Consider the following 53215-nt stretch of genomic DNA (forward strand, 5'->3'; position numbering starts at 1 on the left):
CAGCCGGTGACCACGATCGGCTTCTGCGCTTTCTCGGCGCGGGTCAGGGCGGTGGCCATGGCCGGGCCCGAGCTCGGCATCAGCTTGATGCTGGCCAGGTTGTACTCCTTGATGGCGTCTTCGGTGCGGCGCATCACGCCGGCACCGGCGTCGATGCCGGTGATCTTGCCGTCGAAGTCCTTGGCGTATTTCTCCAGATCCTCGATGGTCTTGGCTTCGACGTAGTCCGGCACGATCAGGCCGATCTTGGCGCCGGAATAGTTGGTGCCGAGGATTTCCACCTTGTCCTTGAGCTTTTCGAAGTACTCGCCATGAGTGGCCGGCAGCCAGGCGGAGAGGGTGGCATCCAGGTCGCCACGGGCCACGCCCTGCCACATGATGGCGGGTTCGACTGGCTTCAGTTCGACGGTGTAGCCGAGTTTGCTTTGCAGGATTTCACCGGCGACGTGGGTGACGGCAACGCTGTCGTCCCAGCCGTTGACATAGCCGATTTTCAGGGTGGGTTTGTCGGCGGCCAGGGCGCTGCCCATGCCGATGGCCAGGGCGGCAGCGCCGAGGCAGAGATGCTTGATTACGCGCATGTTTGTTGTGCTCCATCAGTGAGTGGCAGTTGCAAGATCGTTGACTGGCTCGTTCTCATTGCGGGCCTTGCGAATCCGTGTTGCGCAGCAGATTGCCGGTTCGCGGGCAAAGCCTCCCCGTGACGGCCAGAAAGCAGCCGCTAGTGGCTTACGAGGAGGTTTCCGGGCTCGAACCCTGAGGTTCGAGCCCGAATAGGGTCGCGGCCTATTACAGCCCGACGTGTTTCTTCACGGCGGCAACGCCGTCCTGACCGTCAAAGGTGGTCACGCCGCTCAGCCACTGGTCGAGGATCGCCGGGTTGGCCTTGATCCACTCCTTGGCGACGTTCTGCGGGTTTTCCTTCTCCAGCACCTTTTCCATCAGCTGGCTTTCGATATCGACGGTGAACTGCAGGTTGTTCAGCAGCTTGCCGACGTTCTCGCAGCGCGCCTCGTAATCCGGCGGTACCACGGTGTAGACCTTGGCCGCGCCATAGTCGGGGCCGAACACGTCGTCACCACCGGACAGGTAGGTGATGTCGTGCTGGGTGTTCATCGGGTGCGGCGCCCAGCCGAGGAAGACCACCGGCTCTTTCTTCTTGATCGCCCGCGATACCTGCACCAGCATGCCGGCTTCGCTGGACTCGACCATGCGGAAGCCGCCGAGGTCGAACTGGTTGTTCTTGATCATGCCGTCAATCAGCAGGTTGCCGTCGTTACCCGGCTCGATGCCGTAGATCTTGCCGCCCAGCTGATCCTTGAACTTGGCGATGTCCTGGAAGCTCTTCAGGCCGGCTTCGGCCGCGTAGGTCGGTACGGCCAGGGTGTACTTGGCACCCTCGAGGTTGGCCTTGGGCAGTACCTTGACGCCATCGTCCTTGAGGAATGGCTCGATCACCGAGTCCATCGATGGCGCCCAATAGCCGAGGAACACATCGACCTGGCCGCTCTTCACGCCGGTGAAGGCGATGGGTACCGAGGCCATGATCTTGCGCGGCTGATAGCCCAGACCTTCGACCAGGGTCATGGCCACACCCGTGGTGGCGGCGATGTCGGCCCAGCCAATCTCGGCGAAACGCACCTGCTTGCAGCTCGCCGGCTCCGCGGCCATGGCGCCCTGCATCAGTGCGCAGGACAGCAGGCCGATGGCGGCAGTGGTCTTGATCATTTTCATCTGCGGTTCCCTGTGAAGTGAAAAAATGTTTACTGGCGCTGCAGCTTGCCGCTGAACCAGGCAAAGATGCCGCCGCGGGCGGTCTGCTTGGTGCCGAAGCTTTCAGTGATGCGGTCGAGAATGATCGCCAGCAGCACCACGGCCATGCCGCTTTCGAAGCCTAGCCCGATGTCCAGGCGCTGGATACTCGCCAGTACATCGTTACCCAGGCCACCGGCGCCGACCATCGAGGCGATGATCACCATCGACAGAGCCATCATGATGGTCTGGTTGACCCCGGCCATGATCGACGGCATGGCGTTGGGCAGTTGTACCTTGAACAGCAGCTGGCGGCTGGTACAGCCGAAGGACTGGCCGGCCTCGACGATTTCCTTGTTCACCTGGCGAATGCCCAGGCTGGTCAGGCGCACCGCCGGCGGCATGGCGAAGATCACCGTGGCGATGATCCCGGGCACGCGGCCGAGGCCGAAGAGCATGGCCGCCGGAATCAGGTAGACGAACGCCGGCATGGTCTGCATGAAGTCGAGGATCGGCCGGATGATGGTCGCCACGCGCTCGCTCTTGGCGGCCCAGATGCCCAGCGGGATGCCCAGCAGCAGGCTGATCAACGTCGAGGAGAAGGTCAGGCCGAGGGTGACCACGGTCTGTTCCCAGAACCCGGTCATGACGATCAGGATGAACGCCACGGCGGTGAACACCGCGAAGCGTGCGCCGATGCGCCACAGGCCGAGGGCGACGAAGATGGCGATCAGCAGCCAGGCCGGCGGCAGCATGAGCAAGGCTTCGATGCCTTCGGAGAAACCGCTGACCAGCTTGCCGATGCTGTCGAAGGCACCGCTGTAGTTGTCCAGCAGGTGCTGGACGACGTCGTTGACCCAGCTACCCAGGTCGAGTTTCTTGTCACTCATGGGATTCCCCCTGCAGTCGGGTCAGCAGACGGCCCTTGCTGATGGCGCCGCAGTAGTGGCCTTCGGCGTCCACCACCGGGATCGGACCTTCGTTGTCCACCAGGCGGGTGATGACGTGTTCCAGCGGCATGTCTTCGGGTACCGGCACCACCTGCTTGAGCGCATCCGCTTCGAGTGGTCTGGGCTCGTCGCCGTCGACCATCAGGGCGATCTTCTCCAGGCTGATGGAACCCTGGAAGTTGTTCTGCTCGTCGACGATGAAGGCGTAGTGCTTGTCCAGCGCCTGCAGCTCTTTGCAGATCATTGCCGCATCCGGCGCCTTGCCGTTGTAGACGTAGGTCGGCACGCTGTCGGCCTTGAGCTGGCCGGCGGTGAGGTAGCGGCTGGTGTCGACGGTGTCGAAGAAGTTGCGCACGTACTCGTTGGCCGGCTTTTCGATCAGCTCCTGCGGAGTGCCGACCTGGATCAGCTTGCCGCCTTCCATGATGCCGATGCGGGTACCGATGCGCATGGCTTCTTCGATGTCGTGGGAGACGAAGATGATGGTGCGGCGATGGGTCTTCTGCAGCTCCAGCAGCACATCCTGCATCTCGCGGCGCTTGAGCGGGTCGAGGGCGGAGAACGCCTCGTCCATGATGATCATCGACGGGTTGACCGTCAGCGCGCGGGCCAGGCCGACGCGTTGCTGCATGCCGCCGGAGAGTTCGTGCGGGTACTTGTGAGCGAAGGTGTCCAGGCCAACCTGCTTGAGCACTTCCATGGCGCGCTTCTCGCGCTCCTTGCGGCCGGTGCCGGCCACTTCCAGGCCGAAGGCCGCGTTATCCAGCACGCTGCGCGACGGCATCAGGGCGAAGGACTGGAAGACCATGCTCATGTCGCGTCGGCGCAGGTCGATCAGTTGCGATTGCGGCAGCTTGGCCACGTTCTGGCCATCGATGTAGACGTCACCGGCGCTGGGTTCGACCAGGCGGTTGATCAGACGGATGAGGGTGGATTTGCCAGAGCCGGACAGGCCCATGAGGACGAAGATCTCGCCCTCTTCGACACTGAACGACACATCGCTGACGCCGATCACGGCGCCTTTCTCGGCCAGAATCCTCTCCTTGCTCCAGCCTTCCTTGAGCAGGTCGATGGCTTCTTGTGGGTTGGGGCCGAAAACCTTGTACAGGTGTTCGACCACGATCTTTCCAGACTGCATGGGACGTTTCCCCTTCAATCGGCATCCAGTTCACGCTGGCACGGCTGGGCACGCATCTTCGAAGCGTAGATCAGCTGTGTCAGGCCTCTGATACCTGTGTGGGTGTTTGCTGAGTTTCGAGGTTGGCGAACGTTTCGCGGCGGGCGTTGAGTGTGGCGCTCGGGCACGCTGCAGCGCACGCGGCTGGTGGCAAGAATTGCCCGCTGCGTCGTTGCAACCTGTTGATGAGTGACCACTGTCTTGCCGTGCTGCAAACCGCTTTCCAAACCCTCTGGCAGTGTTTCGAAGCCCATTCCCTTGGGGGTTCATGCGTCGTCCTGGCGCATGCGTACATCCGAAATTTCTTGTTGGGCTGGCGCCCTATCGATGGTGGGCCAGCGCTTGTATGTTCTTCGGTCCGGGGCGGTGAGCCCCAGTCTGCCGTTCCCCTCGGGAAGCGGCAGCGACGTCATCGGCTGACTCAACGATATAGTCTTGGGGTCTGCGCAATTATCGGTTTGCGACCCTGACGTGTTGGGCGACGACATGGCCCGTCACACCCCGTGTTTTTCCATGTTCTCGCCGTTTTCCGGGCTCCTGAAAGCACTGCGTGATGCCGTTTCGAATAGCGCTCGATGTGAGCATCGAGAAGCGCTTTCGAGAGCGTGCTTTAAAAACCTTAACAGACTTTTTCGTTCCTTGGCCAAGGCTGAAAGCCGCGCCGGTGCTGGTTTTCAGCCCTTCAAGCGAGGCGCAGGCGGCGTAGCGCGGGGGCTGCGGCGATGTTGAAAAAAATTTACAGCGAAAGATGGTGTAGTGCCGAAAATCGCTGAAAAATCGAAAGGCGGCGCAATATGACCGCCTGGTCACGACCGGTTCATGTCGCGAGCCTGGGCGTGATTCTCGACAAGACGATGGAAAACCCTTTCGAGCTACCAGGTGGGCTTTGTTTTCCGCCATTTTTATTGGTTTTTCTCGGCCATTTCGTCGAATTTATCAGTCATTTCCTGCCAGTGGTACGTCGAATACCTTGCTGACAGGGCCACCTTGATAGCGGCTCACACCTTCCAGCCAGGCCGCAATCATCTGCGGGTTGTCTTCGATCCACTGCTTGGCCACCCGGCGGCGGTTGGTATTGCCTTCCAGTACGGCGCTCATCAACTGGTTTTCTGCGGCGATGGTGAAGGTCATATTGCGGAAAAGCCGCGCCAGGTTGGGACACTGCTCGCTCAACCCGCCGCGCGCCACCGTGTTGACCTGCGCTGCTCCGTAATTGGGGCCGAAATAATCATCACCACCGGCCAGATAGTTCATCTTCAGACGCTCGTTCATCGGGTGCGGTTCCCAGCCGAGAAATACCGCCCATTTGCCCAGGCGTTGAGCTCGCTCGACATGGTTGAGCATGCCGCTTTCGCTCGACTCGACCAGGCTGAAACCTGCCAGACCGAAGGTGTTGTCGCGAATCATGCCCTTGACCATCTCGTTGCCTTCGTTGCCCGGTTCGATGCCGAAGATCTGCCCACCGAGTTCGTCCTTGAAGCGATGGATGTCGGCGAAATCCTTCAGTCCGCCCTCGTAGCCTGGCGTCAGTACCGCCAGGGTGTAACGCACCGTCGGCAGGTTGGTGTGCAGCTTCTCGATCCTGCCGCTGTCCAGGTGAGGCTGCACCAGTTCACTCTGGGCCGGCATCCAGTTGCCCAGGAACACGTCCAGCTGGCCTTCGGACAATCCGCGGTAAGTGTCGGGCAACGACAGGCGGCGTATCTGCGTGCGATAGCCGAGCTCGCCCAGTATCAGGCGGGCAACGGCGGTGGTCATGGTGATGTCGGTCCAGCCGACATCGCTCAGGCGCACCAGCTCGCAGCGCTCGGCTTCTTTGGCGTGCAGGGCGGTGGAGGAGGTGAGGGCGATCACCAGCAGCCAGCGAGCAAATCGGTTCATGGGGTGTGCCTCTGTTCGGGCGGCTGGAGCCGCTGGAAGATTCCTGGAGCGGGCGATTGGCTATTTCACAGCAAGAGGTGGGCCGCACCCTGGGCGAGAAACGACACCGGCATGTCGAGAAAAGACCCCGACACGGACGGTTAACCGCGGCGCGATTGGATATGCATGAGTCGGTTGGAGAGCTGGGCGCGCTGGCGAAAGTTGGATCATCGCGAACCTGTTGCGGATTCGTCAGGATGTTCTTCTCCATGCGTTCCTGGCGGCTGGCACGCCAGCGAGCGGTGACCTTTGCTGGTGCAGCGATTCTGGCAAAGCCGCCGCTTCGCGAGCTTTTGGTGCGACGCTTGCGGGCATCGATTTCCTCAGGTGTGACCGAGCGGTCGCTGTTGTTACCGCTCGTCCGTTACTGACAGCCAGAGACGCCGTAGCAGGCCGCTCAGTCTGTGCTACCGAAATGCTCAAAGCCTTGCGCAAAGAGGCCTTGAGAGCGTTTCGCAAACCCTGAAAGCAGGGGCAAGGAGCCCGTCTGGCGCGCCATGTATTGAGGGTTCAGTTTTTATTGAACGCTTGATCAATTTAGGCATGACCTTTGCGTAGAGATGCATAGCCGCCCGGTTTTCAAACCCGGCCAGGACAAAACAGAGGCCCACTTCTAATTGGGCTCACACCGTGCTTAGCGTGAGAGGGTTCCATCAATGTCGCAGTTCAGCCAAGGGGCGCAACCCCAGAACCGTGTCGCCCAGTCCATCGGCTTCCTGCTCCTGGACAACTTCACCCTGATTTCCCTCGCTTCGGCGGTAGAGCCCCTGCGCATGGCCAACCAGCTTTCCGGCAAGGAGCTGTTTCGCTGGCATACCCTGACTCATGATGGCCTGCCGGTCTGCGCCAGTGATGGCTTGCAGATCACCCCGGACGCCGCCATGCAAAGTGCTCCGGCGTTGGATGCGGTGATCGTCTGTGGTGGCGTGGATATTCAGCACAGCGTCAAGCGTGAGCATGTCAGTTGGTTGCAGTTGCAGGCGCGCCAGGGTCGCTTGCTCGGTGCGGTGTGCACCGGCAGTTGGGCGCTGGCCAAGGCCGGTCTGCTCGACGGCTACGATTGCAGCGTGCATTGGGAGTGCCTGGCCTCGATGCAGGAAGCCTTCCCGCGTGCGGCCATCACCACTCGCCTGTTTTCCATCGACCGCAATCGCCACACCTCCTCTGGCGGTACCGCGCCGATGGACATGATGCTGCACCTGATCGGCCAGCAGCATGGCCGGGAGCTGGCCGCCGGCATCTCCGAGATGTTCATCTACGAGCGCATCCGCAACGAGCAGGATCACCAGCGCGTGCCGCTCAAGCACATGCTCGGCAGCAACCAGCCCAAGCTGCAGGAAATCGTCGCGCTGATGGAGGCCAACCTCGAGGAGCCGATCGACCTCGACGAGCTGGCCTGCTTCGTCGACATTTCCCGCCGCCAGCTCGAGCGCCTGTTCCAGAAGTACCTGCACTGCTCGCCGTCGCGCTACTACCTCAAGCTGCGCCTGATCCGCGCACGTCAGCTGCTCAAGCAGACCAGCATGTCGATCATCGAGGTGGCTTCGGTCTGCGGCTTCGTGTCCACCCCGCACTTCTCCAAGTGCTACCGCGAGTACTTCGGTATTCCGCCGCGCGACGAGCGTGCCGGTCAGCAGGGCAACAACCTGGTCATGCTGCTGCCGATCCCCGAGCATCAGGTCAATTCCAGCGCGGTGCTGGCGCTCAACCGTGCCCAGGGTGAGTCGACCTTCGCCAGCGTACGCATCTGAATCGAGCGGCAATGAAAACGGGGCGCCAGTGGCGCCCCGTTTCGTTATGAGTGATGACCTGCGTTGGTCGCTTTAGTCTTGTAGGGTGGGCTTTAGCCCACCAGTGGCTCTACCTCTATTCCATGAGACGCAGCCCGATCTGCTGCTGGAGTAAAGTCGCTGCGCTGGCGCAGCGTTGATCAAGCAGGTTTCGGCACCAGCGCCGGCAGCAGATGGCGGCTGATGGCTTCGCGCACGTTGGGCAGCAGGGTGGCGCTGCCGCCAAGCAGTTCTTCCACCAGGTGGCGCAGGGCCACGGCACGTTCTGCGCTGAGGCCGCTGACGGCCAGCTCGCAGGCCTGCTCGGGCGTCACACCTGGTGGAATGCTCAGGCCCAGCGCGATCAGGCGCTCACGGAAGTCTTCCTGGTCGATCAGATCGGCATGCATCATGGTCGTGGCTCCTTGTGGCGAGGCAGGCGCTGCGCAGTTGGTCTTCAACCCTCGGTCAGCGCAGAACCCCTTCTTCGATCAATAGCTTGAAGATAGCCTCTGCGCCCTCCTGTGGCGAGACATCCTTGAGCACCTGGCCGCCACCACCACTGGCTTTGGCCGTGGCCGCCTTCATCCGTTCCGCGCCCGTCTTGGCCTTGATCACCTTGAGCCGTTTGGGTCGTGACTTGGCCGGCTGCAGGCTGGCTTCGGCCAGCAGCGGGTCGTCCACTACCGTCACCTCGTGGGCTTCGATCTGCCCGCGCCGTGCCGGGCCAAAGGCACTCTGGCGGGCGACCGGAGCGGCGTTGTCGACGCTGGCCACGCAGGGCAGGCGTACCTTGAGCCGGCGCCGCTGTCCGCGCGGCAGCGCCTGTAGCACCTGGGCTACGCCGTTTTCGACCTTCTCCACTTCCGCCAGGCCGACCACCATCGGCCAGCCCAGGCGCTCGGCCAGCAGGAACGGCAGCATGCCGGAGCCTTCGCCGGTTTCCGCCTGGCTGCCGGTGAGTACCAGTTGGGTGCGGCTGCCTTGCAGATAGTCGACCAGTAGCGGCAGGGCGTCGGCACCTTCGGGCTGTTCCAGCACATCGAGCTGTTCCAGGCCCATACCCAGATAGCCGCGCAGGGCTTCGGCCTGAGGGTCGCCGGCATGCAGCAGTTGCAGGTTCTGTCCGGCCAGACGCAGGCCCAGCTCGACCGCACGGGCGTCCTGCTCGGCGCGCCGCGGGCGACCCGAGGTCGGGTGGGCGCCGACCGAGACCAGGGCGACGATATTAAGATCAGTCATGGTGTCCCCGTAGCCCGGATGCAATCCGGGAAAGCTGGTGGTGAACCCGGATTTCATCCGGGCTACGCCGCATCACGTTTTCCTTCCTGGCGCCAGGCGGCGACGCGCTCCATCAGCGCCGCAAGGATCGCCGCCGAGTCGCCGATCACCGAGAGGTCGGCACGTTTGATCATGTCGCAGCCGGGATCCATGTTCACCGCCACCACCTTGTCGCAGGCACCGATGCCCTGCAGGTGCTGGATGGCGCCGGAAATACCGACGGCCAAGTAGACGCGGGCGGTGACCCAGGTACCGGTGGCGCCAACCTGACGGTTGCGCGGCATGAAGCCGTCGTCCACCGCCACGCGCGAGGCGCCTTCGGTGGCGCCGAGGGCGATGGCAGCCTGGTGGAACAGCGTCCAATCCTTCACACCGTTGCCGCCGGAGAGGATGAACTCGGCCTCGGCCATGGGAATCTGCGCTGGATCCACGGCCACCGGGCCGAGATCTTCGATACGCGGCAGGCTGTGAGCGATCTTCGCGCCCAGCTCCAGTGGCCGTGCTTCGTGACGGGTTTCGCTGACCGGCTCGGCGCACTCGACCGCTGCCAGGATCAGCCGGGGCAGGGCGCGCTGGATATCCTGCTGGCCGCTGCCGGCGCGGCCGATGGTCTGCTCGCCGGCGACCTGCCAGACGCGCGTTGCAGGGCGCTCACCGAGCTTGGCGGCCAGGCGCCGACCCAGCTCGCCGCCACCGGTACGGCTGTCAGGCAGCAGCCAGTGGCGCGGTGCCAGTTGGCTTTCCACGGCGCTCAGCGCCAGTACGTGGGCTTCCGGGGCGTAGCCGTCGAAGGCATCTCCTGCGATGCGCAGCAGGCGGTCGACGCCGGCCGTGTCGAAGGCGTTCTCCTTGTCCTCGCCGAACACCACGGCGACCACGGCACCACTATCGCCGGCCAGCTTGCGGGCCAGGCCGAGGAGATCCTTGTCATGGCTGGACAGACGGCCGCCGACCATGTCCGGCACCACGCAGATGTGGAACGCCGGTTGTTCGATGACGTGTAGCGGCAGCTGCACCTCGACGCTGGCGCTGCTGCGTTTGCCGGCAGTGCCCTGCTGGGCGCCGCTGCGGTCGATACGCTTGAGCCCGGCCGGGCCGATAAAGCCGGCAGCGATGGCGTGCGGGTTCTTGCGGATGATGCCATTGGGGCCCATCCAACTGGTCTGATCCTGGCTCTGCATGGCTGCATGCAGCGGGTGCAGGCGGTTACGGGCGATCCACTCGGCGCGAGGGTCGCGGCGGATGATGTCGCTCATGCCTGGGCCTCCTGGATGCGCTGGGATTGTTGTTTCATCACTGCACCTCCGCCAGTTCACGCTTGGCGAGTGGCTTTTTTGCCGCCACCTCGGTGGCTTCGATCAGCACTTCGGCGACCAGCTCGGCTATGTCCTTGATCTCTGGGCGCGGCGCGACCACGGCTTCGAGCATCGCGGTGCACTGCGGGCAGCCCACGGCCACCAGCTCGGCGCCGGTTTCCTTGATGTCGACCATGCGCATGTCGGGGATACGTTGCTTGCCGGGGATGTCGGTGATCGGCGCGCCGCCACCGCCGCCGCAGCAGCGTGAACGGAAGCCCGAGCGTTCCATCTCCTTGACCTCGATGCCGATAGCCTTGAGTACGGCGCGTGGCGCCTCGTACTCGCCGTTGTAGCGGCCGAGGTAGCAGGGGTCGTGATAGGTGACGCTGGCGGCTTTGCTCTGGCCGAGGTTCAGCGCGCCCTTGCGTACCAGCTCGTCGATAAAGGTGCTGTGGTGCAGAACCTGGTAGTCACCACCGAGCGCGCCGTATTCGTTCTTCAGCACGTGGAAGCTGTGCGGGTCGCAGCTGACGATGCGTTTGAAACGGTACTTGCTCAGGGTAGCGATGTTGCGCTTGGCCAGGTGTTGGAAGGTCGCTTCGTCACCCAGGCGGCGCGCCACGTCGCCGCTGTCGCGTTCTTCCAGACCGAGTACGGCGAAGTCGACGTCGGCAGCCTTGAGGATCTTCACAAAGGCCCTCAGCGTTCTCTGATTGCGCATATCGAAGGCGCCGTCACCGACCCAGAACAGCACGTCGGTTTCGCCCTTGTCGGCGAGCAGCGGCAGGTTCAGGTCGGCAGCCCAGTTCAGGCGACCGCCGGGGTTGAAACCGCCCGGGTTGTCAGTGGCGATCAGGTTGTCCAGCACCTCGGCGCCTTTGTTCGGAGTCGCGCCTTTCTCAAGGGTGAGATGACGGCGCATGTCGACGATGGCGTCGACGTGCTCGATCATCATCGGGCACTCCTCGACGCAGGCGCGGCAGGTGGTGCACGACCAGAGGGTCTCGGCATCCACCAACGCCTTGCCGTTCAGATCGACGATCGGCTGATGTGGGCCGCCGCTGTGTTCGCCCAGCGGCTTGCCGGGGTAGGGCGAGCCGGCGAACTTGGCGTCATTGCCACCGGCCAGGCCGATGACCATGTCCTGAATCAGCTTCTTCGGGTTCAGCGGCTGGCCAGCGGCGAAGGCCGGGCACATGGCCTCGCATTTGCCGCACTGCACGCAGGCGTCGAAGCCGAGCAGCTGGTTCCAGGTGAAGTCGGTGGGTTTTTCCACGCCCAGCGGCGCCTTCGGATTGTCCAGGTCCAGCGCCTTGAGGCCGGTGGAGCGACCGCCGCCGAAGCGCTCGGCGCGGCGGTGCCAGGCCAGGTGCAAGGCGCCGGCGAAGGCGTGCTTCATCGGCCCGCCCCAGGTCATGCCGAAGAACAGCTCGGACACGCCCCAGGCCACGCCGACGGCCAGTACGGCGGCCAGAATCCAGCCGCCGAAACCGACCGGCAGAATTCCGGCAACCGGCAGCGTGGCGATGAAGAAGCTGGCGGCGAACATCAACAGGCTTTTCGGCAGGCGCATCCATGGGCCTTTCGACAGCCGCGAGGGCGGGTCGATACGGCGCTTGGCAACGAACAGGGCGCCGACGAACATCAGTACCGTGGCGCCCAGCAAGGCGAAGCCGAGGATGCGGCTGTGCAGGCTGAAACCGTGCACGACGATCGCCAGCACGGCCGCCAGGACGAAGCCGCCAGCGGTGGCGACGTGGGTCTTGGACATGTACTTGTCGCGCTCGACCACGTGGTGCAGGTCCACCAGGTAGCGACGCGGCATCTTCAGCAGGCCGCCGATCCAATCGACCTTGGCCGGCCGACCGCGGCGCCACATGAAGAAGCGCCTGGCCGCGCCAATGACCGCAAGGGCCAGGGCGGTGAAGAGCAGGAGGGGGAGGATGGTGTTCAACATCTTGGGGTCTCCTTAGCGGGACCGAAAGCTACGCAAATCCATCCCCTCTTCCCCTGGGGGGAGAGGGTTAGGGAGAGGGGGCAGACGACATGGATATCCGCCCAATGGCCCCTCTCCCCCCGCCCTGTCCCGCAGTCGGGAGAGGGGCCGTTTGTGTCGTGGCTAAAAGTCCTTGCACAACCGCAGCGCGTCGTAGATCGCTGCGTGGGTGTTGCGCTGGGCCACGCAATCGCCAATGCGGAACAGCAGGTAGCCGTCGCCCGACTCGCTCAGGCACGGCTGCGGCTTGATCGCGAACAGCGCTTCGACGTCGATCTGGCCCTTGTTGCGCGAGCCCTGCTTGAGCGCGTAGTACAGCGATTCGTCCGGGCGCACGCCGTTCTCCACTACCACCTGGTCGACCACGCGCTCTTCCTTGGCGCCGGTGTATTCGTTCTCCAGCACGGCGACCAGCTTGTCGCCCTCGCGGTAGACCTTCTCCAGCATCAGGTCGCCGGTCATGATCACTTCTTTCGGGTACAGGCTGCGGTAGTAGGTCGGGAAGCTGGTGCCGCCGATGGCCACGCCCGGCTTGATGTCGTCGGTGACGATCTCCACCTGGGCGCCCTTGTCGGCGAGGAAGTCGGCGACCGACATGCCGGTAAATTCGCAGATGGTGTCGTACACCAGCACGTTCTTGCCCGGCGCCACCTTGCCCGAGAGCACGTCCCAGCTGCTCACCACCAGGCCCTCGGCCGCGCCCCAATGCTCGTTCTGCTCGAGGAACGGGTGGCCACCGTTGGCCAGCACGATGATGTCCGGGCGCAGGTCGAGGATGGTGGCTTCGTCAGCCGGTGTGCCCAGGCGCAGGTCTATCCCCAAACGCGCCAACTCGAGCTGGTACCAGCGGGTGATACCGGCGATCTGGTCGCGTTGCGGCGCTTTCGACGCGATGGTGATCTGCCCGCCAAGACTGTCGTTCTTTTCAAACAGGGTCACGTCATGACCGCGCTCGGCGGCGACGCGGGCTGCCTCCATGCCAGCCGGGCCGCCGCCGACGATCACCACCCTGCGCTTGGCGCCGGTGGTCTTCTCGATGATGTGCGGCACGCCCATGTATTCGCGGGACGTCGCGGCGTTCTGGATGCACAGTACGTCCAGGCCCTGGTACTGGCGGTCGATGCAGTAGTTGGCGCCGACGCACTGTTTGATCTGGTCGATCTGGCCCATCTTGATCTTGGCGATCAGGTGCGGGTCGGCGATGTGCGCACGGGTCATGCCGACCATGTCCACGTAACCGCCTTCGAGAATGCGCGTGGCCTGGTTCGGGTCCTTGATGTTCTGCGCGTGCAGCACTGGCACCTTGACCACTTCCTTGATGCCGGCCGCCAGGTGCAGGAAGGGCTCCGGCGGATAGCTCATGTTCGGAATGACATTGGCCAGGGTGTTGTGGGTGTCGCACCCTGATCCCACGACCCCAATAAAATCGATCATGCCGGTGGCATCGTAGTAGGCGGCGATCTGCTTCATGTCCTCATGGGACAGGCCGTCCGGGTGGAACTCGTCGCCACAGATGCGCATGCCGACGCAGAAGTCGTCACCGACTTCCTTGCGCACGGCCTTGAGCACTTCCAGGCCGAACTTCATGCGGCCCTCGAAGGTGCCGCCCCATTCGTCAGTACGCTTGTTCACGCGCGGCGACCAGAACTGGTCGATCATGTGCTGGTGCACGGCGGACAGCTCGACGCCATCCAGGCCGCCTTCCTTGGCGCGGCGTGCGGCCTGCGCGTAGTTGCCGATCACTCGCCAGATTTCCTCGACCTCGATGGTCTTGCAGGTGGCGCGGTGTACCGGCTCACGAATGCCGGACGGCGACATCAGGGTCGGCCAGTGGAAACCATCCCAGCGCGAGCGGCGGCCCATGTGGGTAATCTGGATCATGATCTTGGCGCCATGCTTGTGCATGGCGTCGGCCAGGTTCTGGAAGTGCGGGATGATGCGGTCGGTGGACAGGTTGACCGAACTCCACCACTGCTGCGGGCTGTCGATGGCCACCACCGAGGAGCCGCCACAGATGGCCAGGCCGATGCCACCCTTGGCCTTCTCTTCGTAGTACTTCACGTAGCGCTCGGTGGTCATGCCGCCGTCGGTGGCGTAAACCTCGGCGTGCGCGGTGCTGAGCACACGGTTGCGGATGGTCAGCTTGCCGATCTGGATCGGCTGGAACATTGCTTCGAAGGCCATTACGGCATCCTCACGGTAAGCGCTCTAGCGTTGTGGGAGGCGCTGGCCGCTCCCACGGATTTCTTATGGGTGACTCAAAGTGGCCGGGTGACGAACAGACCGTCGTCATGGCCGTCTTCGGCGCCGCTGTATTCCTGCACCGTGTGGGTACGGAGCGGGCTGCCCTTGGCGGCGAGAATCTGGTCGATGGCGCCGGAGAACCAGCCGGTGAACATGTAGTCGACCTTGCGGTTCACCTTGCCGTACACGTAGACGAAGGCCGAATGTTTGAGCTTGACCTCGGCATGGCCGGTTTCCAGGTCGAGCTTCTGTGTTTCGAACAGGCCCCAGCCGCGCTGCGACAGGCGCTTCATGTAGTGCTCGAACACCGCAGCGCCGGAAATGCCGTGGCACTCGGCTTCCTTTTCGCACCAGTGCCAGGCGGACTTGTAGCCAGCCTTGTAGAGGATCTCGGCGTATTTCTCGGCGCCGAGCACTTCCTCGATGCCCATGTGGTTGTTGACGAAGAAGTGGCGCGGCACGTAGAGCATCGGCAGCGCGTCGGTGGTCCAGACGCCGGTTTCGTCGTCGACTTCGATTGGCATTTCGGGGGCGTGGGTGGCCATATACGGGAACTCCAGAGTTTGAACCGTAGGAGCGGCTTCAGCCGCGAAGCTTCAAAGCATGCCGTCCCTTCGGGACGGATCGCGGCTGAAGCCGCTCCTACAAGGATTGTGTTGGGAGGGGCTTACTCGCCCCAGACGTCTTTCAGCACGCGCACCCAGTTCTCGCCCATGACCTTGCGCACCACGCGCTCGGACATGCCTCGCTTGAGTAGCGTCTCGGTCAGATTGGGGAACTCGCCGACGGTGCGGATGCCCAGCGGGTTGACGATCTTGCCGAAGTTGGTCAGGCGCCGGGCGTAGCCCTTGTCGTGGGTCAGGTATTCGAAGAAGTCCTGGCCGTGGCCCTGGGTGAAGTCGGTGCCGATACCGATGGCGTCTTCGCCGACCAGGTTCATCACGTACTCGATGGCCTCGGCGTAGTCATCGATGGTCGAGTCGATGCCCTTGGCCAGGAAGGGCGCGAACATGGTCACGCCAACGAAGCCGCCGTGGTCGGCGATGAACTTCAGCTCGGCGTCGGACTTGTTGCGTGGATGTTCCTTCAGGCCCGAGGGCAGGCAGTGGGAGTAGCAGACCGGCTTCTTCGATTCGAGGATGACTTCCTCGCTGGTCTTGGAACCGACGTGGGACAGGTCGCACATGATGCCGACGCGGTTCATCTCGGCGACGATCTCGCGGCCAAAGCCGGACAGCCCACCGTCGCGCTCGTAGCAACCGGTGCCGACCAGGTTCTGGGTGTTGTAGCACATCTGCACGATGCCCACGCCGAGCTGCTTGAATACCTCGACGTAGCCGATCTGGTCCTCGAACGCATGGGCGTTCTGGAAGCCGTAGAGGATGCCGGTCTTGCCTTGCTCCTTGGCCTTGCGGATGTCGGCGGTGGTGCGTACCGGGATGACCAGGTCGCTGTTCTCGCGGATAAGGTTGTTGCTGGCGACGATGTTGTTCACCGTGGCCTGGAAACCTTCCCACACCGACACGGTGCAGTTGGCCGCCGTCAGGCCGCCCTTGCGCATGTCTTCGAACAGGTCGCGGTTCCACTTGGCGATGATCAGACCGTCGATGACGATGCTGTCGGCGTGCAATTCGGCTGGGCTCATCAGGCTTGTCCCCTAAACGGATGCGCCGAGTCGGACGTCGGCGCTTTGGGGAGAGCTTATCCCTGGGGGGCAGGGCGACCCGGTGCAAAAACGACTGGGGGTTTGCCGAAAGCGTCAAGCCGAGGTCGCGAACGGATATGCCAGTGTTTCGCCCGTCACCGCGTAGCACGGACGCAATCCGGGGAATCGGTGGCGCCTGGCCCCGGATTGCATCCGGGCTACGGTTGGCCTAGCTGCCTGGTCGTTCGTGGCGATCCTGGCTGGGGCTGGCGGCGAAGCGTCTGCGGTAGCTGCGCGAGAAGTACGAGGCCGAATCGAAGCCGCAGGCCAGGCCCACCTCCAGCACGCTGAGGTCGCTCTGGCGCAGCAACTGGCGCGCCTTGTCCAGCCGCAGGTCAAGGTAGAAGGCCGAAGGCGTGGTATCCAGGTGATGACGAAACAGCCGCTCCAACTGACGCACGGTGATGCCGGCCAACTCGGCCAGCGCCTCGCTGGACAGCGGTTGTTCGCACTGGCGCTCCATTTCGCCGATCACCCGCACCAGCTTCTTGTTGTGCAGGTCGTAACGGCTGGCCACCTGCATACGCTGGTGATCCAGGCGGGTGCGGATGCGGCTGACCACGAACTGTTCGGACACCTGCACTGCCAGCGCCTCGCCGTGTTCCTGGCCAATCAGGCCGAGCATCAGGTCGAGGCTGCTGGTGCCGCCGGCGCTGGTGATGCGCCGGCCGTCGATCTCGAACAGCTCCTGGGTGACCAGCAACGCCGGGTAGCGCTCGCGAAAGGCGTCGATGGCTTCCCAGTGCAGGGTCAGACGCTGGTGCTGGAACAGCCCGGCCTCGGCCAGCACGAAGCTGCCGGTGTCGATGCCGCCGAGGATCGCCAGTTCCGGTTCGCGTCGTTGCAGCCAATGCGCCAGGTGATGGTTGTAGTGGGCCAGCGGCTCGAAGCCGGCGACCACGAACAGTGCTCGGCTTTCCTCGGGCAGCTCCAGGCCGCCATCGACGTTGAGCGACATGCCATTGCTCGCCTGTACGGCATTGCCGTCCTGGCTGAGCAGGCGCCAGCGATACAGCTCGCCGCGAAAGCGGTTGGCCACGCGCAGCGGTTCGATGGCCGACATCAGGCCCATCATGGAAAAGCCGGGTAGTAGCAGAAAACAGAAGGTCTGGGGCATGCAGGTCACGAGGCCGTTGCGGGGTGGCAGATAGCCCGGAAAGATTAATGGGCCAGCATGGCTCTCATACAAGCAGAAAGTCGATATAGGTCAATAAATAGTCGCTCAAGTGTGAATGAGGCGTGAAATCGAAGCGTAAGGTGTTTTCATCGGGAAACGAAGATTCCCGAGCACGGTGGGGGTTCTGCCCGCTGGCAGGCCTCTAGAAAAACGAAATAGAACCGCTGTGACACGATGAGGAGCACCCAGATGAAAGGTCTTACCGCGCTGGCCGCGTGCTGCACCCTGAGCCTGTTCAGTACCTCCCTGCTGGCCGACGACGCCAGTTGCAAGAACGTTCGCATCGGCGCCGTCGGCTGGACCGACGTGGTCGCCACCACCGCCGTCGCCAGCGAGCTGCTGCAGGGCCTCGGCTACGAAACCAAGCAGACCCAGGCGTCGCAACAGATCATCTTCGCCGGTATCCAGAAAGGGCAGATCGATGCCTTCCTCGGCTACTGGAAGCCGATCATGGACGACAACATCAAACCCTTCCTCGACGCTGGCGCGGTCAAGGTCGCGGCCGAGCCGTCGCTGGATGACGCCGTGGCCGTGCTCGCCGTGCCCAGCTACACCGCCGACAAGGGCCTGAAGACCCTGGCCGACATCGCCAAATTCAAGGACGAGCTGGACGGCAAGATCTATGGCATCGAAGCCGGTTCGGGCGCCAATACGGCGATCCAGAAAATGATCGACTCCAATCAGTTCGGTCTGGGTGGCTTCAAACTGGTGGAGTCGAGTGAAGCAGGTATGCTCGCTGCCGTTGGCCGCGCCGTACGCAACGAGAAACCCGTGGTGTTCTTCGGCTGGAAACCGCATCCGATGAATCTGTCGATGCAGGTCACCTACCTGACCGGCACTGACGACGTGTTCGGCCCCAACGATGGAGCCGCCACGGTGTCCACCGTCACCGCGCCGGACTACGCCGAGCGTTGCCCCAACGCCAACCGTCTGCTCACCAGCCTGCGCTTTACCAGCGAGCAGGAGGCCGAGCTGATGCAGCCGATCATGGATCGCAAGGCGCCAGCGCAGGTGGCGCGTGACTGGATCAAGGCCAATCCGCAGGTGGTCGAGGCCTGGCTCGAGGGCGTCACCACGCTGGACGGCAAGCCCGCCAACGCCGCGCTGGTCGCCGGCAACTGATAGCACGGCGCCGGTTTATTCGGCGCCAATTTCCCTCTTTGCACAACGCCTGCGGCTCTGCCGTCGGCACTCGTTCGCCTCTGGAAAGGACAGTCGAAAATGAATTACGAGGTTATCGTCACCTGCGCGGTGACCGGCGCTGGCGACACCGTCGGCAAGCACCCGGCGATCCCGGTCACGCCCAAGGAGATCGCTGCCGCCGCCATCGAGGCGGCCAAGGCCGGCGCCACCGTCGCCCACTGCCATGTGCGCGATCCGCAAACCGGCAAGCCGAGCCGCAACGTGGCGCTGTACCGCGAGGTGGTCGAGCGCATCCGCGAGAGCGACACCGACGTGATCATCAACCTCACCGCCGGCATGGGCGGCGACCTGGAAATCGGTCACGGCGAGCAGCCGCTGGAATTCGGCGCCGGCACCGACCTGGTCGGCCCGCTGGAGCGCCTGGCGCATGTCGAGGAACTGCTGCCAGAAATCTGCACCCTGGACTGCGGCACCCTGAATTTCGGCGACGGCGATTTCATCTATGTCTCCACTCCGGCGCAGCTGCGTGCCGGCGCCAAACGCATCACCGAGCTGGGGGTGAAGGCCGAGCTGGAAATCTTCGACACCGGCCACCTGTGGTTCGCCAAGCAGCTGCTCAAGGAGGGCTTGCTGGAAGACCCGTTGATCCAGCTGTGCCTGGGCATCCCCTGGGGCGCGCCGGCCGACACAACGACCATGAAGGCCATGGCCGACAACCTGCCGGCGGGCATCACCTGGGCCGGCTTCGGCATCGGCCGCATGCAGATGCCCATGGTCGCTCAGGCCATGCTGCTCGGCGGCAACGTGCGGGTCGGTCTGGAGGACAACATCTGGCTGGATCGCGGCGTGCACGCCAGCAACGGCCAGTTGGTCGAGCGCGCCATCGAGATCATCGAACGCCTCGGCGGCCGCGCCCTGACCCCGGCCGAAGGTCGCGAGAAGATGAAGCTCAAGCGCCGTTAACGATTTTCTCCCCTCTCCCATTTATGGGAGAGGGGGCGGGGGAGAGTGCCTGTGGGCACCCCCCGTAGCCCGGATGCAATCCGGGCATTCCCTTCGCCAATCCCCGGATTGCATCCGGGCTACCGGAGTTCAGCATGACCTTCATCACCGATATCAAGACCTTCGCCGCCCTTGGCACCGGCGTCATCGGCGCCGGCTGGATCGCCCGCGCCCTGGCCCACGGCCTCGACGTGATCGCCTGGGACCCGGCGCCTGGCGCCGAGGCCGCGCTGCGCACGCGCCTGGCCAATGCCTGGCCGGCGCTGGAAAAACAGGGACTGGCCCCCGGCGCCTCGCTGGATCGCCTGCGCTTCGTCAGCACCATCGAGGACTGCGTACGGGATGCCGATTTCATCCAGGAAAGCGCGCCCGAGCGCCTCGAACTCAAGTGCGAGCTGCACGCGAAGATCAGCGCCGCAGCGCGGTCAAACGTGCTGATCGGCTCCAGCACCTCGGGCCTGCTGCCCAGTGAGTTCTACGAGGGCGCTACGCATCCCGAGCGCTGCCTGGTGGGCCACCCGTTCAATCCGGTCTATCTGCTGCCGCTGGTGGAGGTGGTGGGCGGTGTGAAGACCGCCCCGGAGGCGGTGCAGGCCGCCATCGAGGTCTATCAGTCGCTGGGCATGCGCCCGCTGCATGTGCGCAAGGAGGTGCCTGGCTTTATCGCCGACCGCCTGCTCGAGGCGCTGTGGCGTGAGGCACTGCACCTGGTCAACGACGGCGTGGCAACCACCGGCGAGATCGACGATGCGATCCGCTTCGGTGCCGGTCTGCGCTGGTCGTTCATGGGCAGCTTCCTGACCTATACCCTGGCCGGCGGCCCGGCCGGCATGCGCCACTTCATGGCCCAGTTCGGCCCGGCGCTGAAGCTACCTTGGACCTATCTGCAGGCGCCGGAGCTGACCGAGGGGCTGATCGATGCGGTGGTCGAGGGCACCGCCGAGCAGCAGGGCGAACGCAGCCTGGATGCCCTCGAACGCTATCGCGATGATTGCCTGCTGGCGGTGCTGGAGGCGATTCGCCAGACCAAGGCCAAGCATGGCTTCGAGTTCGCCGAGTAACCGAGTCATTCCCGGTGCGCATGGCGCACCCTACGCCCCGGGGCCACTTCTGGAGTCGTGTCATGTCCGCCAAGCCGCTTACCAGCTACCAAACCACCATCTCCCCCGATTGGGTCGACTACAACGGCCATCTGCGTGACGCCTTCTACCTGCTGATCTTCAGTCATGCCACCGACGCGCTAATGGACATGTTGGGCCTGGACGAAGCCGGTCGTGCTCGCACCGGCCACACGCTTTACACCCTGGAATGCCACCTCAACTTCCTGGCAGAAGTGAAGGACGGCGAGCGGGTGGAAGTGCGCACGCAGCTTTTGGCGCACGACGCCAAGCGCCTGCATATTCACCATGGTCTTTATCGGCCGGGCGAAGACGCCAGTCTCGCGGAAAGCGAACAGATGCTGATGAATATCGACAGTGCCGCCGGCCGCGCGGCGCCATTCGACGAGCAGGTGGCCGAGCGGGTGGCGCACCTGGATGCCGAACAGCAGAACCTGCAGCGGCCAACCTGTGTCGGGCGTGTAATCGGCCTGCGTCGGGCTTCGTAGGGTGCGCTGTGCGCACCAGGGGCCAGTGCCTGCGTGACCAGTCCTACTTAGGCTTGTAAGCGCAATACCCCGGCCGCGGGCCGACCTTGGGGTGATGACGGCAGGTGTCCGGGCGCTTGTCGTAGACGGTGCACAGGCGCGTCTTGCGATCGAGGAACAGGCAGTCGTTGTTGGACATGCGGATCAGGGTGAAGATGCCCGACTTCTGGTTGAAGCGCTCGACGATGCCGTCCTTCTGCAGGCGCTTGGCGATGTTCTTCGGTGGCTCGCTGCGCTCGAACTCGTCCACCAGCTCCAGGCGGATCAGATCGTTCAGGCGCACCTCAACCGGCATGGTGCAGCAGGTGGACATGCAGCTGTGGCACATGTCTGCCGTGTATTTGGCCCAGGTTTCCAGGCGGTCGATCTCTGCGGCGGCTATCAGGCGGGGTTTTATCATGATGCTCGGGTAGGCCTGTCTTGTGCGGCGGACTGTTCGCTTCGCTCCCGAGTCCGCCCTACGGTCACGGGGCGGCGATGATAGCGGGCGCGCGGCATTTGTGAAGCACCGGCTGGCGGCTGATCGCTTTGCGTTGTGCCTGTGAACGGCTTGGCAGTCGTCTCTCTGGGTGTGGGTCGGCGCGGCTCCTATACTGTGGCTCGTCTCGGGCGGCCAGCAGGAACGTGAGGCGACTTCTTTCTCAGGGTTGGGACATAACGCATGCAATGGATTTTCATGCTGGTCGGTCTGGTGCTCGGCGTGGGCGCCAGCGAATCGGTCACGGGTGCGCTTCTTGGCGGTCTGATCGGCCTCAGCCTGGGCCAGGCGCTGCGTCTGCAAGGGCTGGAGACGCGTAATGCGCAACTGACTGCGCAGCTCAAGGATTTCGCCGAACGCTTTGAGCGCGGTACTCGCGCGATGCATGAACGCTTGGTAAAGGTGGAACAGGGCGAGCGCAGTGAGCCGGAACCGGGCCCGGTTCCAGTGCCTGCTGAACCTGTCGTTGATGCGGCACCCGACCCCTTGCCCGATCCGGTTATCGCCGAGCAGCCCGAGCCCGAGCTGGACTGGACACTTGATCCGCTGCCTGAGATCGAAACACCCCAGCCTGTCGAAGAGCCTGCGGCATTGGCCGCTCAGGTCGCCCATCAACCTCAACCGGTGCCACAATGTGAGGGGGTTAGAGGTATGGCACAGGGAGGGAGTGGCCGGAAGATGCCGGGGAAAGCCGGAAGAGCCCGGATGGCGCGGGGTGTGGGCGGGCTGATTGTGCCAAAGCGGCGCGAAGCAGAAACGGGCCGATTTTTGGGGTGGTGGCCCGATTTCGCGAGTGCTTTGGCATCGCAGCCTTAGACCATCCAGCCCCCGGCCCATACCACGCGGCCGATGATATGCAGCTCGCTCAGCCGATCCTTGGGGACGGTCATTGGCTGATACTCCTTGTTATGGCTGATGATCAGCACGGAGCCATCGAACTGGCGCTGCAGGCGCTTGGCATAGAGGTGGTCATCGAGCATCACCACATAGACACCCTCACCCTCAAGCGCGTTGCGGCTCAGGTCGATCATGACGGTATCGCCGTCATCGAGCAGGCCAAGCATCGAGTCGCCGTCTACGCGCAGGCAGGCCAGGTCTGAGGGCGTCAGGCCTTTCTTACGCAAGCTATAGCGCGTGAACGACAGGTTTACCAGGACACGGCTACGTTCGTTCCAGGCGCCGCTGCCTGCGCTGCAGCGGGCGTCGTACAGCGGGACATAGGCATACGCATCATCGTCTCCGGCCAGAGGCTCGTGCCTTTCAACCTCATCCCCTTTGCCTGTCATCAACCAGACCAGGCTTACGCCAGTGCACTCGGCCAGAGTAATGAGCATTTTCCGGGTGGGCTCGCCTCCCTTGAGATACCGCTGAATCCCGCTCTGGGATATTCCAGACCTCTTCGCTAAAGCGTTAGCACTACCCGCGATCTGCACCAACCTCTGCAGGCGCTGCAGGAAGGCATCTGCGCTTTCAGCTTCGGAATCCGAACTTGAAAGCCGTGTAGCTTCGTCAGTTTCAAGTTTCAACTTAGCGCAACCTATTGATTTATAAGGCATTAACCCTTTAGGGAGTGAGATCAAACCCTAAAGGAACAAATGTCTAACCTGAAAGCGTTTACTTTCATGTTCTATAGCGCTATGTTTATGTCGTAAGGCACGTTAAACATCACCACATGACCACCCTGCCAGGCGGTCTTTGGATCACGACATGAACACAGCGGAAATCCCATCTGACCCAGCACTGCGCTGGGAGTGGATCAAGTTCCAGCTACGGGCCAAAGGCACGTCGCTGGCGAAACTGGCGCGTGAGCAACACGTAACAGGGCCTGCCCTGAAGAACGTGAAGCGCACGCCCTACCCACGCATGGAGCGCGTTATCGCTAAAGCACTAGGCATCGCCGTCGAGGCGCTGTGGCCTGAGCGCTGGGATGCCAGTGGCAAACCCAATCGTCAGCGCCCCAAGCGCCCGGAGGCTATGTCCGCGCGTATGCAAAAGCATAACGCAGCTTGTGACCTTGGGCACCGTAAAACAGGGACGGATAACTAGACATGAGTCGCGTAAAAACATTGCGGGATACCCGCACCTTCGATTTGTTCGAGATTCCCCAGCCAGTTCTGGCCATCCCAGGCCAGGGCAACTATTCGGTGCAGGTGAGTGAGATTGTCGGCGAGATGCTCAAGGGCGCCGTCGTTGACCGCTACGAGATCGCCACCTGCATGTCGCGCTTGTCCGGTGATGACGTGACAAAGCACATGCTCGACGCCTGGGCCAGCCCGGCCCGCACCGACCACAACCTTCCTTTCTATAGGGCAGCGCTGCTTGAAGAAGTGTGCGCCAGCCATCTGCTGACCGACTGGCTGGTAAGCCTGCGAGGTGGCCGTGTGGCCTATGGGCGTGACGCGCTGCTGGCCGATCTGGGGCGCCTGGAGCGTACCCGCGACGAATCGGCCCGTCAGGCTCGTGAACTCAAACGTCTGCTTGGTGGCGACCATGCGTAAGTGGTTCGCCGCCGGAGAGCTAGCTGGGCAGCCAGGCATGCCGAGTACCGTGCAAGGCGTCAATCTTCGCGCCAAGCGCGAGGGATGGGAGGCGCAGCTACGCTTGGGACGGGGCGGTGGCCAGGAATACAACTTCGCCATGCTGCCCGCCGAAACCCAGGCCGCTCTGCTTGCACGCCTTGTCGGCGACGCCGAACCGCAGGCCGAAGTCGCGCCCATCCAGGCGCACGAAATTGCGTTGCGTGACGATATTTCAGCGTCACGCCTTACCGATGATCAACGCAGCGTGATGACGGCGCGCCTGGCATTCGTGCGTGAAATCGAGCGCATGAGCCAGGTGGTCAGCCAGCAGCGGGCCATCATGACCTTGATTGGCCTGGCGCGTGACGGCCAGCTCAGCCCCTATCTGGCTGCCCGCGTCGAGCGTGCCAACGACCGCAAGACGGCTGACCGCACCCTGAGCGAGCGCACCCTTAAAAGGTGGCTGGCGGACTACCGCAAGCAAGGCGAAGTCGGCCTGGCCCCGGCACGCCGCAAGGTAGATACCGGCGTACCGGACTGGGCGCCTGACTTCCTGCGCTGCTACCAGCGGCCGACCAAGCCAGCGGTCGAGCGTGCCTATGCCGAGTTTGCTGCGAAGTACCTGGGCGAGCGTCCGAGCATCCACCAGGTGCGCCGCTTCCTGGACAAGCTGAGCCCGGAGGCCCGCGAGCGTGGCCGCTACAGCCCGCAAGAGCTTAAAGCCTTCAAGCCCTTCCGTCGTCGCACTACCAAGAACCTGCTGCCCGGCGACGTGTACACAGCGGATGGCCACAAGTTCGACTCGGAGGTGATCAACCCGCGTACCGGCAAACCGTTCCGGCCGGAGATCACCACCACCATGGACGTGAGGACCCGCCGAGTCCTGGGCGTTTCCGTAGGCGAGTCGGAGAACAGCATCGACGTCATGCACTCGCTGCGCGATGCCATCGAGCGCGGCGGCATGTTTGCCCTGTTCTACGTGGACAACGGCAGCGGCTTCGCCAATGACGCCGTGCGCGAAGTGGTCGACCGCCTGGGTGGCGAGATGGTGCATGCGCTGCCCTACAACAGCCAGGCCCGTGGTTTGATCGAGCGCGCCCACCAGACCATCTGGGTGGCGACCGCCAAGAAGCTGGTCAGCTACATCGGCGCCGACATGGACAAGCACGCCGGTACCAAGGTGCACCGCATCAGCCGCCAGCAGCTGCGCGACCACGGTGTTACCCGCCTGATCCCAACCCTGAGCGAGTTCATGGACGTGGCCTCGGTCGAGATCGAGGACTACAACAACCGGCCGCACCGTGGCCTTGAGAAGATCCGCGACCCGCAGACCGGGCGCATGCGCCACATGAGCCCGAACGAGGCCTGGGAAGCAGCACGCGCTACCGGCTGGGAACCCATCCTGGCGCCGGCCGAGCTGGTGTGCGACCTCATGCGCCCGCAGGTAGTGCGCCGCACCCTGCGCGGCGAAATCAACTGGGACGGCAACCGCTACTTCTTGGACGAGCTGCGCCACATGCACGGCGAAGACGTGCGCATTGCCTACGACGTGCATGACGCCAGCCGCATCTGGGTTCGCACCCTGGCCGGCGAGCTGATCGGCGAGGCGCTGATCGACGGCAATGCCGACGACTACCAGCCGCTCAACCGCATCCAGAAGGCGCGCGAGAAGCTGGCCCAAGGCCAAGTGAAGCGAGGCATCGAGAAGATCGAGCGCAGCACGGGCCAGCGCCTGGAGCTGGTGCCGCAGCCCATCGCGCCCAGCAGCAACTTGCTCCTGGAACAACAGCAGACGGCCCTGGAGTACGCCGAGCAAGTTGTGGAACACCAAGCCATCCAGGCCTCTGCCTTCACCGTGCCCGACAACGACATGACCCGCTACGACCTGTGGCAGGAGCTGGAGACCCGTCGCCAGCGCGGCGAAGCGCTCAGCGAGGCCGAGGCCAACTGGCACGCCATCTATCCGAACAACCCTGGCTTCAAAGCCATTCAACGCATGTACGACCACTTCGCGGCCGCTGAGGCCACTGCCTGACCTGGGGGAGAACCACCTATGAGCGTTTCCAAAATCATCCCGTTGACCAATGTCGGCCTGCTGGCCGGCGCCATCGAGCGCGCCATGCAACGACCGATTGGCCTGCCAGGCCTGGTGGTGATGTACGGCCCGAGCGGACTGGGCAAGTCCGTGGCCGCTGCCTGCTCGGCCAACCAGCATCGTGCCTACTACGTCGAGTGCCGCGACACCTGGACGAAGAAGGCATTCCTGCTCGCCATCCTGCGCGAGATGTCTGTCACCCCGGCACGCACCCTGAGCGAGATGGTCGACCAGGTGGCCGAGCAGCTCAGCCGCAGCGGTCGCCCGCTGATCGTTGATGACGTGCAGTACCTGCTGGAGAAGGCAGCCGCTAACGTGCTGACCGATATCTACAACGCCAGCCAGGGCACCATCATCCTGATCGGCGAGAAAGGCGTACCGGCCAGCATGGCCAAGCTGGAGCGCTTGCATAACCGCGTGCTGGAGTGGGTGCCGGCACAAGCCGCCACCCTGGCAGACGTGAAGCGGTTGGCTACCGCCAGCTATCCAAGCCTGCAGATCGCAGACGACTTGCTGTCCGACCTGGTCAAGCAAGTGAAGGGCTGCCTGCGCCGCGCTGCGGTCAATCTCTACCGCGTCAGCAGTGAGTGCACCGCCAAGGGTCTGAACGAGGTAAGCCTGGACACCTGGACGTCTGACTGGTTTACCGGCGAAGCGCCGCGCGCGGGGGATAAGTAATGCGCTCCGGTAAGAAGCCGATTCACCTGGCCATGACCGGGGGCAAACTGCCGCGCCAGCGCATGTGGGAAGCCATCCGCGAACTGGGCCGCGATGGCGCCGAGTTCACCACTTACACCGTCGCCCGCCGTTCTGAGGAAGAAGACGAAGCCGCGCGCAGCTACCTGCTGAGCCTGGCCAAGGCCGGCATCGTCGCAAAGCTGGCCGTGAAAGGCCGCGACGGCACCTGGTCTCTCCTGAAAGACGAAGGCGCAGAGGCGCCGCGCGTGAACAAGAAAGGCGAGCGGCTACCGCTTGAGGCCGTCGAGTGCATCTGGCGCGCGCTGCGCATCCTGGGCGAGCTGACCGCCGCCGAAGCGGCCAGCCAGGCTGCAGCCGGTGGCGCGCCTATCAGTGAGAACGGCGCGCGCATCTACCTGCAGGGGCTGGCCCAGGCCGGCTATACGGTGCGCTCGGGTGGTACGCCTGGCATCCCGGCCAGCTACCGCCTGCTGCCTGCGCGCTACAGCGGCCCGCTGCACCCCATCTATCAGCGCTCCAGTTATGAGCAGGTCTATGACCCGAACCTGGACAAGGTGGTGTGGGCCAAGGGCGCGCAACCTGATGCGTCCGAGCTGGCCGGGCTGCGCCTGGAAAAGGCCAACCTCGACAAGCAACTGGCCGAGTTGCGCGAAGCCATCCGCCCAGTCAAGGCGCTGGCCGGCAGCGCCGTTGCCCAGTTCCACCCCGATGACCGCGAACGGGCCGAGGGTGTCGAAGCGCTCGCACGCCTGAACAAGCTGTTACTGGAGGTGGGCGCATGAACCAGGCTGCCCGAGTAGACCTGTCCGCCTGGGGCGAACAGCCGCCGCTGTGGGTCAGCCTGCTGGCCCGCGAGGTCGAGCAGAGCAACCGCAAGTCGGCCGGCGAGCGTGTCGGTGTCAGCCGCACCGCCGTAAGCCTGGTGCTGGTCAACCGCTACCCGTGCTCCACAGAGGGCGTGGCCCGCAAGGTGATGGACGTCCTGGGCCGCATCGAGTGCGTGGCCCTGGGCGAAGTGATCACCGCCGAGCAGTGCCAAACCTACCGCGAACGCAAAGCCCCCACCCATAACCCGATGGCCATGCAGCACTGGCGCGCCTGCCAGCACTGCCCCAACAACCCCAACTGTGCAGCAGAGGAGCCACGCCATGGCAGCCACTGAGCAACGCCCGCTGAGAGTCCTGACCACTGCGCTGGCCACCAGCCTGCGCGACTTCAACGCAGCCGCCCGCCACCTGCAGGCCAAGGGCGTGCGATTGCTGCAAATCAAACCGACCGAGAACTGCCTGCAGATCAGCCCAGAGGACGGCGAGCGCCTTGTGCGTGAGCGCCTGACCGAGGGCTACCAGCGCCACGCCTCGGCGGGCAGCGACCGCATCACCGTGCTGTTCGAGGGCGTAACCCTCGAATGGCGCAAACCCATCAGCTACCGCGATTTTCAAACCATTCACTGAGAGAGGCCCCAAACATGGCACCGAAAAAACGACTGAAAGCCGCTGCGGCTCAGAACATCCCGCAGACCCGCGACCAGGTGGTAAGCGACATCAAAGCCATCGGCGACGTGCAGCGCGAAATCACCCGGCTTGAAACCGAAATGAATGACGAAATCGGCGAGGTCACCGAGCGCTTTGCCGGGCCGGTTGATGACTTGAAGAAGCGCCTCACCGCTCTGCAAAGCGGTGTGCAGGGCTGGTGTGAGGCCCACCGCGCCGAGCTGACCGATAACAACAAGGTCAAGTTTGCCAACCTGGTGACCGGCGAAGTGCAGTGGCGCTGCCGCCCGCCGAGCGTGACCGTGCGTGGCGCCGAAAGCGTGCTTGAGCTGCTCAAGGTCAAGGGCCTGGAGCGCTTCATTCGCACCAAGGAAGAGGTGAACAAGGAAGCCATCCTCAACGAACCGGATGCAGTCGAGGCCCTGCCGGGCGTGACCATCAACCGTGATATCGAAGACTTCGCCATCGTGCCGTTCGAGCAGGGGGTGCAGTGATGGGGCTTCTTACTGAACTCGCCCAGGTCAAGGCCGTGGCTGATGCCGTCGAGCTGCTCGACGTCGACGCCCTGGACTTCGAGCACCTGGAACTGAATAACGGCCGCGACTTTCTACTGGCGCTGGTAACTGGTCCGCAGGCCGAGCGGCTGGCCGAGCTGCTGGAGCGGCTGCGCTCTGGCCAGGAGGCATGACATGAGCCTGGAGCACATCCGCAACTACTACGGCGTTCCGGCCAAGAAAGGTGGCCGCGTCAATGCCTACGGCAAGTCGGGCACGATCACCGGCACAAGCAACGCTCACCTCCTAATCAAGCTGGACGGCGAGAAACACAGCAACCCGTATCACCCCACCGACGGCATCGAGTACCTGGAGCCTGAGCCCAAGCGCAGCAGCACCAACATCATTGCTTACTGCTGGGCCGGTGGCCTGATCCAGTTCGGTCCGAGCGTGCCGGACGGGGCAATCGGTATCGCACGGGGCGAAGAGTCGAAGGTGCGCGAGGTTATCGAGACCACCGCCCGCCACGCGAAAGACAACGAGCGCTTGCTGGTACCCGGTGTGCCCGAGGCAGCAAACGAGCGCGAAGGCTTGGCAGCCCTGGCCCGCTATATCCAGTGGCTTGGCGAACGCAACGGCCCCGGCTTCCGGGCCATGGGGGCGTGAGATGCAGCGCTATCACGACCCTAGCGAAGACCCGCTGTCCGCCACTGCAGCACATGAACAGGAGCGCCAGCGCATTGCAGCAGCTACCGAGGCGTTCCTGGCCAAAGGGGGGCAGATCGAGCAGGTAGGCCACCAGATGCAGGCCACCAGTCCGACCTTCGTTATCAACCCGACCAAGACGCCGGTCTATGCGCACCTGTTCGTGCGCCCGGAGGACGAAACGCTGCGCGCCAAGCCTGTCGTGAAGCCGATCACCGTCCCGGCCAAGCCGGAGGTGAAGGCCGAGGCGCCTGCTGTCGAGCCGAAACCGGCCGCGCCGAAACGTACCGACGTTGTCCAGGAGCTTCGCGAGCTGTCCATTGCCGCCCGCCTGATGGTTCAGGCGGCGCTGGGCGCATCACCGGGCATCGCCGCGCGGACAATCGGTATCAACGAAAAGCAAGCGCGTCAGGTGGCGCGCGACTTCAACATCAAATTCAAACGCCAACGCTAGGAGACCCCCATGGCCGAACTGACCATCACCATCAAAGACGAAAACGGTGCCATTGGTGTCGCCCTCGGGGGCGACACCAACGTCGAGACCACTGCGGGTTTTGTTGCCCACGCCCTCATGCGTTTGGTGCCCGAGGTTGTCGTCGGTGCCGCCCGCGCTGCCGCGAAACGTGGCAACTGCCCCTGCCCGAAGTGCTCGGCCAAGCGCGAGGCTGCTGGCCAGGCCCAATCCAACGAACCCAAACCAACCCTGCACTAAGCGAGGAAACACCATGAGCCTGACTCAGAAAGACCTGATCGACACCATCACCCACGAACTGGGTGTCTCCGGCACCACGGTCAGCAAGACGCAAGTCGATGCCGTGCTCAATCGCCTGTCCATCGTTACTGCTCGCACCCTCAAAGCCGGTGGTGACGTGCCGCTTCCGGGCATTGGCAAGTTGAAGGCCAGCAAGCGCGCCGCACGCACCGGCCGCAATCCGGGTACTGGCCAGGCCATCGAGATCCCGGCAAAGACGGTGGTCAAGCTGAGCCTCAACAAAGCCATGGACGAGGCAATCAACCGCTAAGCGAAACCGCCCCGGCTTTGCTGGGGCGGTCTGCCAGGCGTGGTGGCCTGGTACTGACGAGCAGCCACTGGAGAGAACATGGATCGCAAGAAAGCCCTGGATAAGGTCAAGAAGTGCCTGGCCTTGGCCAATAGCAGCAACCCCAACGAAGCGGCCGCAGCGATGCGACAGGCCCGCGCGATGATGGAGAAGTACCAGCTAGAGCAGAGCGACTTGGATCTGTACGAGATCGAGGAGCACAGCGCCCGCAGCGGTTCGAAGATGAACCCTGCGCAATGGGAAGCCAACCTGGCGCAGATCATCGCCAAGGCCTATGCCTGCCGCCTGGTGTTCATGGCAGGCCTGGGTGATTGGCGGTTCATTGGTGAGATGGCCGAGGTGGCTGGTTACACCATGACCGTGCTGCTGCGCAAAGTGCGCCAGGCCCGCCGCGAGTACATCGGCAATGATCTGAAGCGGTGCAAGCCGGCCAACAAGACCAAGCGGGCCGACCAGTTCTGCGACGGCTGGGTGTGGGCTGTGCGCAAAGAGGTGCTGCAGTTCGCAGACGCCGCGCCATCAGCTGCGACCGAGGCTTACATGCTCAAGCACCACCCCGAGTTGATCACCGGCAAGCCCATCGACCGCAACAGCAGCACCAAGGTTCTGAGTCAGCGGGCTATTAGCGATGCTGCAGCGGGCATCCGGGCAGCCAATGGTGTGCAACTGCAGCACGGTGTGCGTGGCACCGAACAACTGGCCCTGACCTAAGCGAAACCTAGCCCCGCCAGGGGCGAAGGTCTGCCGGGCGTGGTAGCCCGGTACTGATGAGCAGCCACACATGAGCACGAGAAAGAAGAAGCCCAGAACCGCGAAAGTCCGCGCCCAGGATACGGCTCGGCAGCGCCGCAAGCGCGAGCGTGATGCCAAGCATCGCGCCGCCGTTGGCGCCCAAAAATTCAAGTGGGAGACCTACACAGGCACCCGCGACGACATGGAGTGCATCCGCGCTGCTGGTGACTTCGAGCAGGTCGAGGAAGGTTTGACCCTGGCCATCCGCTACGTGGCCAACATTGCCCGCCGCGACCCTGCCGCCCTGCGCGTGGCACTCGACCCGAGGAACCTTGTATGAGTACGGGAAAGACGAAAATTCAGATCGCCCGCCGCCAGCTCGGCCTGGACGATGAAACCTATCGCGCAGTGCTCAAGCGCACTGTCGGCGTTGAGTCGTCCAAAGGCCTGACGCCGCGCCAAATCGGCCGCATTCTGGTCGAGATGGAGCGTCTTGGCTTCAAGGCCACTGGTTCCAAAGGCCGAGACAAACCGAAGCCATCGGCCGAGCGCGCCAAGTTGGTCGGCAAGATCGAGGCGCAACTGGCCGAAGCCGGCCGGCCGTGGGAGTACGCCGATAGCCTGGCCGCCCGCATGTACAAGGTCGAGCGCCTGGAGTGGTGCGACAGCAAGCAACTGGGCGGAATCATCACCGCGCTGGCAAAAGATGCCGAGCGCCACGGGAGACCTGCATGAGCAATAACGACCTGTTCGGTGACGACGTGCCCGAAGACGCCCTGGAACACATGCTGTCGCCTGAGATCCGCTCGAAGTGGCCCAAGACTCTGGCCGACCTGGTCAGCGTTATCGAGGCCGGCCACCTGCGCGCGGGTGACGCGCCGGAGTTGGCGCAGAACCGAGCGTTCATCACTGTCCGGGCACTGTCGCGCTATGCCGGCGGGCGTCAGCTCTATATGCCCAAGGGCGATGTCCTGGAGCGCGCTTTGCGGGCGCGGCAGATCTGGGTCAAGTACAAGGGCAACAACATCGACGACCTGGCCAACGAGTTCGACCTGACCGTTTCCCAGGTCTACTCGATCATCGCCGAGCAGCGTGAGCTGCACCGCCAGCGTATCCAGCCGTCGCTGTTCTGAACCAAGGGCTTTACAAGATGCCTATAACACCCGTTGAATGTTGCCCTGAAACCCGCCGCCCTGGCGGGTTTTTACATTCAAAGGCTTGAATCCCTGGCGGCGATTGCCGCGCCTTACTGTTCGGTCTCCTATCCCTTGGAGCCAGAACAGTGTCCGCCAGTCGCCCAACGTCCCCCCGCGACTACGCCGCCGCGATCCTCGCTGAGCCATCGCTTGACCGCCGCCAGTTGTTGATGGGGCGTTGTCCGGCCGAGTGGCGTAGCCAGGTCGAAGAGCACGTCCGTAGCGCCTTCGCGAAAGTCAGCGCGTACCGCCAGCACATGGCCGGCCGGGCCGAGCAAGCGCGCGAGAAGCCACCCGCAGCACAGCGCCGCGATGCCACCCCCAAGCCCCGGCGCGTGAGGAAGTCCGCCCCAGAGATCGGCAATGCGGCCATCGCGAAGCTGCGCAATGCAGTCGGTAAGGGGGGCGTATGAGCATCAAGACTCGGGTCGCCGCCGCCATCCTCATTGCCACGCCAGTTGTTTCCTACTTCGAGGGGCGCAACCTGCTGGCATACCTGGACCCCGTGGGCATCCCGACCATCTGCGACGGCTGGACGTATGGGGTACGCCTTGGCGACGTTGCGACTAACGCCGAGTGCGACGAGAAAACCCGGCTGGCACTGGAGGAAGCCGCGAGGACGTTCGAGCGCTGGGTGCCCGCCAAGGTCATTGCCGCCATGGATACCAAGAGCATCGCGGCGTTTCTGTCGATGATCTACAACACCGGCCCCGGCAAGCCAGGCGTTAAGGACGGCTTTGTCTGGCTCAAGAGTGGCCGCCACTCGACCATGCTGCTGCACCTGCAGGCCGGCCGCATTGAGCCTGCATGCGCGCAGCTCAGCTACTGGGTGAACGCTGGCGGCCGCAAGTTCCGAGGGCTGGAGCGCCGCCGCGCGGCCGAGCGGGAACTATGCGAGGCGGGCTTGCAATGAAGTGGCTCAGTTTCCTGCGCGCAGCGCTCCCGTTCGCCATCCCTGTGGCCCTTGCCGCCGCGATCTACCTGCTGGTCGGAATGCTGGAGCGTTCCGCCTATGACGCTGGTCACCGCGCCGCAACCACCAAGGGCGACCTTGCCCTGATGAAGCTGAAAACCGAGCACCAGGAACAGGAGCTGGCCCGCGCCCGCGCAGCCGAAGCGAGTGCCAAAGATGCCGCAAAACGCCTGCAGGACGCCCAGGCGCGCAACGACAAGCTGGCCGCCGACCTGGCCACCCAGCAACGCCAACATCGCAAAACCACTGACTACCTCTCTGGGGAGATTGCCCGTGTCAACGACCTATACCGGAAAGCGCTCGACGCTGAGCCTGAGCCTTTGCCTGCTTGCGTGTTCACTGCTGGCTTTGTCCGCGTGTGGGACGAAGCCACCGGAGCCCGAACCCCAACCGCTTTGCCCGCCGCCACAGATCCCGAGCGAGCTGCTGCGCAAGTCGCCCAAGCCCGAGCCGCTGACCAGCTCGACTCAGGCATCAGCCAGAACACTCTCCTGGCCCATCACGTCCGCTACGCAGAGCAGTGCAAGAACACTGCCGCGCAGCTGGACGCTCTGATCGACGCCGTACAGGAGAAACACTGATGTCGCTGCCACTTTCCGAGCTGATCGGATGGGCCATCGGGCTGCTAGGCATGTTCACCACCGTAGTGGGCGGCCTGGTGAAGCTGCTGCTGCACAACTTCGAGAAACGCCTGGGCGAGCGTTTCGCGGCCCAGGAAGCGGCCCGCAAGGCAGCCAGCCGTCATTGGGACGAGAACTTTGCCAAGGTGCTGCAGCGCCAGGATAAGGACGCCCAGGCGCTATTGGAGCTGGAACGTTCATTTCTGCGTTTCCAGGCCGAGCTGCCGCTTGAGTACGTGCGCCGCGAAGACTGGGTGCGCGGGCAAGCCGTCCTGGAAGCCAAGCTCGACGGCGTTGCCTTGAAGATCGAGAACATCATGCTCAAAGGAGCCCGCAATGATTGACCCCGCAAAGGCGCGCCGCGAGTCGCTGCGCTGGTACCTGCTGCTGACCCTCAACACCTCCCGGCCGGTAGATCCGCACGAGGCCGTGGTGCTGTCCACCATCCAGGGTATCTATCCCGATGCCACCCCACTGGAGCTGCGCCGCGAACTGGATTACCTGGCCGACCGTAGCCTGGTCACACTCAACAAGCAGCCAAATGGCCAATGGATCTGCGGTCTGACCCACTACGGCGTCGATATCGCCGAGTACACCGTGGACTGCCGTCCCGGTATCGCCCGCCCGGAAAAGTACTGGAGCGCCTGACATGCCGCCGCGCAGTAAGGTGGCGCAACTGCCGCCGAGGGTTAAGGCCTGGCTCGATCAAGCCCTGGTCGAGAACAACTTTTCCGGTTACGAGCTGCTCTCGGCCGAGCTGGCCGGGCGCGGCTACAGCATTGGCAAGTCGGCACTCCACAGCTACGGCCAGAGCTTCGAGGAGCGCCTGGCGGCCTTGAAGATGGCTAGCGAGCAGGCGAAAGCCGTGGTCGCCGTTGCGCCTGATGATGACGGCGCGGTCAACGAAGCACTGTTGCGCCTGACCCAAGAACGACTGTTCACGCTGCTGGCCGATGGTAAGGGGCCACTCGATATCAGCAAGGTTGGCAAGACCGTGGCCGAGATCATCAAAGCCTCGGTGACCCAGAAGAAGTACGCCGCCGAGGCCGAGGCGCGCCGTGCCGCCCTTCAGGAAGCGGCCAACGTAGCCGAAGGCGCCATGACCAGCCAGGGCATGAGCAAAGAGGCCATTGACGCAATCAAGCGCGACATTCTGGGGATCGCCTGATGAACGCCCCAGTGCCAAAGTCGGTGCTACTGCCGTATCAGCGTGTATGGATCGAGGATCAGGCAGAGCTGAAGATCGCCGAGAAGAGCCGGCGAACAGGGATCACCTGGGCGGAAGCTGCCGACGCCGTACTGTCAGCGAGCGCAGCCAAGGCCGCTGGCGGTACCAACCACTTCTATGTCGGCTCCAACAAAGAGATGGCCATCGAGTTCATCGACGCCTGTGCCATGTGGGCCAAGGCGTTCGACAAGGCTGCCAGCGCCATTCAGGAGGAGGTCCTGGTCGACGAGGATAAGGACATCCTGACCTTCAACATCCACTTTGCCAGCGGCTTCAAGATCCAGGCGCTCAGCTCCAGGCCGTCCAACCTGCGCGGTCGTCAGGGCAACGTGACCATAGATGAGGCGGCGTTCCACGAGCAGCTCGCCGAGGTGCTCAAGGCCGCGTTGGCCTTGACCATGTGGGGCGCCAGGGTGCGCTTGATCTCGACGCACAACGGCGCCGAGAACCTGTTCAACGAGCTGATCCAGGACAGCCGGGCCGGCAAGAAGCGCTACAGCGTGCACCGCATAACCCTGGACGATGCCTGCGAGCAGGGTCTGTATCAGCGCATCTGCCAGGTTCGAGGCAAGCCGTGGAGCCAGGAAGCCGAGGATAAGTGGAAGGCCAACCTGCTCGCCGACACCGCGACCCGTGAGGACGCCCTGGAGGAGTACTACTGCGTGCCCAAGTCGGGCGGTGGGGCCTACCTGTCCCGCGCCCTGATCGAGGCGCGAATGATCGACGCCTCGGTGCTGCGTTTCGAGGGCTCGGCCGAGTTCAACGCCATGCCGGAGCACCTGCGCGCGGCAGAGATCCGGGACTGGTGCGAGCGCGAGTTGAGACCGCACCTGGAACGGCTCAATCCCAATGATCCGCATTGTTTCGGCGAGGACTTTGGCCGCTCGGGTGACCTTACCGTCATTGCGCCGATGGCCATTACCCAGCTGCTGCAACGTGTGGTGCCGTTCCTGGTCGAGCTGCGCAACGTGCCCTTCAAACAGCAGGAACAGGTGCTGTTCTACATCGTGGATCGTTTGCCTCGCCTGCAGGGCGGCGCCCTGGATGCCCGTGGCAATGGGCAGTACCTGGGCGAGCAGGCGGTGGAGCGCTACGGCGCTGGCTTGATCGAGGCGGTAATGATCAGCCAAGCCTGGTACCTGGATGCCATGCCCAAGTTCAAGGCGGCGCTGGAGGATGGGGTGTTGAGTATCCCGCGGGACCGCGAGGTGGGCGACGACCTGCGCGCCATCGAGGTCATCAAGGGTATTCCGCGCTTGCCGGAAGGCAAGACAGGCAGCAGTAAGAACCGTCACGGTGACGCGGCCATTGCCCTGGTAATGGCCTATTACGCCTCGATGATGGAGACGACGGTGATCGAATTCTTTTCCGTTACCCAGTCGGGCCAGCTCGACTCGGACGATGACGACGACAACAACGAAGGTTTTGGAGCAGGCGCATGGTAAAGGTAGGCGTTCCCGCGTTTATCAAACGGCTATTGGGTGATACGAGCGCCCTAGACGAAAAGCAAACCGATGATGAAGCCACTACTCGCTCGATCAAGAGGGAGTTTGCCGAGCACCCGACCAAGGGCCTGACGCCTGCGCGGCTCTACCAGATCCTGGAGGGCGCCGAGCAAGGCGACCTGATGGCGCAATGCGACCTGTTCGAGGATATGGAGGAGAAAGACCCGCAGATCGGGGCGGACATGCTCAAGCGCCGCCAGCTCGCTGCCGAGCTGGAATGGCAGGTCGTGCCGCCAGACAACGCCTCGGCCCAGGAGAAGAAGGCCACCGACCACGCTATCGAAGTGCTGACAGCCATGGAGGTCGAAGACCTGGTGCTCGATCTCGGTACCGGCCTGGGCCATGGCTTCGCCAACCTGGAATTGACCTGGGGGCGTGACGGTACCACCCGCTATATCGAGCAGCCCACGCTGCGGCCGCATCGTTGGTTCCGCCTGCACCCCGATGACCAGAACCACATCACCCTGCGCGATATGAGCCCGACCGGGGCCGAGTTGTGGCCGTTGGGCTGGGTAGCGCACCGTCACCGTGCCCGGCCGGGCTATGTGGCGCGCGCAGGCCTGCACCGCATGCTGGCCTGGCCGTACCTGTTCCAGAACTACGCCCTGGGCGACCTGGCGCAGCTTCTGGACATCTATGGTATGCCGGCTCGCCTGGGTAAGTACCCGAAGAACGCCACCGCGAAAGAGAAAGCGACGCTGCTCCGTGCGGTGGTAGCCATGGGCAAAGACGCCGCCGGGATCATCCCCGAAGGGATGGCCATCGAGTTCCTGGAAGCGGCCCAAGGCAGCGCCGACCTTTACCTGGCCATGATGAACTGGTGCGAGCGCAGCAAGTCCAGGGTCATCCTGGGCGGCACGCTGACCAGCGGCACGGGCGAAGGGACGAACACCAACGCCCTGGGCAATGTCCACGAACGCGGCCAGGCCGCGCTGATCCGTTCGGACGTACGCCAGTACAACAGCACGGTGCGCCGCTCGATCCTGTGGCCCATGGCGGCACTGAACTTTGGCATCACCGACGCCAACCGGGCGCCGCGTTTCGTCCTGGACATGGGCGAAACTGAAGACTTCCAGGTGCTGGCCAACACGCTGCCCGTGTTCGTCGACATGGGCGCCAAGATCGAGGTCGACTGGCTGCATGAGAAGAGCGGCATTCCCAAGGCCAAGGATGGCGCCCCAGTGCTGCAGCCCCGCCCGCAACAGCCAATGACCGCCATGCTGCGCCAGCAGCCGGGCGCGCACCTGGCCGTGCTGCGCCAGGGCCAACGCCCGGCCACGCCTGCAGACGCTATTGCCGCCCGTATGGCCCGTGAAGGCGACCCGGCGATAGCGACCTGGCTGGAGCGTATCGAGGCCATGCTGGCTGCGGCCAAGAGCATCGAAGAGTTTCGCGAGATGCTGCTGGCCGCGCAGACTGAGCTGGACGAGGACAAGCTGGCCGCGCTGATCGGTGACGGCCTGTCTGTTGCCGAGCTGGCCGGCCGCAGCGACATCGAGGACGTGTCGGAGCCCGGCAATGGCTGACGGCCAACCCACGCTGCACAACGTCCTGGGGCGCCCATTCGCCGAGCAGGTGGCGTTCTACCGCAACAAGCTGGGCAACCTGGTGCCCACGGCCCGGTGGGACGATATCAAGCGTGACGCCCATGACACCGGCTTTATGGTGGCCGGCGCGGCCAAGGCTGACTTGCTGTCGGATCTGGCTGTGGCGGTCGACCGGGCGATCACTGAGGGGCGTGGCCTGGGCGAGTTCCGCAAAGACTTCCGCGATATCGTCCAACGCAACGGCTGGCACGGCTGGACGGGCGAAGGCACCCGAGCCGGCGAGCGCTGGCGCACCAGAACCATCTACCAGACCAACGCCATGACCAGCTATTCGGCGGGACGTTTGGCACAGCTCCAGGACGGCGGCTTCAAATACTGGGTCTATCGGCACAACGACTCGGTGCGCAACCCACGACCCGAGCACCAGAAACTCAATGGCCTGACCTTGCCGGCCGGCCACGCGTTCTGGAAGCGCTACTACCCGCCGAACGGCTGGGGATGCCAATGCTATGTGGTGGGCGCACGTACAGCAGCTGGAGCACGTCGCTTAGGTGGCGATCCGGACAAAACCCCGATTGAAGGCTGGGACGCCGACGAAGCGCCTGGCATCGACGAAGGCTGGGACTACCAACCTGGCGCCCGCGTGGCGCAGACCGTCACGCAGATGGCCGAGAAGTCGCGGGCCTGGCCCTATGAGGTGGCCAAGGCCTACATGGCAGGCGTACCCGACCGCGTGCGAGATCAGCTGGCACGCAGCTACCGGGCGCTGCCCAGCGTGGCTGACGACGCCAGGCGCTATGCCGCTCGCGTGCTGCGTGGCGAGAGCCCGAGCCAGATCCCGGCCTACCGCACCTTGGGGCTGTTGCCTGCTGCAGACGTGGCCCAGGTTCGCCAGGTCAAGGATCTGGCCGTCGACGGCTACGACTATGCCCTGGACGTCTCGGCCGTGCGCCACGTCGAGAAGAACCACGGCAATGCGAAGTCAGAGCGCGCCCGAGGGCAGCGTGCGGTGTCGGCCGAGGACTACGCCATGCTGCCCAGGCTGCTCAATGAGGGCGGGCCGCTGATCGATGCCGGGCTGTCACGCACCACCAGTTCGCCCCTGGTACGGCGGGAGTTGACCGTGGACGGGGTGACTTACGTTGGCGTTTTTGAGGTGCGCAAGGGACGCCGGATGCTGGTGCTGCAGACGTTCTACATCCGGGAGGGGAAATGATCGGTCTCGCACCCCATGCCCTAACGCCCTGGGCGATTCGTGGTATGGCCACGACGGCGCGATGCGCGAAACCGAGTCAGGAGTATAGCCGATGATCCAGACCAGGGTAGATAACCAGCGCGTCCTGGATGCGCTGAACGGCCTGATGAAGCACGCCCAGGACGTGCGCCCCGCGCTGCAGGACATGGGCGAGTACTTCATCGAATCGACCAAGCGCCGCTTTGCGACCAAGACGGCGCCGGATGGCACCAGGTGGGAAGACAACTCATCGGTGACCGAAGAGCGCAAAGGCAAGAATGACCCGCTGATCGGTGAAAGCCGGCGCCTGGCCAACGAGATCCACTACCGGGCGACAGCCACCACCCTGGAGTGGGGTAGCAGCCTGGTCTATGCCGGCATGCAGCAGTTCGGCGGACTGAAGGCCGCTTACCCGCATCTGTGGGGTAACATCCCGAAGCGTGAGTTTTTGGGCATGTCTAGCGAGGACGAAGCCATGGCCCTGGAGATCCTGCAGGAACACCTGGCAGAGCCTCTAGAGGGCGGCGGCCCGTAGCGGCCCTTACAGCGCCTTTATCGACTCAGGGGCTACCGTCGCCCGCGTAGAAGGGAAAGAACGCGTTAAACCCGCGTTAAATTCGCGTATAGACGCGCGCACATGGGCAGGCTCACCCGCCCATTCCCGGATCTGGTAATCTCGGCCAGGTTCCCCCCCCTCCGGCCGCCAGGCCAACCAATAGTCAAACGCTTGAATCCCGGCCTCGCGCCGCGCCCCCCGAATATGGGGGCATGAAAACGAAACGCACATTCCCCATCGCAGCATGTTCTCTGGCCCTTCAAGTGGCGGCCGAGGGTGGCATGACGCGCCTGATTCCGGCCGGCACCTTCAACGCCCCGCGCGGCGCTTTGGCCGGTAGTGGCCCCTGGTTCCTCGACGCTGCAGCCGCCAAGCCGATCATTGAGCGCGCTGCAGCCCGCAGCACCGACCTCGTCGTCGACTACGAGCACCAGACCCTGCTGGCTGAAGAAAACGGCAAGCCAGCACCTGCATCCGGCTGGATCGATCACGCCTCCCTGGAATGGCGCGAAGACGGTCTCTATGGCCGCATCAAATGGACTGCTGCCGCCAAAGCTGCCATCGACGCGGACGAGTACCGCTACCTATCTCCCGTTTTCCCCTACGACCCCAAGACCGGCACCGTGCTCGACCTGATTCACGTCGGCCTGGTCAACAACCCCGCCATTGACACCCCGATTCCAGCACTTGCTGCAGCCCGCATGGGCAGTGGCGCCTATGACCCCACCCATGAGGAAGACACCGTGGATCGTGAAGAACTGATCAAGCTCCTGGGCCTCGCCGCCGACGCCACCGACGAGCAGATCACCACAGCTATCAACGCCCTGAAAACCAAGGCCGAAGGTGCAGACCAAGCAGTTGCAGCTGCCAAAGATGACGCCGAGAAGGCTGTGGCAGCAGCCAAGGCCGGCGCGGCCAAGCCGGACATGAACCAGTACGTCCCCTTGGCCGTGTTCCAGGAACAAGGCCAGCAACTGGCCGCCCTGCGCGCCAGCCATGGCGAGTCCGAGCTGGACAAGCTGCTGGACGAAGGCCTGCAAGACGGCCGTATCCCTGGCCAAGCCACCGCCGACTGGCTCAAGCCGCAAGGCCTGGCCGCTTGCAAGGCATACCTGGCCGGCGCCCAACCGATTGCCGCCCTGCGTGGCAGCCAAACCGGCGGGAAGAAGCCGGACGAGGAAGCCGGTAAAGACGGCGACCTGAACGAATCCGAACTGGCGGTGTGCAAGTCCATGGGCATCAGCCCGGATGAATACCGCAAAGCCAACCCGAAGGAGTAAGCCCACATGGTTGCCGCAACTCAAAACCGCAACACCCCGAGCGTTTCCGGGCATCGCCGTGGTTATCCGGTCGCTGCACTTGCCCTGTGCCTGGCTGGAACCATTGCCGTGGTAGATGCCGATGGCCTGGTGCAACCGGGCGTTACCGGCCTGGGTCTGGTCGCTGTGGGCATCTTCGAGGCCCGGGTGGACAACAGCGCGGGCGCAGATGGTGAGCAAACTGCCGAAGTACTGCGCGGCTTCGCCCGCCTGGAGAACAGCGCAGGCGCTGACGAGATCACCGCCGCCGACATCGGCAAGGCCTGCTTCATCGTCGACAACCAGACCGTGGCCAAGACCGATGGCACGGGCACTCGCTCCATCGCCGGCATCGTCGACGCGGTCGACGACGTGGGTGTGTGGGTACTGATCGACCCCACCAGCGGCGTGCTGCTGTAACGGCAGCCGCATAGCCCCTAATTCGTAGAGGACATATCAATGGATCTTACTTCCGCCAACCTGCAGGCGCTGTTCCGTGCCTACAACACGGCCTTTCAGCGTGGCTTTGGCTCCTTGGGCACTGATGGCGCGCTCTTCGAGCAGTTCTGCACCACTGTGCCATCGACTACCGCTGTCGAGGTTTACCCCTTCCTGAAGAGCCTGCCGCGTCTGCGTGAATGGATCGGCGACCGCGTGGTGCATTGCCTGGAAGGTGGCGAGTTCAGCATCAAGAACCGCAAGTTCGAGCTGACCGAAGGCATCAGCCGCGATGCCATCGACGACGACACCTACGGCCTTTATGCCCCGGTGTTCCAGGAGTTCGGTCGCTCCAGCCGCGAGCACCCGAACGAGCTGGCCGTCGAGACGCTGATCAACAACCCGAAGTGCTACGACGGTGCCGCGCTGTTCGGTAACCATGTTGTGATCAACGACAAAGGCAAAGAAGTCCAGGTCAGCAACGACATGGGCGGTGCAGGTGCAGCCTGGTACGTCATGGATCTGACCCGTGTGATCAAGCCGGTGGTGTTCCAGAAGCGCCGCGACTATCACTTCCGTGCCCTGACCGACCTGAACAGTGACTCGGTTTTCAACACCGACAAGTTCAAGTTCGGCGTAGACGCCCGTGTCAGTGCCGGCCCTGGCCTGTGGCAACTGATCGTGCGCTCGAAGGAGCCGTTCAACGCCGAGACCTACGCCGCCGCGCGTGCCCGCCTGCAGGAGCTGAAAGGCGATCACGGCCGCCCGCTGGCACTGCGTCACAGCCACACCATGGTGCCGAACGGTCACGAAGGTGCGGCACTGCGCGTGCTTAACAACGCCCAGGCGGCGAATGGCGCGACCAACGAATGGGCCGGCACCTCGAAGCTGATCCTCAATCCCTGGCTGCCCAGCGCAGCCTGATAAGGATCAGCCATGGCCGCCTATCTCACTCTGGATGACCTGATCCGTCGCTTCGACCGAAACGAGATCCTGGATCTTGCCGAGGACAAGAGCGACGACACCGGGGAAACCATCGACCAGGTCAAGGTCGGCGACGCCATCCAGGACGCGACTGGCGAGATCGACAGCGCCCTGGCCGGCGGCGGGTATCGCCTGCCGCTGGCCAGTGTGCCGCCGATCCTGACGGCCTACGGCTGCGACATTGCCCGTTATCGGCTCTACGACAACCGCGCTACCGAACAGGTGACCAAGCGCTACGACGACGCGATCAAGGCCCTGCGCCTGATCGCAAGCGGTGTGGTGAAACTGGGCCTGCCGAAGGTAGACGACGACGTCACCAGTGCCGGCGACGTGATGATGGTGCCTGGGCGCCGGACGTTTCCGGGCGGGGTCTTCTGATGCTGGCCAAGGTTGAGGACGACATGATCGAGCGCTGCAAGTCCCTGCTCGGTCGACACGTCAAGAAAGTCGAGGATCTGCCCGCTGGCTGGGACGCCAACACACTCAAGGCGGCGCGCCGTGATGTGCCGGGTGTCTACGTTGCGTGGTCTGGTGGCGCCGCTGCTCCTGGTAGTCGTGCGGCGATCAACAGCCGCTATGCGGTGTATGTGGTCACGGGGCACGCCAGTGGTGAACGTGTGCGCCGCCGGGGCAACGGTCGTGAGATGGGGGCCTATGAAATCCTGGAGCGCATCGTTCCAGGACTTCACGGGATGACGATAGAGAAGATCGGCACGCTGCAGCTGGAGCGCGTTGACAACCTCTACTCAGACCAGGCCGACCGCGAAGGCGTGGTGATTTACGGCGCCGTTTTCGCACTCAACAAGATGCAGTTTCCAGCAGCGCTGGACGCCAGCGACCTGGCCGACTTCGCCACCTTCCATGCCAACCACCAGGTGCCGGATGGTCCTGACACCGAAACACACCAAACCCTGCCCACGGGCAGCGAGGTAACGCCATGACTATGCGAACCATCAAGCCGGCCGAGGGGCTGCTGGTGCGTCGTCCAGACAACGGCCGCCCACTGGCCGCCCAGGGCGAGCCCGTCGAGTGGTCGGCCTACTGGCAGCGCCGCTTCAACGACGGCGACGTACGCGCAGTGCCAAACACCGCGCAAGAACAACCGCAGGCCAATCAGCTCCCCGCTGAGGCAGGCAAGAAAGGGGGTGCCAAGTAATGGCTATCAGCTCCACGGTATTCAATGACATCCCGGCCGCGCTGCGTATTCCGGGCTGGTTTATCGAGTTCGACAACCGCCTGGCTGGCAATGCCGTGTTCCAGGGCAAGCTCCTGGTACTCGGTCAGATGCTGGAAAGCGGTACCGCCGAGCCCCTGGTGCCGGTGCGCGTCACCCGCGATGGCCAGGGCGATGAACTGTTTGGCCGCGGCTCGATGCTGGCCGAGCAGTTCCGCGCCATCAAGGGCGTCGACCTGTACACCGAGACCTGGGCGCTGCCGCTGCCTGATGCCAACCTGGCCCAGCCGGCCAAGGGTGCCATTGTGGTGACCGCAGGCCCGACCGAGACCCGCCCTCTGGCGCTGTACATCGCCGGCTACCGCGTCTGGTGCGAGATGGTTGCCGGCGCCTCGTTGGCCGTAACCGCCACGGCTATTGCCGACGCCATCAACGCCGATGACCGCTTGCCGGTCACGGCCAGTGTCGCAGTCGAAACCCCTGAGCGCGTCGATATCGAATGCCGCTGGGGCGGTGAAACCGGCAACAGCATTTCCCTGGCCGACTGCCTCAAGGGCGAGGAACGTACTGCAGGCCTCGCGCTGACGTACACCGCCCCGGCCGGGGGCGCGGTCAACCCGGATTTGATTCCGGCCATCGCCGCCATGGGCAGCGAATGGTGGAACTGGGTCTGCCTGCCGTACACCGACAGCGTCTCCCTGCAGGAGATCGAGGCCGAGCTGGCCAACCGTTACGGGCCGATGCGCCAGATCGGTAGCCGCGCCTTTGCGGCGTTCCGTGGCACCCACGGCGCAACTGCCGCCCTGGGCAATGCCCGCAACTCGCCGCACCTGTCGATCATGGGTATGGGGGCGTCCCCCAGCGCGCCGTGGGTCTGGGCCGCGACCAACGCCATTGTGGCCGCGAAATCCCTGGCCGTTGACCCGGCCCGCCCGCTGCAGCGCCTGCCGCTGCCGGGCCTGATCGGCCCGCGTGAGGATCAGCGCTGGGATGACGCCGAGCGCAACCTGCTGCTGTTCGACGGCATTGCGACCTACACCGTGGCCACCGACGGCACCGTGCAGATCGAGCGCCAGATCACCACCTACCAGCGCAATGCCGCCGGGGTGGCCGAGGACAGCTATCTCGACATCGAGACGCCCGAGACCCTGGAGCGCATCCGTTACGAGGTTCGCAGCACCTTCGCCATGAAGTACCCGCGCCACAAGCTGGCCGACGACGCCGACCGCCTGCTCTACGACCCGAGCCAGTTAGTCATGACGCCCAAGGTGTGCAAGGCCGAGTTGCTGAGCCTGTACCAGCAGACCTTCATGGGCGAGCGCGCCTGGGTGCGTGACTACGCCGGCTACAAGGAAAGCCTGCAGGTGAGCATCGACCCTGATGACCCGAGCCGCCTCAACGTCATCGACCAGCCCAAGCTGATCGGCCAATACCGCGTCCATGCCCAGCAGACGCAGTTCCGCCGCTAACCAGAGGAACCACACATGAGCGGAAAAGTAACCGGGGTCGCGACCATTCGTGTTGATGGTCGCGAGATGCCGACCGAACGCGGCGCGACCCTCAACCCTGGTGGGGTGAACCGTCCCAGCCGCATGGCCGGCAAGCGCGTGTTCTTCAACGAAGAGCCCGTGGCGCCGACCCTGCAGTGCACCGTGTTGCACACCGAGGAGATCGATCTGATCGACCTCAACACCATCACCAACGCCACCGTGCTGTTCGAGTGCGACAACGGCCAGGACTACATGCTGACCGGCGCATTCGTGACAGAGACCACTGAACTCAACTCGGCCGAAGGCCAGGTGCGCCTGAACATGGCCGCCCGCCGTTGCGAAAGGATTTAACCGATGACGACCGATTTGCTCGCGGATCTGGAACTGACCGAAGAAGAGCGCGCCCGCGTCCAGGACTTGGGCGACGCCCTGCAGATCACCCTGGCCGAGCCCTTCAGCTACAAGCACAGCAAGCTCGATGGCATGCGCGAGGTGACTGAGCTGCGCCTGGTCAAGAAGGTCAAGGGCAAGCACCTCAAGGCAATTGATCAGGCCGGCGGTGGCGAGATCGCCCAAGGCCTGGCCCTGGTCGCTGCGCTGTCCGGCATTCCGGCGCACGCGATGGACGAACTTGACCTGGTCGACATGGAGGTCGCGCTGACGGTGATCGAGCCTTTTTTGCCCAAGCGCCTGAGGACTGGGACGTCCTCGTCCGCGTAGTGGCAACAGCGTTTGGCGGCTTCAACCCGCTGGACCTGTTGGAGATGGACCTGGACGACCTGCGCTGGTGGTACGGCCAGGCGGAAAAGTTGGCAGAGGAAATGAAAGAGCATGGCGGGTGAACTCAGGACATCGGTGATCCTGGAGCTGGTCGACAAGATCACGGCTCCCACCCGCCGTATCACCCAGGCGCTTGCTGGCCTTTCCCGCCGTGGCGGTCTGGAAAACCTCAAGAATGCCGGCCGCCAGGCTTCCACCGCTCTGGGCGACACCATCAAGCGCGCCGCCGCCCTGGGCAAGGGGCTGGCCATCGTTGGCGGCGCTGCAGCAGCTGCAGGCTGGGCCGTCACCAGGATGGTCGGCGGCGTCGCAACACTGGGCAATGAGATCAAGATCGCCGCTGAGAGGCTGGGGGTAGGCGCCCGCTGGCTTCAGGAATGGCAGTATGCCGCCCACCAGTTCGGCGTAGGTAATGACGCCTTGATCGATGGCCTGAAGGAGCTGGGCCTACGCGCAGACGAGTTCGTCATGACCGGATCGGGCGGCGCGGCCGAGGCATTCGAGCGTTTGGGCATCACCGTCAAGGATCTGCGCGGTACCGCAGGCGAGACCGAGAAGCTGCTCGACCTGGTGCTGTCGCGCATGGGCAAGATTCAGAACGATGCAGCCAAGCAGCGGATCTTCGACGAGTTGTTCGGCGGCAGCGGCGGTGAACAGATGGTCGCGCTGCTGACCCAGTCCCGCGAAGAGCTGGACAAGCTGCGCCAGGCCGCCCGCGACAACGGCGCCATTCTCAGTGATGAGGACATCGAGCAGTCGCGCCTGTACGTGCGCCAGATGCACGAACTGACTAGCACCCTGGCCGGCCTCAAGAACACCATCCTGGGCAGCCTACTGCCTACCGTAAACCAATGGCTGGGCGGCATCAGCAAGCTGTCCAAGGCCAATCGGGAAATGGTTACTCAGCAGGTTCTGATGCGTCTGCGTCAGCTCTGGACGGGGCTGTCGGCCGTAGGAACGACCGTTACCTGGGTGGCGGATCTAGTCGGGGGGTTTGGCCCCTTGATCGCCATCGTCTCCACGCTGATCGCTGGCAAGTTTCTTCTTTCGTTGGTTGTATCAACTGTAGCCCTGGTCAAGCTTGGCTGGAGCTTCTCTCTTCTAGCTGTGAAGTTTCTCCCCGCTGTAATTGGCGCATTTAAAGCATTCTCTTTGGCACTGCTCACCACCCCGATTGGCTGGATCATCCTGGGCATTACTGCCCTGGCCGGTGCCGCGTACTTGATCTATCGCAACTGGGACGGTATCGCCGATTGGTTCAGCGGCATGTGGGACCGGGTCAAGGCCTTCTTTGACCGTGGCATCGGCGATATCGCCAAGGATCTGCTGGCTTTCAGCCCGGCGCGCCTGCTGATGAGTGCTGTCGACGCTGTATTCGAGCTGCTGGGCGCGCGCCCTTTGAGTGACCTGGGCCGCGAGTGGATCGGCGGCCTGGCCAACGGCATTGCCGAGCGCTTCGAGCAGCTCACCGGCTGGCTGCGGCAAAAGGTCGGCGCGTTGACCGGCTGGCTACCGGACTGGATGACAGGAGGCGGTCTCACACAGGGCTTTGCCGCTCCGGCCGGTGCGGCAGCTGCTGCGCCGAAACTTGGCCCACCAGCGTTCAGCAACCGCCCGACGCCCCTGGTTCATCAAGGGCGCGCTGACGTGGGCGGTGAATTGCGAATCAAGATCGACCAGGAAGGCCGCGCGCGGGTGGCGTCGATGAAAGCCAATGGTGGCCTGGATTACAGCGTGGAAAGCGGTTTGCTGGGGGTGGTGCAGTGAGCCTAGCTCTTGTCCTTACTAAACAAATCGCCGTCAGCGATTCGCTCGTCCGCCATCTGTTTGACGATGCCGCCGTAGAGCCCACCAGCAACCAAGCAGCCGAATACAACGGGAACCCACCAGACAGCATCAGGAAGAAGCCAGGCCAGGCCGAGCCCCGCGATAAGACCACCAATAGCGGCTCCAATAGAGGCTTTCTCAGTCGGTTTCATGTGTTGTCCTCCTATGACGTGAATGCCGGGAGCGTAGCACATGACCTGGCGTGATCGTATCGACCCGGAGCTGCGCGGCAGTTATCGAAGCGTCGAGTTCTTCGTCGAGCGGGCCGACACCACGGCCGGCCGGCGCTGGCTGGTGCATGAGTACCCGCGCCGCGACGTGCCGTACACCGAGGACATGGGCCGGCGCGCGAAGGAATATCGCCTGGCGTTCTTCGTTGCCGGCGACGACTACGACCTGCAGCGCGACAAGCTGATCGAGGCCCTGGACGCACCTGGTGCCGCCACCCTTGTTCACCCTTATATGGGCACGATGTCGGCGGTGGCCACCGACGTGCGTTTCAGCGAGACCACCCGCGAGGGCGGCGCCTGTACGTTCGAGGTCACCTTCACCGAGTCCGGCCTGCAGCTGGAGCCAGCCACCTCGGTGGATACCCAGCGCGAAGTTGGCCAGGCCGCTGATGCGGTCGAGAAAGAGGCTGAGAAAGACTTCCTGGAGCGCTGGAGCGTCGAGGGGCTGACGGGCTTCTCCCTGGATGCCATCGAGCGCGACCTGGCTGCGGTAGTCGACGGCCTCGATCAGTTCGTGGGCGATATCGCCGAGGAAATCACCAGTGTGATCCGCTTCCCGGTGAACATCGTTGGCCTGGTGCTGGGCGGTTATAACCGTATCCGCAACGCGGTCATGCGTCCGGTCAACGCCCTGGATCTGTACAGCGGCAATAGCGTGTTGTCCCTGGGCGGTTCCGGCCGACTGCGTACCACGGCCGGCACTCCGGCCAGGGCGGTGCGGATGCTGCGCGAAGCCGGCACGGCCGGCGACTCGGTCGCGGTACCACCTGCAGACACGCCCGAGAACACCCAGCGGGCCGGCAACGTCGTCGCTGCCAGCCAGCTCAACGGCCGCTTGGCCGCGACCACCGCCGCCCGCGTGGTGGCCGAGACCGACTGGCTGTCGCGCCAGGACGCCGAGCGAGCTGGCCAGGATGCCCTGGCCCTGATCGATCACGAGCTGCAGACGGCCGCGCCGATCAGCGATGACGTTTACAACGGCCTGGTGGCGTTGCGCGCCGCGCTGTCGACGGATCTGCGCACCCGCGCCCTGGCCATGCCCAGCCTGACCCAATACACGCCGCAGGCCACGCTGCCGGCCGTGGTGATCGCCCACCGCCTGTACGGCGACGCGACCCGCGCCGACGAGATCTGCGTGCGCAACAACGTCCGCCACCCCGGTGCACTGCGCGGCGGGATGGCTCTGGAGGTACTAAGTGAGTGATGAGCAAGTAATCCTGCAGATTGGCAGCGACCGGCATACCGGCTGGCAGGAGGTGAGCATTCGCCTGTCCCTGGAGCAGATCGCGGACGAGTTCCAGTTGACCCTGACCGAGCGCTGGAGCGAGTCCGGCCAGGTGCGCCCGGTGTCGCCTGACGAAGCCTGCACCCTGCACATCGGCGACGAGCTGGTGCTGACCGGCTTCCTGGACGAAGTACTGCCGGACTATGACGCGACCACGCACACCATCGTGGCCAACGGCCGCAGCAAGGCTGCTGACCTGGTCGACTGCAGCGGCAAAGAGCGACGTTTCGCCAACCGCACGTTGCAGCAAGTCGCGGCATCTTTGGCACAACCCTACGGCATCGAGGTCGTCGACACCGTTGGCGCGACCAAGCCCCTGCGGTCGTTCGTCCTGGAGGGCGGCCAGCCCATCGCCGAGGCCATCGAGCGCGCCGCGCAGATCCGGGGCGCGCGAGTAGTCAGTGACGCCCTGGGGCGCCTGCTGATTGTCCACGCCGTCCAGCGCGAGATTCGCACCGCCCTGGTACTGGGGCAGAACATCCGCCGCGCCTCGGGCGTCTTCAGCAACCGCGACCGCTTTAACCAGTACATCGTCGAGGGCCAGACCCCAGGTGATGACCAGTGGAACGGTTCCAACGCTTCTGGCCCGCGCGGTACCGCCACTGACCCGCGAGTGCGTCGGCCGCGCACCACTCTGGTGGTGTGCGACACCCCGGCCGATGGCAGCGACTGTTCCGCGCGGGCCGAGCTGGAGGCGCGCATGCGCTGGGCAAACGGCCGAGGCGTCACCTACACCGTCGGCGGCTGGAAGCATGAGCAAGGCGTCTGGCGACCGGGCGACCTGGTGCCGGTACGCGACGCATACCTGGGCCTGGACGAGCAGCTCCTGGTCAGCGCTGTGCAACTGATCGACGGGCTGGATGGACGCCGTGCCGAGCTGCGCATGGTGCCTCCTGCTGCCTTCGAGCCAGTCCCTATTGCCGAAGCGACAGACAGCTCAGGCAAGAAGACCGGCGACCTGGGGTGGGGCTGATGGATCGTCGCACGATGGGCCGCATGCTCAGCCCGATCTGGCGCCGCATGCGCCTGCTGGTCTCCCGTGGCGTGCTGCAGATGAGCAAGGACGCCACAGGCCTGCAGGAAGTCCAGGTAACGCTGCAGGGCGACGAGCCGGCCTGGGCCGAGCGCTTCCAGCAGTACGGCCACACATCGGTACCGCACAGCGGCGCCGAGGCCGTAGTGGCGTCCGTTGGCGGCGCCCGCGCGCACCTGGTCGCCCTGGTAGTCGATGACCGCCGCTATCGGATGGCGTCGCTCAAGGCCGGAGAGGTGGCCATCTATGACGACCTGGGCCAGTCCGTCCACCTGACCCGCGAGGGAATCGTGATCAAGGGCGCAGGCCTGCCGCTGGCCTTCGTCGATTGCCCGGTGGTGACCATGGACGGCGACCTTGAGGTCGCGGGCGACGTGCGTGACCACACCAGCACGATGCAGGCCATGCGTGACACCTACAACCCTCATACCCATGGCGGCCCAGGCCCAGACCGGAGCATGAGCTGATGGACGTAGCCCTGGTTTACGACGCCGACGCGAAAGCCTTCGACCTGGCCATCTTGGGCGGTGACCTGGTCACTGACTCGACCCTGCAAACCGCCGTGCTGCTGTCGCTCTACACCGACCGCCGTGCCCTGCCCGAGGACGTGCTGCCCGATGATGGCACCGACCGCCGTGGCTGGTGGTGCGATGCTTACTCGGATCGCCTGCAGGGCTCGCGCCTGTGGCTGTTGAGCCGCGAAAAGGATCTGGACTCGGTACTGCGCCGGGCCGAGGAGTACGCCAAGGAAGCGCTGACTTGGGTCATCGAGGACGGCATCGGCGATGCCGTCCAGGTCGAGGCCATCCACCTGCGCCGTGGCGTGCTGCAACTGATCGTTGGCATCGAGCGCCAGAGCACCAGCGTGCTGGCTGGCCGCTATGACTATGTATGGGGAATGACTGATGGCGTTTAACCGACCCTCGCTGCCTGAGCTGATCAAGCGGGTCGACACTGACCTGGTCTCTCGCCTGCCGGGCGCGCAGGCCGTCCTGGCCCAGCGCCTGACGCGCATACTCGCCACAGGCGAAGCCGGCGTGGCTCACGGGCTGTATGGCTACCTGCAGTGGCTAGAGCTGCAGATGTTTCCCGAGACCTGCGATGACGAGCTGCTGCACCTGCACAGTGTGGGCGTGCCACGTCGGCAGGCGGGCACCGCCACGGGGCCGCTGATCTTCACCGGCACCGCAGGCGCCGTGCTCGATGCCGGCACCCTCGCGCAGGTCGACGGGCTGGAGTACCGCACCACCCAGGATGCGACTCTGGTCGGGGGCACTGTCACGGTCGAGGTCGAAGCGCTGGCCGCTGGCAGTGCCGGCAGCCAGGCCGCTGGCGTGCAAATGACCTTGGTGGCGCCCGTGCTGGGCGTGAATGCCACGGCGACCGTTGGCACAGCCGGTATCACGGGCGGGGCCGACATCGAGACCTTCGACAGCTGGCGTGACCGCATCATGCGCCGCCGTGCGCGTATTCCCCGTGGTGGCGCCGAGGGCGACTGGGTCGAGTGGGCGCTGCAGGTGCCGGGCGTAACCCGCGCCTGGGAAGATCCGATGGGCATGGGGCCAGGCACCATCGTCATCCGCATCATGGCTGACGACGCGGCAGACGGTCCTATGCCGTCGCTGCAGCTCCTGCAGGAGGTGTTCGACTACATCGCTGCCCAGCGCAACGTAACCGCACATATATATGTACTGCCTCCTGTGCCAGCACCGTTCGTGCCGCGACTGCGGGTGTCGCCGGACAACAGCGGCACCCGGTCGGCCGTAGAGCAGGCGCTCCAGGATCTGATTCTGCGTGCCAGCAAGCCGGGCGGCACGCTGACCATTTCGTCGATTCGCACCGCAATTGGCACTGCTGCAGGCGTGAGCGACTACGAGCTGGAATGGCCGGCCGCCAGCGTAACCCACGCCTATGGGCACCTGCCGATATGGGGAGGTGCTGAGTGGCTGGCCTGACAGCGAACGACTACCGCCAGCAGCTATTCGCGCTGCTGCCGCCGGGCATCGTCTGGAACGCCGACCTGGACTCGACGCTGCAGCGCCTGCTGGCCGGCCAGGCCCTTGAGTTTGCCCGCATTGACGCGCGGGCCCAGGCGCTGCTGGCCGAGGCTGACCCGCGCCAGGCGCTGTACACCTTCGAGGAATGGGAGGCCAGTTACGGCCTGCCGTCAGCGTGCGCCCCGGCCGAGCAGTCCATGGCCGACCGGCGTGCGGCGCTGATCGGCCGCATCGTCGGCCGGGGCGGCATGACGATCCAGGACTACCTGGATTTGGCCGAGGGCTTCGGCTACGTCGGCGCCCAGGTGCTGGAGTTTCGCGAGGCCACCGTCGAGGTCGATACGCCGACAGGGCACGTCGGGGCCGTCATCGGCGACGACATGAACGATGCAGTCTGGGATCTGACCTGGCGCGTCCTGCTGCCCAATGGCGTGGTGCGAGAGTCCGTCATCGACGAGGCCGTGATCGGCGACCCGCTGCGTTCC

The 53215-nt window shown here is 64.1% G+C and carries 65 protein-coding genes and 2 other RNA genes (2 of these 67 cut by a window edge); 51 read left to right on the forward strand and 16 right to left on the reverse strand.

Annotated features, from left to right (window positions below):
- The 5 genes from BM186_RS04250 to BM186_RS04270 form a co-directional block, all read right to left on the reverse strand.
- A protein-coding gene (locus tag BM186_RS04250) for a glycine betaine ABC transporter substrate-binding protein (protein WP_074913644.1) crosses the window boundary here: on the reverse strand, nt 1–581 show its 5' portion. It extends 271 nt beyond the left edge of the window; the window shows 581 of its 852 coding nt (coding positions 1–581); its start codon is at nt 579–581; its stop codon lies off the left edge, out of view.
- A 208-nt stretch (nt 582–789) separates the two neighbouring features.
- Entirely contained in the window at nt 790–1734 is a 945-nt protein-coding gene (locus BM186_RS04255) for a choline ABC transporter substrate-binding protein (RefSeq protein WP_072423406.1), read from the reverse strand.
- A 29-nt stretch (nt 1735–1763) separates the two neighbouring features.
- On the reverse strand, nt 1764–2642 hold the full coding sequence (locus BM186_RS04260) for an ABC transporter permease (RefSeq protein ID WP_003458908.1): 879 nt from the start codon (nt 2640–2642) through the stop codon (nt 1764–1766).
- Nucleotides 2635–3840 (reverse strand): quaternary amine ABC transporter ATP-binding protein, encoded by a 1206-nt coding sequence (locus tag BM186_RS04265; RefSeq protein WP_072423405.1) that lies wholly within the window; start codon nt 3838–3840, stop codon nt 2635–2637. Before BM186_RS04265 ends, BM186_RS04260 begins: the two co-directional genes overlap by 8 nt.
- Before the next feature lie 975 nt (nt 3841–4815).
- Nucleotides 4816–5760, reverse strand: coding sequence for an ABC transporter substrate-binding protein (locus BM186_RS04270; protein ID WP_072423404.1), 945 nt, complete (start codon nt 5758–5760; stop codon nt 4816–4818).
- 695 nt (nt 5761–6455) lie between these two features.
- On the opposite strand from BM186_RS04270, the gene gbdR reads away from it, so the two are divergent.
- Nucleotides 6456–7550, forward strand: a complete 1095-nt coding sequence (gene gbdR / locus BM186_RS04275; RefSeq protein ID WP_017678492.1) for a choline metabolism transcriptional regulator GbdR — start codon at nt 6456–6458, stop codon at nt 7548–7550.
- Nucleotides 7551–7729: 179 nt separating this feature from the next.
- Here the strand turns inward: gbdR and BM186_RS04280 are convergent, their stop codons facing one another.
- The 8 genes from BM186_RS04280 to BM186_RS04315 all read right to left on the reverse strand — a co-directional run bounded on the left by BM186_RS04280 (nt 7730) and on the right by BM186_RS04315 (nt 17209).
- Complete coding sequence (locus BM186_RS04280; RefSeq protein WP_003458918.1) at nt 7730–7981, reverse strand: hypothetical protein; 252 nt, start codon at nt 7979–7981, stop codon at nt 7730–7732.
- A 55-nt stretch (nt 7982–8036) separates the two neighbouring features.
- Nucleotides 8037–8810 carry an electron transfer flavoprotein subunit beta gene (gene etfB / locus BM186_RS04285; RefSeq protein ID WP_074913920.1) on the reverse strand — a complete coding sequence of 258 codons (774 nt, stop codon included), beginning with the start codon at nt 8808–8810 and terminating at the stop codon, nt 8037–8039.
- 62 nt (nt 8811–8872) lie between these two features.
- Nucleotides 8873–10105: an electron transfer flavoprotein subunit alpha gene (gene etfA, locus BM186_RS04290; RefSeq protein WP_074913645.1), complete on the reverse strand. Its 1233-nt coding sequence runs from the start codon at nt 10103–10105 to the stop codon at nt 8873–8875.
- Nucleotides 10106–10142: 37 nt separating this feature from the next.
- A complete protein-coding gene (gene dgcB, locus BM186_RS04295; RefSeq protein WP_074913646.1) occupies nt 10143–12104 on the reverse strand; it encodes a dimethylglycine demethylation protein DgcB in 1962 nt (653 codons plus the stop codon).
- Nucleotides 12105–12266: 162 nt separating this feature from the next.
- The gene (gene dgcA / locus BM186_RS04300; protein WP_074913647.1) at nt 12267–14327 is read right to left on the reverse strand and encodes a dimethylglycine demethylation protein DgcA; all 2061 of its coding nucleotides are present in this window, start codon (nt 14325–14327) and stop codon (nt 12267–12269) included.
- Between the two features lie 74 nt (nt 14328–14401).
- Nucleotides 14402–14932 carry a DUF5943 domain-containing protein gene (locus tag BM186_RS04305; RefSeq protein WP_074913648.1) on the reverse strand — a complete coding sequence of 177 codons (531 nt, stop codon included), beginning with the start codon at nt 14930–14932 and terminating at the stop codon, nt 14402–14404.
- 122 nt (nt 14933–15054) lie between these two features.
- Nucleotides 15055–16032: a dipeptidase gene (locus BM186_RS04310; RefSeq protein WP_072423397.1), complete on the reverse strand. Its 978-nt coding sequence runs from the start codon at nt 16030–16032 to the stop codon at nt 15055–15057.
- A 229-nt stretch (nt 16033–16261) separates the two neighbouring features.
- Nucleotides 16262–17209, reverse strand: a complete 948-nt coding sequence (locus tag BM186_RS04315) for a GlxA family transcriptional regulator (protein ID WP_074913649.1) — start codon at nt 17207–17209, stop codon at nt 16262–16264.
- 249 nt (nt 17210–17458) lie between these two features.
- Here BM186_RS04315 and choX point away from each other — a divergent pair, with 249 nt between their 5' ends.
- The 4 genes from choX to BM186_RS04335 all read left to right on the forward strand — a co-directional run bounded on the left by choX (nt 17459) and on the right by BM186_RS04335 (nt 21020).
- Complete coding sequence (choX, locus tag BM186_RS04320) at nt 17459–18391, forward strand: choline ABC transporter substrate-binding protein (protein WP_072423395.1); 933 nt, start codon at nt 17459–17461, stop codon at nt 18389–18391.
- A gap of 99 nt (nt 18392–18490) precedes the next feature.
- Nucleotides 18491–19375, forward strand: a complete 885-nt coding sequence (locus BM186_RS04325) for a 3-dehydrocarnitine:acetyl-CoA trimethylamine transferase CdhC (protein ID WP_072423394.1) — start codon at nt 18491–18493, stop codon at nt 19373–19375.
- Between the two features lie 134 nt (nt 19376–19509).
- Nucleotides 19510–20475 (forward strand): L-carnitine dehydrogenase, encoded by a 966-nt coding sequence (locus BM186_RS04330; protein WP_074913650.1) that lies wholly within the window; start codon nt 19510–19512, stop codon nt 20473–20475.
- A gap of 62 nt (nt 20476–20537) precedes the next feature.
- The gene (locus BM186_RS04335; RefSeq protein WP_074913651.1) at nt 20538–21020 is read left to right on the forward strand and encodes a thioesterase family protein; all 483 of its coding nucleotides are present in this window, start codon (nt 20538–20540) and stop codon (nt 21018–21020) included.
- 43 nt (nt 21021–21063) lie between these two features.
- On the opposite strand, the gene BM186_RS04340 is transcribed toward BM186_RS04335, so the two are convergent.
- Nucleotides 21064–21459: a YkgJ family cysteine cluster protein gene (locus BM186_RS04340; protein WP_021487773.1), complete on the reverse strand. Its 396-nt coding sequence runs from the start codon at nt 21457–21459 to the stop codon at nt 21064–21066.
- Between the two features lie 261 nt (nt 21460–21720).
- Between BM186_RS04340 and BM186_RS04345 the strand changes: the two genes are divergently transcribed.
- Entirely contained in the window at nt 21721–22353 is a 633-nt protein-coding gene (locus tag BM186_RS04345; RefSeq protein ID WP_241519872.1) for a hypothetical protein, read from the forward strand.
- Here BM186_RS04345 and BM186_RS04350 read toward each other — a convergent pair.
- Complete coding sequence (locus tag BM186_RS04350) at nt 22350–22973, reverse strand: S24 family peptidase (protein WP_279626844.1); 624 nt, start codon at nt 22971–22973, stop codon at nt 22350–22352. The genes BM186_RS04345 and BM186_RS04350 overlap by 4 nt on opposite strands.
- A gap of 271 nt (nt 22974–23244) precedes the next feature.
- On the opposite strand from BM186_RS04350, the gene BM186_RS04355 reads away from it, so the two are divergent.
- The 39 genes from BM186_RS04355 (at nt 23245) to BM186_RS04545 (ending at nt 48125) form a co-directional block, all read left to right on the forward strand.
- Nucleotides 23245–23583, forward strand: a complete 339-nt coding sequence (locus tag BM186_RS04355; protein ID WP_074913653.1) for a helix-turn-helix domain-containing protein — start codon at nt 23245–23247, stop codon at nt 23581–23583.
- A 2-nt stretch (nt 23584–23585) separates the two neighbouring features.
- Nucleotides 23586–24035, forward strand: coding sequence for a hypothetical protein (locus BM186_RS04360; protein ID WP_074913654.1), 450 nt, complete (start codon nt 23586–23588; stop codon nt 24033–24035).
- Entirely contained in the window at nt 24028–26091 is a 2064-nt protein-coding gene (locus BM186_RS04365; RefSeq protein ID WP_074913655.1) for a DNA-binding protein, read from the forward strand. Before BM186_RS04360 ends, BM186_RS04365 begins: the two co-directional genes overlap by 8 nt.
- Nucleotides 26092–26109: 18 nt before the next feature.
- A complete protein-coding gene (locus tag BM186_RS04370; RefSeq protein WP_074913656.1) occupies nt 26110–26829 on the forward strand; it encodes an AAA family ATPase in 720 nt (239 codons plus the stop codon).
- Nucleotides 26829–27632 (forward strand): hypothetical protein, encoded by an 804-nt coding sequence (locus BM186_RS04375; protein WP_074913657.1) that lies wholly within the window; start codon nt 26829–26831, stop codon nt 27630–27632. The genes BM186_RS04370 and BM186_RS04375 overlap by 1 nt, the downstream gene beginning before the upstream one ends.
- On the forward strand, nt 27629–28012 hold the full coding sequence (locus tag BM186_RS04380) for a hypothetical protein (RefSeq protein WP_074913658.1): 384 nt from the start codon (nt 27629–27631) through the stop codon (nt 28010–28012). Before BM186_RS04375 ends, BM186_RS04380 begins: the two co-directional genes overlap by 4 nt.
- On the forward strand, nt 27999–28304 hold the full coding sequence (locus tag BM186_RS04385) for a hypothetical protein (RefSeq protein WP_074913659.1): 306 nt from the start codon (nt 27999–28001) through the stop codon (nt 28302–28304). Before BM186_RS04380 ends, BM186_RS04385 begins: the two co-directional genes overlap by 14 nt.
- A gap of 14 nt (nt 28305–28318) precedes the next feature.
- Nucleotides 28319–28837 (forward strand): host-nuclease inhibitor Gam family protein, encoded by a 519-nt coding sequence (locus tag BM186_RS04390; RefSeq protein ID WP_074913660.1) that lies wholly within the window; start codon nt 28319–28321, stop codon nt 28835–28837.
- Nucleotides 28837–29031, forward strand: coding sequence for a hypothetical protein (locus BM186_RS04395; RefSeq protein ID WP_074913661.1), 195 nt, complete (start codon nt 28837–28839; stop codon nt 29029–29031). The genes BM186_RS04390 and BM186_RS04395 overlap by 1 nt, the downstream gene beginning before the upstream one ends.
- 1 nt (nt 29032) lies before the next feature.
- A complete protein-coding gene (locus BM186_RS26815) occupies nt 29033–29503 on the forward strand; it encodes a hypothetical protein (protein ID WP_241519870.1) in 471 nt (156 codons plus the stop codon).
- A 1-nt stretch (nt 29504) separates the two neighbouring features.
- Nucleotides 29505–29996 carry a hypothetical protein gene (locus BM186_RS04405; protein ID WP_074913662.1) on the forward strand — a complete coding sequence of 164 codons (492 nt, stop codon included), beginning with the start codon at nt 29505–29507 and terminating at the stop codon, nt 29994–29996.
- Nucleotides 29997–30005: 9 nt separating this feature from the next.
- A complete protein-coding gene (locus BM186_RS04410) occupies nt 30006–30254 on the forward strand; it encodes a hypothetical protein (protein ID WP_074913663.1) in 249 nt (82 codons plus the stop codon).
- A gap of 13 nt (nt 30255–30267) precedes the next feature.
- Nucleotides 30268–30564: an HU family DNA-binding protein gene (locus BM186_RS04415; protein WP_074913664.1), complete on the forward strand. Its 297-nt coding sequence runs from the start codon at nt 30268–30270 to the stop codon at nt 30562–30564.
- An RNA gene (locus tag BM186_RS04420) (hammerhead ribozyme type II) lies at nt 30563–30634 on the forward strand. Before BM186_RS04415 ends, BM186_RS04420 begins: the two co-directional genes overlap by 2 nt.
- Before the next feature lie 8 nt (nt 30635–30642).
- Nucleotides 30643–31314, forward strand: a complete 672-nt coding sequence (locus tag BM186_RS04425; RefSeq protein WP_074913665.1) for a DUF7168 domain-containing protein — start codon at nt 30643–30645, stop codon at nt 31312–31314.
- Nucleotides 31313–31384: hammerhead ribozyme type II (locus BM186_RS04430), an RNA gene on the forward strand. The genes BM186_RS04425 and BM186_RS04430 overlap by 2 nt, the downstream gene beginning before the upstream one ends.
- Nucleotides 31385–31675 carry a hypothetical protein gene (locus BM186_RS04435; protein ID WP_074913666.1) on the forward strand — a complete coding sequence of 97 codons (291 nt, stop codon included), beginning with the start codon at nt 31385–31387 and terminating at the stop codon, nt 31673–31675.
- Entirely contained in the window at nt 31672–32070 is a 399-nt protein-coding gene (locus BM186_RS04440) for a gp16 family protein (protein WP_074913667.1), read from the forward strand. The genes BM186_RS04435 and BM186_RS04440 overlap by 4 nt, the downstream gene beginning before the upstream one ends.
- Complete coding sequence (locus BM186_RS04445) at nt 32067–32468, forward strand: Mor transcription activator family protein (RefSeq protein WP_074913668.1); 402 nt, start codon at nt 32067–32069, stop codon at nt 32466–32468. The genes BM186_RS04440 and BM186_RS04445 overlap by 4 nt, the downstream gene beginning before the upstream one ends.
- Nucleotides 32469–32940: 472 nt before the next feature.
- Complete coding sequence (locus BM186_RS04455; protein ID WP_074913670.1) at nt 32941–33444, forward strand: lysozyme; 504 nt, start codon at nt 32941–32943, stop codon at nt 33442–33444.
- Nucleotides 33441–34085: a hypothetical protein gene (locus tag BM186_RS26565; RefSeq protein WP_167363350.1), complete on the forward strand. Its 645-nt coding sequence runs from the start codon at nt 33441–33443 to the stop codon at nt 34083–34085. Before BM186_RS04455 ends, BM186_RS26565 begins: the two co-directional genes overlap by 4 nt.
- The gene (locus tag BM186_RS04465; protein WP_074913672.1) at nt 34085–34468 is read left to right on the forward strand and encodes a hypothetical protein; all 384 of its coding nucleotides are present in this window, start codon (nt 34085–34087) and stop codon (nt 34466–34468) included. The genes BM186_RS26565 and BM186_RS04465 overlap by 1 nt, the downstream gene beginning before the upstream one ends.
- On the forward strand, nt 34461–34772 hold the full coding sequence (locus BM186_RS04470) for a hypothetical protein (RefSeq protein ID WP_074913673.1): 312 nt from the start codon (nt 34461–34463) through the stop codon (nt 34770–34772). The genes BM186_RS04465 and BM186_RS04470 overlap by 8 nt, the downstream gene beginning before the upstream one ends.
- Before the next feature lies 1 nt (nt 34773).
- Nucleotides 34774–35292 (forward strand): DUF3486 family protein, encoded by a 519-nt coding sequence (locus BM186_RS04475; protein WP_074913674.1) that lies wholly within the window; start codon nt 34774–34776, stop codon nt 35290–35292.
- On the forward strand, nt 35292–36797 hold the full coding sequence (locus BM186_RS04480; RefSeq protein ID WP_074913675.1) for a terminase large subunit domain-containing protein: 1506 nt from the start codon (nt 35292–35294) through the stop codon (nt 36795–36797). Before BM186_RS04475 ends, BM186_RS04480 begins: the two co-directional genes overlap by 1 nt.
- Complete coding sequence (locus BM186_RS04485; RefSeq protein ID WP_074913676.1) at nt 36791–38383, forward strand: DUF935 domain-containing protein; 1593 nt, start codon at nt 36791–36793, stop codon at nt 38381–38383. The genes BM186_RS04480 and BM186_RS04485 overlap by 7 nt, the downstream gene beginning before the upstream one ends.
- Nucleotides 38376–39620 carry a phage minor head protein gene (locus BM186_RS04490; protein WP_074913677.1) on the forward strand — a complete coding sequence of 415 codons (1245 nt, stop codon included), beginning with the start codon at nt 38376–38378 and terminating at the stop codon, nt 39618–39620. Before BM186_RS04485 ends, BM186_RS04490 begins: the two co-directional genes overlap by 8 nt.
- A gap of 91 nt (nt 39621–39711) precedes the next feature.
- Nucleotides 39712–40173 (forward strand): phage virion morphogenesis protein, encoded by a 462-nt coding sequence (locus BM186_RS04495; RefSeq protein WP_074913678.1) that lies wholly within the window; start codon nt 39712–39714, stop codon nt 40171–40173.
- A gap of 302 nt (nt 40174–40475) precedes the next feature.
- A complete protein-coding gene (locus tag BM186_RS04500; RefSeq protein ID WP_158234275.1) occupies nt 40476–41474 on the forward strand; it encodes a phage protease in 999 nt (332 codons plus the stop codon).
- 6 nt (nt 41475–41480) lie between these two features.
- Entirely contained in the window at nt 41481–41912 is a 432-nt protein-coding gene (locus tag BM186_RS04505; RefSeq protein WP_074913680.1) for a hypothetical protein, read from the forward strand.
- Between the two features lie 39 nt (nt 41913–41951).
- Complete coding sequence (locus BM186_RS04510; protein ID WP_074913681.1) at nt 41952–42854, forward strand: Mu-like prophage major head subunit gpT family protein; 903 nt, start codon at nt 41952–41954, stop codon at nt 42852–42854.
- Between the two features lie 12 nt (nt 42855–42866).
- A complete protein-coding gene (locus tag BM186_RS04515) occupies nt 42867–43292 on the forward strand; it encodes a gp436 family protein (protein ID WP_074913682.1) in 426 nt (141 codons plus the stop codon).
- Nucleotides 43292–43855, forward strand: a complete 564-nt coding sequence (locus tag BM186_RS04520; protein ID WP_074913683.1) for a phage protein Gp37 — start codon at nt 43292–43294, stop codon at nt 43853–43855. Before BM186_RS04515 ends, BM186_RS04520 begins: the two co-directional genes overlap by 1 nt.
- Nucleotides 43852–44070, forward strand: coding sequence for a DUF2635 domain-containing protein (locus BM186_RS04525; protein WP_074913684.1), 219 nt, complete (start codon nt 43852–43854; stop codon nt 44068–44070). The genes BM186_RS04520 and BM186_RS04525 overlap by 4 nt, the downstream gene beginning before the upstream one ends.
- Entirely contained in the window at nt 44070–45557 is a 1488-nt protein-coding gene (locus BM186_RS04530; RefSeq protein WP_074913685.1) for a phage tail sheath subtilisin-like domain-containing protein, read from the forward strand. The genes BM186_RS04525 and BM186_RS04530 overlap by 1 nt, the downstream gene beginning before the upstream one ends.
- A 15-nt stretch (nt 45558–45572) precedes the next feature.
- Nucleotides 45573–45929, forward strand: a complete 357-nt coding sequence (locus tag BM186_RS04535) for a phage tail tube protein (RefSeq protein ID WP_074913686.1) — start codon at nt 45573–45575, stop codon at nt 45927–45929.
- 3 nt (nt 45930–45932) lie between these two features.
- A complete protein-coding gene (locus BM186_RS04540) occupies nt 45933–46298 on the forward strand; it encodes a phage tail assembly protein (RefSeq protein WP_074913687.1) in 366 nt (121 codons plus the stop codon).
- Complete coding sequence (locus BM186_RS26955; protein ID WP_277622099.1) at nt 46298–46420, forward strand: hypothetical protein; 123 nt, start codon at nt 46298–46300, stop codon at nt 46418–46420. Before BM186_RS04540 ends, BM186_RS26955 begins: the two co-directional genes overlap by 1 nt.
- Nucleotides 46410–48125 (forward strand): phage tail tape measure protein, encoded by a 1716-nt coding sequence (locus BM186_RS04545; protein WP_074913688.1) that lies wholly within the window; start codon nt 46410–46412, stop codon nt 48123–48125. Before BM186_RS26955 ends, BM186_RS04545 begins: the two co-directional genes overlap by 11 nt.
- A gap of 2 nt (nt 48126–48127) precedes the next feature.
- Here the strand turns inward: BM186_RS04545 and BM186_RS04550 are convergent, their stop codons facing one another.
- Nucleotides 48128–48337 (reverse strand): hypothetical protein, encoded by a 210-nt coding sequence (locus BM186_RS04550; RefSeq protein ID WP_074913689.1) that lies wholly within the window; start codon nt 48335–48337, stop codon nt 48128–48130.
- 40 nt (nt 48338–48377) lie between these two features.
- On the opposite strand from BM186_RS04550, the gene BM186_RS04555 reads away from it, so the two are divergent.
- The 6 genes in view from BM186_RS04555 to BM186_RS04580 are tightly spaced (each overlapping or abutting the next) and all read left to right on the forward strand, a layout consistent with a single transcriptional unit that may run on beyond the window.
- Nucleotides 48378–49619, forward strand: coding sequence for a DNA circularization protein (locus BM186_RS04555; RefSeq protein ID WP_074913690.1), 1242 nt, complete (start codon nt 48378–48380; stop codon nt 49617–49619).
- Nucleotides 49612–50673, forward strand: a complete 1062-nt coding sequence (locus tag BM186_RS04560) for a phage baseplate assembly protein (RefSeq protein ID WP_074913691.1) — start codon at nt 49612–49614, stop codon at nt 50671–50673. The genes BM186_RS04555 and BM186_RS04560 overlap by 8 nt, the downstream gene beginning before the upstream one ends.
- Nucleotides 50673–51200, forward strand: a complete 528-nt coding sequence (locus BM186_RS04565) for a phage baseplate assembly protein V (protein WP_206602767.1) — start codon at nt 50673–50675, stop codon at nt 51198–51200. The genes BM186_RS04560 and BM186_RS04565 overlap by 1 nt, the downstream gene beginning before the upstream one ends.
- Nucleotides 51200–51649, forward strand: coding sequence for a phage GP46 family protein (locus tag BM186_RS04570; RefSeq protein WP_074913693.1), 450 nt, complete (start codon nt 51200–51202; stop codon nt 51647–51649). Before BM186_RS04565 ends, BM186_RS04570 begins: the two co-directional genes overlap by 1 nt.
- Entirely contained in the window at nt 51639–52688 is a 1050-nt protein-coding gene (locus tag BM186_RS04575; RefSeq protein WP_074913694.1) for a baseplate J/gp47 family protein, read from the forward strand. Before BM186_RS04570 ends, BM186_RS04575 begins: the two co-directional genes overlap by 11 nt.
- Nucleotides 52676–53215 carry the 5' portion of a YmfQ family protein gene (locus tag BM186_RS04580; RefSeq protein WP_074913695.1) on the forward strand. The gene runs 84 nt beyond the window's last position, so the window shows 540 of its 624 coding nt (coding positions 1–540); it begins with the start codon at nt 52676–52678; the stop codon falls past the right edge of the window. Before BM186_RS04575 ends, BM186_RS04580 begins: the two co-directional genes overlap by 13 nt.

This window comes from Ectopseudomonas toyotomiensis (genome assembly GCF_900115695.1).
Classification (GTDB): Bacteria; Pseudomonadota; Gammaproteobacteria; order Pseudomonadales; family Pseudomonadaceae; genus Aquipseudomonas; species Aquipseudomonas toyotomiensis.

Excerpts from the sequence above, each read along its gene's own strand:
- BM186_RS04255 (WP_072423406.1), bottom strand. The coding sequence starts at position 1,734 with ATGAAAATGATCAAGACCACTGCCGCCATCGGCCTGCTGTCCTGCGCA.
- BM186_RS04260 (WP_003458908.1), bottom strand. The coding sequence starts at position 2,642 with ATGAGTGACAAGAAACTCGACCTGGGTAGCTGGGTCAACGACGTCGTC.
- BM186_RS04265 (WP_072423405.1), bottom strand. The coding sequence starts at position 3,840 with ATGCAGTCTGGAAAGATCGTGGTCGAACACCTGTACAAGGTTTTCGGC.
- BM186_RS04270 (WP_072423404.1), bottom strand. The coding sequence starts at position 5,760 with ATGAACCGATTTGCTCGCTGGCTGCTGGTGATCGCCCTCACCTCCTCC.
- gbdR (WP_017678492.1), top strand. The coding sequence starts at position 6,456 with ATGTCGCAGTTCAGCCAAGGGGCGCAACCCCAGAACCGTGTCGCCCAG.
- BM186_RS04280 (WP_003458918.1), bottom strand. The coding sequence starts at position 7,981 with ATGATGCATGCCGATCTGATCGACCAGGAAGACTTCCGTGAGCGCCTG.
- etfB (WP_074913920.1), bottom strand. The coding sequence starts at position 8,810 with ATGACTGATCTTAATATCGTCGCCCTGGTCTCGGTCGGCGCCCACCCG.
- etfA (WP_074913645.1), bottom strand. The coding sequence starts at position 10,105 with ATGAGCGACATCATCCGCCGCGACCCTCGCGCCGAGTGGATCGCCCGT.
- dgcB (WP_074913646.1), bottom strand. The coding sequence starts at position 12,104 with ATGTTGAACACCATCCTCCCCCTCCTGCTCTTCACCGCCCTGGCCCTT.
- dgcA (WP_074913647.1), bottom strand. The coding sequence starts at position 14,327 with ATGGCCTTCGAAGCAATGTTCCAGCCGATCCAGATCGGCAAGCTGACC.
- BM186_RS04305 (WP_074913648.1), bottom strand. The coding sequence starts at position 14,932 with ATGGCCACCCACGCCCCCGAAATGCCAATCGAAGTCGACGACGAAACC.
- BM186_RS04310 (WP_072423397.1), bottom strand. The coding sequence starts at position 16,032 with ATGAGCCCAGCCGAATTGCACGCCGACAGCATCGTCATCGACGGTCTG.
- BM186_RS04315 (WP_074913649.1), bottom strand. The coding sequence starts at position 17,209 with ATGCCCCAGACCTTCTGTTTTCTGCTACTACCCGGCTTTTCCATGATG.
- choX (WP_072423395.1), top strand. The coding sequence starts at position 17,459 with ATGAAAGGTCTTACCGCGCTGGCCGCGTGCTGCACCCTGAGCCTGTTC.
- BM186_RS04325 (WP_072423394.1), top strand. The coding sequence starts at position 18,491 with ATGAATTACGAGGTTATCGTCACCTGCGCGGTGACCGGCGCTGGCGAC.
- BM186_RS04330 (WP_074913650.1), top strand. The coding sequence starts at position 19,510 with ATGACCTTCATCACCGATATCAAGACCTTCGCCGCCCTTGGCACCGGC.
- BM186_RS04335 (WP_074913651.1), top strand. The coding sequence starts at position 20,538 with ATGTCCGCCAAGCCGCTTACCAGCTACCAAACCACCATCTCCCCCGAT.
- BM186_RS04340 (WP_021487773.1), bottom strand. The coding sequence starts at position 21,459 with ATGATAAAACCCCGCCTGATAGCCGCCGCAGAGATCGACCGCCTGGAA.
- BM186_RS04345 (WP_241519872.1), top strand. The coding sequence starts at position 21,721 with ATGCAATGGATTTTCATGCTGGTCGGTCTGGTGCTCGGCGTGGGCGCC.
- BM186_RS04355 (WP_074913653.1), top strand. The coding sequence starts at position 23,245 with ATGAACACAGCGGAAATCCCATCTGACCCAGCACTGCGCTGGGAGTGG.
- BM186_RS04360 (WP_074913654.1), top strand. The coding sequence starts at position 23,586 with ATGAGTCGCGTAAAAACATTGCGGGATACCCGCACCTTCGATTTGTTC.
- BM186_RS04365 (WP_074913655.1), top strand. The coding sequence starts at position 24,028 with ATGCGTAAGTGGTTCGCCGCCGGAGAGCTAGCTGGGCAGCCAGGCATG.
- BM186_RS04370 (WP_074913656.1), top strand. The coding sequence starts at position 26,110 with ATGAGCGTTTCCAAAATCATCCCGTTGACCAATGTCGGCCTGCTGGCC.
- BM186_RS04375 (WP_074913657.1), top strand. The coding sequence starts at position 26,829 with ATGCGCTCCGGTAAGAAGCCGATTCACCTGGCCATGACCGGGGGCAAA.
- BM186_RS04380 (WP_074913658.1), top strand. The coding sequence starts at position 27,629 with ATGAACCAGGCTGCCCGAGTAGACCTGTCCGCCTGGGGCGAACAGCCG.
- BM186_RS04385 (WP_074913659.1), top strand. The coding sequence starts at position 27,999 with ATGGCAGCCACTGAGCAACGCCCGCTGAGAGTCCTGACCACTGCGCTG.
- BM186_RS04390 (WP_074913660.1), top strand. The coding sequence starts at position 28,319 with ATGGCACCGAAAAAACGACTGAAAGCCGCTGCGGCTCAGAACATCCCG.
- BM186_RS04395 (WP_074913661.1), top strand. The coding sequence starts at position 28,837 with ATGGGGCTTCTTACTGAACTCGCCCAGGTCAAGGCCGTGGCTGATGCC.
- BM186_RS26815 (WP_241519870.1), top strand. The coding sequence starts at position 29,033 with ATGAGCCTGGAGCACATCCGCAACTACTACGGCGTTCCGGCCAAGAAA.
- BM186_RS04405 (WP_074913662.1), top strand. The coding sequence starts at position 29,505 with ATGCAGCGCTATCACGACCCTAGCGAAGACCCGCTGTCCGCCACTGCA.
- BM186_RS04410 (WP_074913663.1), top strand. The coding sequence starts at position 30,006 with ATGGCCGAACTGACCATCACCATCAAAGACGAAAACGGTGCCATTGGT.
- BM186_RS04415 (WP_074913664.1), top strand. The coding sequence starts at position 30,268 with ATGAGCCTGACTCAGAAAGACCTGATCGACACCATCACCCACGAACTG.
- BM186_RS04425 (WP_074913665.1), top strand. The coding sequence starts at position 30,643 with ATGGATCGCAAGAAAGCCCTGGATAAGGTCAAGAAGTGCCTGGCCTTG.
- BM186_RS04435 (WP_074913666.1), top strand. The coding sequence starts at position 31,385 with ATGAGCACGAGAAAGAAGAAGCCCAGAACCGCGAAAGTCCGCGCCCAG.
- BM186_RS04440 (WP_074913667.1), top strand. The coding sequence starts at position 31,672 with ATGAGTACGGGAAAGACGAAAATTCAGATCGCCCGCCGCCAGCTCGGC.
- BM186_RS04445 (WP_074913668.1), top strand. The coding sequence starts at position 32,067 with ATGAGCAATAACGACCTGTTCGGTGACGACGTGCCCGAAGACGCCCTG.
- BM186_RS04455 (WP_074913670.1), top strand. The coding sequence starts at position 32,941 with ATGAGCATCAAGACTCGGGTCGCCGCCGCCATCCTCATTGCCACGCCA.
- BM186_RS26565 (WP_167363350.1), top strand. The coding sequence starts at position 33,441 with ATGAAGTGGCTCAGTTTCCTGCGCGCAGCGCTCCCGTTCGCCATCCCT.
- BM186_RS04465 (WP_074913672.1), top strand. The coding sequence starts at position 34,085 with ATGTCGCTGCCACTTTCCGAGCTGATCGGATGGGCCATCGGGCTGCTA.
- BM186_RS04470 (WP_074913673.1), top strand. The coding sequence starts at position 34,461 with ATGATTGACCCCGCAAAGGCGCGCCGCGAGTCGCTGCGCTGGTACCTG.
- BM186_RS04475 (WP_074913674.1), top strand. The coding sequence starts at position 34,774 with ATGCCGCCGCGCAGTAAGGTGGCGCAACTGCCGCCGAGGGTTAAGGCC.
- BM186_RS04480 (WP_074913675.1), top strand. The coding sequence starts at position 35,292 with ATGAACGCCCCAGTGCCAAAGTCGGTGCTACTGCCGTATCAGCGTGTA.
- BM186_RS04485 (WP_074913676.1), top strand. The coding sequence starts at position 36,791 with ATGGTAAAGGTAGGCGTTCCCGCGTTTATCAAACGGCTATTGGGTGAT.
- BM186_RS04490 (WP_074913677.1), top strand. The coding sequence starts at position 38,376 with ATGGCTGACGGCCAACCCACGCTGCACAACGTCCTGGGGCGCCCATTC.
- BM186_RS04495 (WP_074913678.1), top strand. The coding sequence starts at position 39,712 with ATGATCCAGACCAGGGTAGATAACCAGCGCGTCCTGGATGCGCTGAAC.
- BM186_RS04500 (WP_158234275.1), top strand. The coding sequence starts at position 40,476 with ATGACGCGCCTGATTCCGGCCGGCACCTTCAACGCCCCGCGCGGCGCT.
- BM186_RS04505 (WP_074913680.1), top strand. The coding sequence starts at position 41,481 with ATGGTTGCCGCAACTCAAAACCGCAACACCCCGAGCGTTTCCGGGCAT.
- BM186_RS04510 (WP_074913681.1), top strand. The coding sequence starts at position 41,952 with ATGGATCTTACTTCCGCCAACCTGCAGGCGCTGTTCCGTGCCTACAAC.
- BM186_RS04515 (WP_074913682.1), top strand. The coding sequence starts at position 42,867 with ATGGCCGCCTATCTCACTCTGGATGACCTGATCCGTCGCTTCGACCGA.
- BM186_RS04520 (WP_074913683.1), top strand. The coding sequence starts at position 43,292 with ATGCTGGCCAAGGTTGAGGACGACATGATCGAGCGCTGCAAGTCCCTG.
- BM186_RS04525 (WP_074913684.1), top strand. The coding sequence starts at position 43,852 with ATGACTATGCGAACCATCAAGCCGGCCGAGGGGCTGCTGGTGCGTCGT.
- BM186_RS04530 (WP_074913685.1), top strand. The coding sequence starts at position 44,070 with ATGGCTATCAGCTCCACGGTATTCAATGACATCCCGGCCGCGCTGCGT.
- BM186_RS04535 (WP_074913686.1), top strand. The coding sequence starts at position 45,573 with ATGAGCGGAAAAGTAACCGGGGTCGCGACCATTCGTGTTGATGGTCGC.
- BM186_RS04540 (WP_074913687.1), top strand. The coding sequence starts at position 45,933 with ATGACGACCGATTTGCTCGCGGATCTGGAACTGACCGAAGAAGAGCGC.
- BM186_RS04545 (WP_074913688.1), top strand. The coding sequence starts at position 46,410 with ATGGCGGGTGAACTCAGGACATCGGTGATCCTGGAGCTGGTCGACAAG.
- BM186_RS04550 (WP_074913689.1), bottom strand. The coding sequence starts at position 48,337 with ATGAAACCGACTGAGAAAGCCTCTATTGGAGCCGCTATTGGTGGTCTT.
- BM186_RS04555 (WP_074913690.1), top strand. The coding sequence starts at position 48,378 with ATGACCTGGCGTGATCGTATCGACCCGGAGCTGCGCGGCAGTTATCGA.
- BM186_RS04565 (WP_206602767.1), top strand. The coding sequence starts at position 50,673 with ATGGATCGTCGCACGATGGGCCGCATGCTCAGCCCGATCTGGCGCCGC.
- BM186_RS04570 (WP_074913693.1), top strand. The coding sequence starts at position 51,200 with ATGGACGTAGCCCTGGTTTACGACGCCGACGCGAAAGCCTTCGACCTG.
- BM186_RS04575 (WP_074913694.1), top strand. The coding sequence starts at position 51,639 with ATGGCGTTTAACCGACCCTCGCTGCCTGAGCTGATCAAGCGGGTCGAC.